We start from the raw sequence: 56,728 nt of genomic DNA on the forward strand, positions 1-56,728 counted from the left end.
GCCGTGTCTGATAGGCTTTTCGTTCAATGCCCAGATGATCGATGAAGTCGGCCGGGACCGTCGCCCCGACTGCCGGATTGGTGACGCCGCCAAAGTTCAGGCTGCCCCCCCGATCAATATTCTGCGCCATCTTGGACGGCACGATATTGCCGACATTGCCACAGATATAGTTAAACCCGGTGGTGCTCCCTGCGGGCACGCGACCGTTGCCGCCCGCATTGCAGTTATAATCCGCTTCGGTCAGCAGCGCCTGCGCCGAAGGACCGTCGCTATCTTCCCAATAGGTGGCATAACCGCGCACGGTCGTCGTTTCGGTCGGCTTGGCGATGAAGCTGAAATCGATCGACTGGGTGTCGCGCTCGCCCAGGCGACCGCTATACCCAACATTCTCATACTGCCCGTCGGTGTGATAATAGCGACCAGCTAGGCGCACGGCGAGCTTGTCCTGGACAATCGGCCCCTCGACGCTCGCCTTGGCGTCGATGCTGTTATAAGAAGAATAGGAGATATCGACGCTGCCCTTGACCTCTTCGAGCGAGGGTGCACGGGTGATGAAGTTAATCGCGCCGGCAAAGGTCGAGCGACCGAAATAGGCGCTCTGCGGTCCCTTCACGACTTCGACCCGCTCGATATCGCCCATGCCCGATGTCGCGCCACCGGGGACCGCAACGCCATCGACGAAGATGGTGACGGCCTGACGATTGGGCGAGTCACCGGGATACATACCGCGCATCGAGATCGTCTGGAAACCGCGATCGTTCCGGTTTGCCGAACTGTTCTGATAGCGCAGGCCGGGCACGAAATCATTGAGTTCGTTGAGGCCGGTGACGCCGCGCTGGTTCAGCGCGTCCCCACTCAGCGCCGTGATGGAGACGGGCACGTCGATCAGGTTCTCACCCCGCTTGCGAGCGGTGACGACAATTTCGGCCATGCCGCCGGTCGATGCGCTATCTCCGGCGCTGTCCTGGGCCAAAGCCGGGATGCTGGAGAGGGCCAGCGCGGTGCCCGCAGTGGTGACGCACAACAGTGCCTTGCGCGATAGTGACGACGGAACCTTTGGGGTCGTAAACATGTTTCTCTGCTCCCTGCGCTGAAAAGACTTTTAAAGTCTCCTGCGAACCCCCGGGCACATCTTCTGCGGCTCCGGATTGTTGATGCGATCATCCGCAGCGAGGGGCCTTTCCGTCCAGTACCGCCATTCGATTATCCACCTGCCGGAGAGTTATAGCTCGTTTGTCCGACAGGCGGTCAAGAGCAAGCGGGTGCTGGCCTGATGTCCGCGCCATGCCGATCAAACACTACCGGCACGGACGTCGGACAAGATGGAGCGGGCATTCCCATGCGAGCCGAGATCGACAGGATAAGCCTTTTCGCCATGCCTATGGGCAGTGGCGCGCACTGCGCTGGATGGCGTCACCCGCTGGCCGGCGAGAGCCGCCTGCACTCTATAGGCCATTATCGCGCCATCGCCCAGATCGCCGAGCGTGGAAAATTCGATGCGATGTTCCTTGCCGATGCACAAGGCTTTCGGCCGATCGCCGGGCGCGACGCCTATGCCTGCGTCGATGCGATCAGGATGGACCCGGTGACGGTGCTGAGCGCGGTCGCGATGGCGACGTCACGGCTGGGCCTGATCGCCACCCTCTCCACCAGTTATAACGAACCTTATTCAGCGGCCCGCCGGCTGGCCACGCTCGATCATATCAGCGAAGGGCGAGCGGGCTGGAATGTCGTCACATCAACCACCGAGAACGAAGCACATAATTTCGGACGCGAGGGCCATTATGGCCATAGCGAACGCTATGCCCGCGCGGCCGAGTTCGTCGATGTCGCCAAGGCCTTGTGGGACAGTTGGGACGACGACGCCATTTTGGCAGATCGGACCGACGGACGCTATTTTGATCCAGACAAGGTGCATGCCATCGCGCATCAGGGAACGCATTTCAGTGTCGCCGGCCCGCTGACCATGGGGCGCCCTCCGCAAGGTCATCCAGTGATCGTACAGGCTGGCGCATCCGACGCGGGCCTGGATCTGGCGGCGCAGACGGCCGAGGCGGTCTTTACCTCTCATCCGGCGCTGGAAAGCGCGCAGGCCTTCTATACCGACCTCAAGGACCGGGTCGCCGCCGCCGGACGGTCGCGCGACAGCCTGAAGATATTGACCGCGATCCAACCGGTCATCGCCGACACGGCCGATGAAGCCGAAGCGATCACCCGGGAACTTGAAGCACTGATCCCGGCGGACCTTGCGATCGCATTGTTGCAAATGCAGTTTGGCGGCATAGACCTGTCCGGCTTCGATCCCGATGGCCCTTTACCCCCTGTCCCCGCCAACAATGCCTCACAGGGTTCGCAGAAGCGGATCATCGAACATGCCGCACGCGAGAATCTTTCGATCCTGCAGATCGCGCGACATATCGCGGCCGGGCGAACCAGCAAGACAGCAACCGGCACAGCCGAGCAGGTCGCCGACATGCTGACCCAGTGGTTCGCCGGGTCCGCTGCCGATGGTTTTGTCATCGCCGCGCCGGTCCTGCCCGACATGCTGGCCCGCTTCGTCGACGGGGTCGTGCCGATCCTGCAGGCGCGCGGCCTGTTCCGCACCGACTATGAAGGCACGACCCTGCGCGAACATCTCGGGCTGGCGCGCCCTGCCAGCCGCCATGCCGGACGGCCCGAGTTGCATGTGGAACCCGAAATCTGGCGGGAGGCCGGCCGATGAAGGTTTTCGGGCTGCTCCCCTATGTGGACGAAAGCGAAATCAAGCGCGCCACCGGCACGTTCGACCCGGCCTTCATCAAGACGCTGGCGCAATGCTATGACGCACTGGGCTATGAACGGGTGCTGATAGCTCAAAGCGCCAGTTCTCCCGACAGCATGACGGTCGCGGCGTCGGTCATGGCATGGACCAATCAGTTGAAACTGATGATCGCCCACCGACCCGGCTTCATCGCACCGACCATGGCCGCACGGATGCTGGCGACCATCGACCAGATGAGCGGCGGCCGGTGCGGCGTGCATATCATCACCGCGACCAACGATGCGGAGACGCGCGGTGACGGCGACTTCCTGACCAAGGACCAGCGCTATGCCCGCAGCCGTGAATATGTGGAGCTGCTGCGCCGGACTTGGGCTTCAACCGAACCGTTCGACCATGACGGCGACGCATATCGCGTCGAGGGCGCGAAGACGATGATCCGGCCCTACGACGAGTCGATTCCGATCTTCTGGGGTGGGTCTTCGGGTCTGGGCATCGCCTATGGCGGCGAATGTGCCGACGTCTACGCCTTTGCCGGAACGACGCTGGAACGCAGCGCCGCGCTGATCACGCAGGTGCGCGCCGCCGCCGAACCCTTCGGCCGCAAGCCCCGCTTCCTGATGTCGATCCGGGTCGTGATCGCACCAGACGACGCAGCGGCGTGGCCGCGGGCCGACGCTATCGTCGCCGACATCCGGTCGCAGGGCGGCACGTCGAAGAAAGGCCTGGGCAGCGGCTCTGATGGAAGCGCCGCGCGCCGCATCGCCGAAGCGATGGCAGCACGCTCGACCGCCGACCCCTGCCTGTGGGGCGGGGTAATCGAGGCGACCGGCGGCACATCGCACGCGATGGCACTCGTCGGCGGCCCCGATCAACTAGTCGAAACCTTGCGCGCCTATGAGGCGATCGGCGTGGACGATGTACTCCTACGCGGGTTCGACAATCTGGCGGATGCCGAGGCGGTCGGGCGGTTGCTCATTCCCAGGTTAGGCTGAATCGAGTACCGCGCCGCGCAAAGCCTCCGTCACGATCCGCAGCAACGGCGTCGGCACGGCGACCGCACGGCGCAGCATTAGGCCAGCCAGATAGTCGAACCGCATGTCGGGCAGATCCAGCGGCGCGAGACGCCCCGCCGCGACATCCGGCTGCGCTTCGGAACGGGGCAGCATGGCGACGAGATCGCCCTGCATCGCTACCTGGCGAACCAGCGGCAGGTGCGCACTATTGAACGCCTGTTGCGGCGCGGTCAGCCCCAGTCGGAAAAACAGACTGGCGAAGCGATAGGATAAAGACAGTTCGAACGGGATCGCCCATCGCTGGTCGGCGACCTCCTGCACTGTGACCCTGCGCCCCAGGAGCGGATGGCCCGGCCGGACATAGGGTTCCAGAATGATGGTCGCGAGCGGCTCGAAACTCAGTTCCGCCGTCTCCCGCTGGCCCGCGCGCAGGAAGTCCGGGATCAGGCATAAGGCAGCGTCCAGTTCTCGCGCCATAAGGCCAGCGGCCAGTATCTCACGTGTGCCGGTGCTGACCTGTACATTGAGTTGCGGCGCGCGGGCGGCAAGCAGGGCCACTGCGCGCGGTATCGCATGATCCAGGAAATTGGGCGATACGCCGATCCGCACCTGCCCTTCGGCCGCCAGATGGCTGGAATCGAGTTCGGCGATCGCCCGACTGGCTTCGTTGAGAATCGAGAGAGCATGCGGCAACAGCTTGTCTCCCGCCACGCTGACCAACGCGCCGCGCGGTCCCCGCTCGAACAAGCGGGTTCCCAGTTCCGCCTCTAGCAGGGCAATGCCACGCGTGAGCGCGGGCTGGCTTATGCCCAGCCGCCGGGCCGCCCGACCAAAACCACCCTCCTGCGCGACGGCGACGAACTGTTCGAGCCTCTTGGTATCCATTGTCTCTACTCATAACCAATATGCATGACTTTATGCACGACTTGCGGATTGTCTCAAGGCGCAAGTACATGGCAGTCGGGAAGCATGACCCTATCCCCTCGCCCTTCGCTTCCCTCGCGTGCCAAGCGCCGAACCCTCGTGCCCGGCCAGTCACCTTCCGAAGAAAGAATGCTGGCCATGATCACGGCGCTGGCCTCCGAACTGGCGGTGACTCGCGAACGGCTGGACAGCGTAGAGCGGCTGCTGGAAGCAGCAGGCGTGATGGAGCGAACTGCGGTCGAGGGCTTCGCCCCTGATGCAGCGCAGGCGGATGAGCGCGACGCCATCCGCCGCAGGGTGATCGCCCATGTCTTTGGACCGCTGCGCAGCGACATCGACCGCCAGGAGGATGCACGATGATTCACCCCATGTTACCGGGCACGACCCATGACGAGACCGCCGCCCAATTGTTCGTCCGTGATTTCAAGCTGTTCCTGGCCGAGGGCGTGGAACCCGGCCACCGTGCGCGGGCCGAACAGCTCGATCCGGGCGTGAGAATCAATGCGCGCGTCGAAACGGTCTATCAGAAGCTCCATGACGATGAAGGGTTCCGGGCCTGGGCGAGCCTGCGCCGCACGTCGCAGGAGATGCTGTGGGCGAGCGTCAGCGAGAGCGTGGCGCGGCAGGCGGACGCATTGGAAGCGCTGGCCGCCGCCGCCCCGGATATGGGATCGCTGACGCTCGATCCCGATTTTGTGCAGCCCGACTATCTGGAAGCCGGTGACGTCCATCTGATGCCGGGCGGCTATGCCCATGACGATGGGACTGTGTTGCAGGGCGCGGTGATGGATCGCGGGGGCGCGGTCTATATGCTGGGGCGCAATGGTGGCCTGATGAACGATGTACGCGGGCACACGGTCGCGGCGCATGTCTTTGCGCTATATCCTGACCTTGAACCTGGCCATATCCTGGAACTGGGTTGCGGCGTTGGTGCAAGCCTGATCCCCGTCGCGGCCGCCTTTCCCGACGCAAAGGTCCATGGGATAGACGTTGGCGCGGCGATGCTGCGCTATGCACTGGCCCGTGCGCGGCATCTGAGCACAAGCGTGCATCTGGTCCAGGGCAATGTCGAACAGGCCCCCTTCCCCGACGCTAGCTTCAACTTCGTATTCTCCAGCGTGCTGCTGCATGAAACATCGCCTACGGCGATCACCCGCATCATCGCCGAAAGTCACCGGCTGCTGAAGCCCGGCGGGGTCGTCGTCCATCTTGAAGTGCCCAATCGTTATGACGAGCTGGACCTGTGGGGCAAGATACGAGGCGAGATCGAAGCCGATTACAACAATGAGCCAAACTGGAAGGCCGCGATCAGTGCCGACTATCGCGCGTTGCTGGCGCAGGCGGGATTTGAGGATATCGCTGTCGGCTATCAGGCGGCGACATCGGCGCCGGCGCGGGGCGCGGGCGGTTTTTCGGAGAAATCGATGGGCACTTTCCGCTCCTGGTTCGTTGCGTCGGCGCGTAAATAGGGACGCGCTGTGCCAGGGTTGAGCGATAGCCGGACGCGAAACCGGGGGCGGAGGGTCGCGCCGCTTGTGGTCGGCGCCGCTACCTTCATGCAGGCATTCGACAGCAGCGCGATCATCGTCGCCTTGCCTGCCATGGCGCGCGATTTCGGTGCACCAATATTGTCTCTCAACCTGGTCGTGGTCGCCTATCTGGTTGCCGCCACTGCGGCCTTGCCGGCCTGCGGATGGGCGGCGGATCGTTTTGGCGCACGGCGCGTATTTCTGTTCGCAGTAGCGGGATTTGGATTGTCCTCGCTCGCCGCCATGCTCGCGCCCAGCTTTAGCTGGCTGATAGCAGCGCGAATCATCCAGGGCTGCATGGGCGCGTTACTGCTGCCGGTTGGCCGGATCATCGTGCTGCGATCCGTGCCGCGTCGGGAATTCGTCAGCGCATTGGCGATGCTGAGTCTGCCGATCATGCTAGGGCCATTGCTGGGTCCGACGGTTGGCGGACTCGTTGTTACCGCCGGGTCATGGCGTTGGTTGTTTGCGATCAACATATTAGTGTCGATCGCCGGGCTGTTCGCTGTGCGCCACTATGTTGAGGACCTGCCGGGCGAAGATCCCCGGCCGCTCGATATGGTCGGGCTGCCCCTGATCGCCGCAGCGCTGATCGGAATCAGCTCTGGCATTACCGCGTTCACTCACCAAGGCACGTCGCCCGCTGTGGCCGCGCTGCTGCTGGCCGCGGGGCTTGCCTGCGCCGCGCTTTATGGCTGGCACGGGCGTCGGCATCCCCAGCCGGTGCTGGACCTTCGAATATTCCGCGTGCCATTGCTCGCCGCGACCAATGTGGGCGGGCTGTTCCAGCGGATGCTGGTCGGTGCTGCGCCCTTCCTTCTAACGATGCTGTTTCAGCCGGGGTTGGGACTGGATGCGGCAACTAGCGGCGGACTGATCTTCGCGAGCGCATTCGGCGCAATTCTGGGTCGGTGGCTGCTCCCGCCCCTGATCGCCCGTTTCGGGTTTCGCACCTTCCTGATCGGCAACAGTCTGGTGATGGCGCTGTCGATGGCGGTCTGCGCGTGGATCGACGCGGAGACGCCCTATGCGGTGATTATTATCATCCTGTTCCTGCAAGGGTTGATCCGCGCGGTGCAGTTGATGGGGCTGTCCGCCGTCAGCACCAATGGCACAGATTTGAGGTTGTAAATTAAGGAGGGTTTGGGCTTCGTCGTAGTGACGAAGGAACGAAGATGAAGCCCAAACCCTCCTTGAAAAATTCGCCGACAAAGGCCCCTGCTGAGCGTGTTGTGAAGGATATCCGGCGGCAGACCCGGCGCCATTTCTCAGCCGAAGACAAGATCCGTATTGTGCTGGACGGTCTGCGCGGCGAGGACAGCATCGCCGAGTTGTGCCGCAAGGAAGGCATTGCCCAAAGCCTGTATTACACCTGGTCGAAGGAGTTCATGGAAGCGGGCAAGCGGCGCCTGGCCGGTGACACCGCCCGTGCTGCGACCACTGGCGAGGTGCAGGATCTGCGCCGCGAGGCCCGTGCCCTGAAGGAATGCGTGGCCGACCTGACGCTGGAAAACCGCCTGCTTAAAAAAAGCATGATCGCGGATGGGGGCGACGACGAATGAGGTATCCCGCATCCGAAAAGCTCGAGATCATCCGGATCGTCGAGCAGTCGCACCTGCCCGCCAAGCACACGCTGGACAAACTCGGCATCCCCCGCCGGACGTTCTACCGCTGGTACGATCGCTTCGTCGAAGGCGGGCCGGAGGCGCTGGAAGATCGGCCATCGGCGCCGAGTCGGGTGTGGAACCGCATCGGCGACGATATCCAGGGCCAGATCGTCGAGATGGCGCTGGATTACAGCGAGCTGTCACCGCGCGAACTGGCGGTGCGCTTCACCGACGAGAAGCGCTACTTCGTGTCGGAGGCCACCGTTTACCGCCTGTTGAAGGCCCACGATCTGATTACCAGTCCGGCCTATGTGGTGATCAAGGCCGCCGATCGCTTCCATACCCAGACCACGCGTCCGAACGAGATGTGGCAGACCGATTTTACCTACTTCAAGATCATCGGGTGGGGCTGGATGTACCTGTCGACCGTGCTCGACGACTTCTCGCGCTACATTATCGCCTGGAAACTGTGCACCAACATGCGCGCCGAGGATGTCACCGACACGCTGGACCTGGCCCTTAAGGCTTCCGGCTGCGACAGCGCCACCGTGCTGCACAAGCCCAGGCTGCTCAGCGATAACGGCCCCAGCTACATCGCGGGCGAACTGGCGGAATACATCGATGCCCAGAAGATGAGCCATGTACGCGGCGCTCCGATGCACCCCCAGACCCAAGGCAAGATCGAGCGCTGGCACCAAACCCTGAAAAACCGCATCCTGCTGGAAAACTACTTCCTGCCCGGCGACCTTGAGGCCCAGATCGAGGCCTTCGTCGAGCATTACAACAACCAGCGTTACCACGAGAGCCTGAACAACGTGACGCCCGCCGACGCCTACCTCGGCAGGGCTCCCGCCATCATCAAACAGCGCGAAAGGATCAAGCGAAAGACCATCGAATATCGGCGCTTGCAACACCGCAGGCTCGCCGCTTAACATCAACCCCAAGACGAGGCCCGCACTCCGCTAATTTACGACGCGACGTGTGCCAAATGTTCTGACGACGGACAGCCGGTCGGCGCGATCACCACCGGCATGGCAATCTTGCGCCCCAGCACCTTGGTGGAAAGATCTGGACGCCGCTCTGTCGAGCAGGCACGCGGATCGAAAAAAACGCGCGTAAAGGCCAGTTCATTGGCGAAGGCGGTAATCTCCGCATCCTTGCCGCCCTCGACATAATGATAGACGGCGGGCGGCAAGCGGCGGCGAGCGATCTGCCGCGCCTGCTCCAGACTGGAAAAGTCGATCCGACGCCCGGTCATGGCGACACATAAGCGACGATGGCGTCACCCGCGCTGAGGCTGAGCGACCGGTGCCCAGCCGCCGCGACGACAATGAACTGCCGCCCGCTGCGCCCCAAATAGGTCATCGGCGTCGCATGGGCGGAATCCGGCAGCGCCGCCTGCCAGACCTGTTTACCGGTCCGGGTGTCGAAGGCGCGAAAAGTCTTGTCGACCGATGCGCCCACGAAGCTGAGACCGCTCTTCGTCACAAGCACTCCACCCAGTGCGGGCACGCCCATCGGGATCGGCACGCCGCTGCGCAGGCCCATCGGCCCGGCTTCCTTGCCGGTGCCGAGTGGCCGGGACCATAACAATTTGCGGGTCTTCAGGTCGATCGCGCTGATCCGGCTCCACGGCGGCTGCTGACACGGCACGGCCAGGGGCGAGAGGAAGGGCTTCGTCATTTCGCCATAGGGCGTTCCCTCCATCGCGTTGATGCCGCGCAAGGCGTCCAGCCCTTCCCGGCCCCGCCCCATGGCATAGGCCCTTTCCGCCAGGGCTTGCTTGCGCGTGTAGAGTTGCGCGCGATTGGCGAGATGCTCGGTCACCGCCACCAATACGCCGCTCTGAGGATCGATGGAGATGCTGCCCCAGTCCATGCCGCCAAGGAAACCGGGATAAGTGATGCTGGGCGTCAGGCCGGGCGGCGTCATCGGCCCGTGATAGCGGGATTCGACGAACTTAATCCGGCACCACAACTGGTCGAACGGGGTCAGACCCCACATCATGCGCTCGTTCAGCAGGCCGCCAGCCAGCGAAGGCATGTCGGTCGGATAGGGCTGGGTGGGCGACAGGCGCTCCTCCGGCGCGGCGCCGCGTTGCGGGGCCGGACGCTCCTCGACGGGCGAGAGCGGCTTGCCGGTGCGTCGGTTGATCAGGAATATCTCGCCCCGCTTGGTCGCCTGCGCCAGAACAGGGATCGCCCCGCCCGTGCCCGGAAGATCGAACAGCACCGGCTGCGACCCGATATCATAGTCCCACAGGTCGTGATGGACGGTCTGGAACACCCAGCGCCGACGCCCGGTCGCGATATCCAGCGCCATAATGCTACTGGAAATTTCCTCGTCAAATGGTCGCCGTTGCGCGCCGAAATAATCGGGCGTCGCATTCCCGGTGGGGACATAGACCAGGCCCAGACTGTCATCATAGGCCATCTGCCCCCAATTGTTCGGCGTCGAATGCGTATAGGTTTCGCCCGCTGGCGGCAGGCCAGTGCGATCGGGATGTCCGACATCATAAGCCCAGACCAGCTTGCCGCTGACCGCGTCGAAAGCGCGGATGACGCCGGATGGCTCGCCCCAATATTGATTGTCGGGCAATGTCCCGCCCAGCACGATCAGGCCACGCGCGATGGTGGGGGCGGCGGTGTGGGAATAATAGCCATCCAACACCTTGCCGAAACCCTCCAGCAAGGAGACCTCCCCCCCATTGCCGAACTGCGCGCACAGGCGCCCGGTGCGCGCATCCAGCCCAATCAGGCGGCCATCGACCGTTGTGGTGAAGATGCGTTCGGCACAGGCGCCCGTCGCATCGGGCACGCGATAATAGGCGACGCCCCGGCATGACAGAAAAGGCGTATGGCGCGCAACCTTGGGATCATAGCGCCAACGCTGCTTTCCCGTTTCAGCGTCTAGCGCGACCACGGTGTTGATACCGCTGCACGCATAGAGCGTATCGTCGATCTTGATTGGCGTGACCTGCAACCCGCCCGCCTTCTCATCGCCGAAACGGAAGGTCCATGCGGGCTTGAGTTTGTCGACATTGTCGGGCGTTATCCGGTCCAGCGTGCTGAACCGGGCGCCGGCCATGGTGCCGCCAAAGGCGCTCCAGTCCGCGCCCGCGCCGGGCAGCGACACTCCGCCGCCCGGCACGATGCCGCGATCCTGGATGACGAGGCTGTTGAAAGCCAGTCCGAGCGCTGGCACCGCAATGGCCGCAAAGCACAGGGCCGCCAACGCGGCACGCTGAACTGGCAATGTCAGCGACGGGCCGCCCGACAAGCCCCGGCGCGCGAAGGGCAATGCTATCCACAGGCCAAGAAGGTAGAAAAGGCCAAGGCGGGGCGCCATCGGCCAGGGGTCGAGCCCGCCCTCATACAGCGTCCAGCACAGCAGCAGCACGAGCAGCAGGCCATATATCCACAAGCCCCAACGGCTACCTCGCCCCAGCGTGATGGCGCTCGCTCCCGCCAGCAGGCCCCAAAGGATGTAAAGCGGCGAACCGCCGGCAATCGCGAGCAGGATTCCGCCAATGCCCAGCGCCAGGCCGACGAGCAGCAGCACGAGCGCAAACAAATAGGGTGGCCGCGCCGTCCCGCTCTCGGCATATTTTTCCGATTCGCCCGCTGCCGCCATGTCCCGCTCCCTAAGCTTAGTTTTATCAATGTTCTATTATCGAACTATTGTGCGTCAAAGTTCCACGCGATCGCAAGAGAGTCAAGAGATCGCTCTTCCCTTGAAGCACCCAATCGAAAATAAATGCAGCAGTGATGGATTATTCCGGCCCCGCCAGCATCGCCGGGAGGCGGCGCGACATGATACGCTCAGCATCCGATACGATCCGGTCGATCAGATCGGCGCAGGTCGGTATGTCGTGGATCAAACCCTGAACCAGTCCGCCCCAGACGATACCGGCATCAACATCGCCGCTTTCCAGCGCGTGCCGCCCGCCCGCGCCGCGCACCAGATGCGCAATGTCGTCGAAGACGGCGCCGGGCCGCCGGGAAATCTCGATCACCTCGTCGGATACGCCGGTCTGCACCACGCGGGCGGTGTTGCCGAACTGGCGGAAGATGAGGTTGGTCGACCGCTCGTCATTGGCGACCAGCAACTGTTTGATAGTGTCGTGGATCGGCGCCTCTACCGTGGCGCAGAAACGCGTGCCCATGGTGATGCCCTCAGCCCCAAGCGCCAGCGCGGCGACAAGGCCACGTCCGTCGCCAAAGCCGCCGCTGGCTATGATCGGCACGTCGATGGCGTCGGCGGCCGCAGGGATCAGGATCAGGCCGGGAATATCGTCCTCGCCCGGATGCCCCGCGCATTCGAAGCCATCGATCGAAATCATGTCCACGCCCATACGCACGGCCGACCGGGCATGTCGCACCGCCGTGCATTTGTGGATGACGGTGATCCCCGCCGCCTTGAACGCGTCGACATGTTCCTGCGGCTTGTACCCGGCAGTCTCGACGATGCCGACACCCCCATCGATGATCGCCCGGCGATATTCGGCATAGGGTGGCGGCGAAAGCGTCGGCAGAATCGTCAGGTTCACGCCAAACGGCCGGTCGGTCATCGACCGGCAACGATCGATTTCCCGGCGCAAATCGTCCGACGTCGGTTGGGTAAGTGCCGTCAATATCCCCAGCCCACCGGCATTGGAAACCGCGGCTGCCAGCTCCGCGCGCCCGACCCACTGCATACCGCCCTGGATGATCGGATGCGCGATCCCCAGCAATTGCGTAACGCGGGTGTGGATCATGCGTCCGGTGCCTCCTTCTGGCGATGGGAAGGCATGCCGTCGAGCAACAGTACCTTTGTCTCTAAATAGGGCCGCAATCCCTCGATTCCGCCCTCGCGACCGACACCGGATTGTTTGAAACCGCCAAATGCGATGCTGAAATCCATGCGGATCGAGTTGTGGCCGACCGTCCCCGAGCGCAATTCCCGTCCCGCAGCATAGGCCCGGTCGATGTCGTTGGTGAAGATCGATCCGTTGAGGCCGAAGGGGCTGTCGTTGGCGATGGCCAGAAGATCCGCTTCGCTGTCGGCCGGGATCACCGACAGGACAGGACCGAATATTTCTTCCTGCGCAATCGCCGATCCGTTGTCGACATGGCCAAAAACAGTGGGCTCGACATAGAAACCGCGATTGAGATGCGCCGGTCGGCTACCGCCCGTACCCAGGGTAAAGCCGTCCGCCTTGCCCTTTGCGATATAGCTCTCCACCCGCTCGCGCTGTCGCGCGGTAGAGAGCGGCCCCATGCCGGAAGCCGGGTCGAACGGGTCGCCGACCTGCACCTTGCCCATTTTGGCGCTCAGTGCATCCAGCAGTTGATTGTGCCTGTTTCGGCTGACGATAACCCGCGTGAGCGAAGCGCACACCTGCCCGGTCATGTCCGGCGCGGCCGCGGCTATGGTGCGCGCGGCAGCCTCTACATCATAATCATCCATGATGACCGCCGCCGACTTGCCACCCAGTTCCATCGTGTAGCGCGCCATCCGCCCGCCCAGGATCGAGGCAATCTTCTTCCCGGCGACCGTCGATCCGGTGAAAGCGATCTTGTCGATGCCCGGATGGCGGACGAGCGCTTCGGACGGACCGCGATCGGCCGTGACAACATTGACGACGCCGGGCGGCAGACCCGCCGCCTGCGCGATTTCGGCCATGAGCAGAGCATGGCCGGGCGCCTCCGGCGACGCCTTGATGACTACGGTGCAGCCGGCGATCAGCGCCGGCGCGAGCTTGAAAGCGATGAGCGAGATCGGGCCATTCCAGGGAATGATGGCCCCCACCACGCCCACCGGCTCACGGACCAGCAGGCCGACCTTCGCGCCGGAAAAGGTGCGGTGTTCCTCTTCGAAGGGAAAGCGCGTCGCCAGACCGGCATAATATTTGTAGAGGCCACTGACCGACGCGGCGTGGGCCGTGGCCGTGCTGTGCAATATGCCCATTTCATTGGGCCAGATATAGGCGACGTCGGCGGCGCGCTCTTCGAGCAGGCGGGCCATTTCCTTCATATAGCCTGCGCGCTCGACATGGGTCATGCGCGGCCACGGCCCGGTGTCGAACGCCTCGCGCGCGGCGGCGACCGCGCGGTTGATGTCATCCTCTCCCGCCGCCGCGACGCGGACGAACAGCTCCTCCGTCGCGGGTGCTATGACGTCAATGGTCTCGCCGCTCGACGAAGCGACCCATTCGCCGCCGATGAACAGCTTGTCGGCATGGCTGAAGGGCAGGTCGCGGGGTGCCTGTGTCATGATCTTCTCCAATTTTCGTTAGCCGCAGCGCCGATCAGGCCTGTCCGGCCTTGTTCAGACGCTCGGTGACGGCGTCCTGGAACATGCGGATCTGCACTTCCATGCCGCCCAGATGGACTTCCTTCATCACCCCGGACCGCAGCCCCTTGTCGCACATCTCGGCCGCCCAATAATCCTCCTGCCCAAAGGCGCGATCCATCAGGTCGAACGAACGGCGCATGCGATTGGCGGTCTTTTCGTCGGCGGGGGGGCCATTGATGAGCATGTAATAATCGACTTCGCACTTGTCGGTGGCGACCGGCCGGACGATGCCCAAGCTGACGAATTCCGGGCTGGCGACGATGATGCCGTTGGGGAAGGGGATGTAGGAGAACACCATCATCTTGCGCACATCTTCGAAATCGTTCGAAATCTGTGCCTTTTCGAAATTGCCGCGATGCGCCGCGTTGCGGATGTGCGGGCCGATACGGTCGATGACATTCTGGGAATCAACGAAGAAGCGCGCCAGGGAATCCTTGTGCAGGCGCGTCACATGATAGCTGTCGAGCATGGAGTCCATGACCAGCTTCCAGTTTGCGCCCACCTTGAAAGTGGTGCGGTCATAGACCTGCATCCGGCCCAGGCCCAGTGCGTCGAAATCGGCCTCCAGTTCGCCGCGAACCTGCGAGAAATCGGGCGGATTATCGGCATCGAGGCCGACCCAGATCAGCCCGCCCGCCTCCACGCAAGGCAGCGGAAAGAGGCCGAGATCCTTCTTTTCCAGACCGGGGAACGTCTCAGCCCGCGGCATGCCGATCAGGGCGCCGTCCATGTCATAGGTCCAGGCATGATAGGGACATACGATGCGTCCCGCCTTGACCGGATCATCGGACACGCACAGCTTCATCCCGCGATGCCGGCAGACATTGGCAAAGGCCTTCGCCTCCCCGTCCTTGTTGCGGGTGATCAGTACCGGCATGCCGGTCATATCGATCCGGGTATAGCTGCGCGCTTCGGGCAGCAGCGCCGACGGACAGGCCAGCACAGGCTCACGCCGGAAGATCGTCACCATCTCCGCGTCGAAGCGGGCGGGGTCGATGTAGTTGGCGGCCGGGAGGGTGTCGCGGACCTGCGGGAATATGCAGTCGGCCAGTTCCGGCATCGCGTTCAGCAGGCGCTGCTGGCCTTCGGTAAGAATGGTGTTGGTCGTAACCTGATCCATGATGTTCTCCATCAGACCGCGTTGAGTTCTGGGGCATTCAGGGTTGCGATGCCTTCCTGGCTTCCGTCGCCGGACTGCATCGCGAGCGACGGGAAGGCGAGACGCGCCACCCGTTCCTTATGCTCGACGCTGTTGCCGAACATCTGCTGGTTCAGCTTGGCGCGCTTGAGAAAGAGGTGACACACATGCTCCCAGGTGAAGCCGATGCCACCGTGCAACTGGATGACGTCGGCCGCGAGCGCGGCATAGACGTCGCAGCAATAGAATTTCGCGCTGGCGGCAAGCGCCTCCGCCTCCACCTCGCCAGAGGCGACAGCTTCCGCGGAATGGCGCGCCAGCGCCGTCGCCGCCTCCAGCAGCACCTTCCAGTTGGCGGCGCGATGTTTGAGCGCCTGAAACGATCCGATCGGACGGCCAAATTGCTCGCGCACGCCCATATAGTCGATCGCCCGCTCCAGCGCCGCAGCGGCGCCCCCCACCGCATCACAGGCCAGGGCGACATCGGCATGGCTGCGCAAAGTAGCGATCAATGTGTCGGACAAGGGGATAAGGTCCCCCGCCTGCAACGCGACGTCGGTCACATGGACTTCGCCAAGACTGCGGGTCAGGTCGATCGCCGAACGCCGCCGCACCGACACCCCATCGCTGCCAGCGCGCAACAGCGCGAGCGCCAGTGTGCCATCCGCCTGGGCGACCGGCAACAGGAAGAGCTGCGCCACATCGGCGAATGGCACATGGTCGTAACGTCCGCTCAGGCGATCGTTCGCTATCGCCGGTACATTGCCTAGTGTGGATGGAAGCAGGATCGTCGCCATCAGTTCGCCCGTGGCGACGAGGGGTAGCCATTCCGCCTGCTGGTCGGGAGAGCCACCCTGCCCGATCGCCTCGGCGGCGATCAGCGTCGTCGCCGGCACGGAGGCAAGGCTCCGTCCCAGTTCCTCATGCAGCACAGCCACATGCCCGGCACCCAGTCCAAGCCCGCCGAAGCTTTCGTCGATACCAAGCGCCAGCCAGCCAAGGTTCGCCATCTGCGTCCACAACTCACGGTCGACGGGACGGCCTTCCTCGTCCGGAATATCGTTCCCCACAACGGCGTGATGCTCGTCCAGAACCTGCCGGATCGAATCGCGCAGTTCGCCAAGTTCGATGCCATGTTCTTCCATCGCCATATCCTTACGCCACCCGAACGCGCGTGTCGGCGGACACATCGATCGGTGGCGCCGTATCCGACCACAGCCGACCGGCAATATCGATCGCCGTCGCATAGACGCCGCCAGCCTCCGCCTGTAGCGCGCGGACCCGGTAGGTCCAGAAATGCAACAGATGTTCGGTCGTCACGCCCATGCCGCCATGGAACTGGTGCAGGTCGAACAACAGTTTCTGGATGCCCTGCTGTGCATGGCAGGCCGCGAAATCGGCATGACCCGGTTCGCCGCTCCACGCCGCGCGCATCGCCAGATAATGGGTCGCCATCGCGAAAGCCTTGCACTGCACCAGCCGGTGCTGGACGGCTTGAAAAGCGCCTATTGGCTTTCCGAATACATGCCGCTGCTTCACATAATCCACGGTGAAATCAATCGCGGCCATCGACGCGGCGGCGATCTCGATGGCGATGGCGACGCGCCACCATTGCCGCAGGGCCGCACCCTGTCCGCGCAGATGTCGCGCCGACGCGAGATCGGGCGTTGTGGCAAAGCGGCCATAAGGATAGCCATAGATGCTCTTGACCGGCTCCACCTGCCCGGCCTCTACCGGCAAGATCGCAACATCCTCACCCATGTCGACCAGGACGGTGCGCGCGATGGTAAGATTGCGATGCGCCTTGTCCAGCTTGCGCACATCAACCAGCGCGACCGGCCCTTCCAGCTTTTCGCCAGGCAGAACCATCGGCGCGACCAGCCCCGTTGCCGATGCCTCCACCAACACCGGCAGCTTTGCCGTTTCGGCCACCACGAGCGCCGCTTCCAGCGCACCGATCTGGTGCCCCGCATCCAGAAAGCCGCTGTCGGTCAGGATGCCCTGAAGCGCGGCACTGAAATAGCTGTAGCTGAAGCGTTCCGCCTGCGGCATCTCGGCATGATCCTGCAAAATCGATTGCAGGGCGGAAACCAGGGCTTCCTGATCCTCGGTATATTGAAAGTCCATAGATCAGCCCCGCGGCAGGCCCAGGCCGTTAACGGCGACCAGGTCCAGTTGGATTTCATTGGTTCCGCCGGTCACGCCCGCCGGAATGTTGATACGATAATAATCCTCCAGCAGGGGATCGCCCCCCGCCAGCGCATCCGGCAAGAATTCCGCCAGGAAATTCATCAGGTCCATGACCGCGTCCAGCGACCAGATGCGCGAAAGATTGGCGTCCGTATTGGGCGGCAACTGCCTCACCCGCTGATCCACCACCAGATAGGTAAGCATCCGAGCACCCTCAAACTTGGCGGCGATCATGCCCGCACGCGACTGGACGATGGGATCGTCATCATAACGCCCCTCATCCTTGAGCTGCTCAACCGCCAGCTTCAAGGCTTCCAGCCCGACATGATAGCGCGGCACACCCACCCGCTCATAGGACAGGGCATGGGTGACGATCTTCCACGCCTCCCCTTCACCGCCCACCCGGTTTTCCACCGGCACGCGGACATCGGTGAAGAAAACCTCGTTGAGATGCCCATCCTTTATCAAGCCGGGGAAGGACGTCACCGACACGCCGGGGGTGTCCATGGGCACCAGCAGGATAGAAATATCCTTGCGCGACGGACCCGTGCGCGCCAGCAGGAAGCACCAATCCGCCTTGCGGGCGTATGAGGTCCAGATCTTCGATCCGTTGACGACATAATGATCGCCATCGCGTTCCGCACGCGTACGCAAAGACGCCAGGTCAGTGCCGGCATTGGGTTCCGAGAAGCCCTGACACCAGATCACCTTGCCGCTGGCGATGCCGGTGACGTGTTGCGATTTCTGTTCTTCGGAACCATAACGCATCAGCGTCGGCCCGATCCAGTTAACATTCATATATTGCGGGCCACGCGGCTCGCCCGCCGCCTTCATCTCCTCGCCCAGGATGAAATGGTCCCAGTCCTTGCCGCCACTGCCGCCGAACTCGCGAGGCCAGTGCGGCACCAGCAGGCCGCGCTCCGCCAACTTCGCGCAGAATTCGCGCGAGAAATCGATCTGGAGATCCGAGGCATAGCTTTCCGGAACGTATTTCTCGTCCCAATCGTCCGGCAACAGGTCATCGAGCGCCGCGCGCACGCGCCGCCGATATTCTTCCTGTTCCGATGTCCAACCAAACTCCATTATACCACCCTGTCGATTATGCGGCCATCAGCTCGCGCTGGCCAGTTTGGGTTCACGCGGAAGATCGAGCGCGCGTTCCGCGATGATGTTGCGCTGGATTTCGCTGCTGCCGCCGGAAATGGTCCAGGCCCAGGAATAGAGATAATCCTGCATCCAATAGCCGGTCTCATTGCCGCCACCCATCAGCACAGGTTGCAGATATTGCGCCTTCGCCCCGCCCAGCGTCACGCCCAGCTCTGTGAAGTCGCGCAACAGGTCGCTGTAATAGACCTTGATGATCGACGGCTCGACCCCGGCGCCCGCCCCTTCCAGCACGCGGGTAAGCATGTTGTTGACCAGCAGGCGCAACGCCTGGATGCGCGCGTAGATATCGACCAGCCGGCGACGGATTTCATCGTCATCGATCAACCGCCCACCCAGCGGCGATGGCGATTGCGCCGCGTCCAGAAGCATCTGAAAACCATGGCGCATACGCTCGGCCAGCTCCAGGATGGTCAGGCCGCGCTCAGACGACAAAGTCGATTGCGCCACCGCCCAGCCGCCATGTTCCGGACCGATCAGATTTTCGACCGGTATCTCGACATCGTCGAGGAATATTTCGTTGAAATGCGACGCTCCGGTGATCTGCTTGATCGGCCTCAGCGACACACCGGGGGTCTGCAGGTCCAGGATCATGTAGGATATGCCGCGCGCCTTGGTCGCCGCCGGATCGGTGCGGGTCAAAAGCAGGCAATAGCGCGCGTGATGCGCGTTCGACGACCATGTCTTCTGGCCGTTGACGATATAGCGGTCTCCGCGCCGTTCCGCGCGACAACGCAGGCTGGCAAGGTCGGACCCGGCATTGGGCTCCGAAAAGCCCTGGCACCAGATTTCATCGCCGCTCAACACTGCGGGCAGATGCCGCTGGCGCTGCTCGTCCGTGCCCCAGGCCAGCAACGTCGCGGGAACATGATAGAGGGCGATGAAATACAGGATCAGCCGGGGGGCACCGGCCCGCGCAATCTCCTCATAGAGGACGATCTGCTGCGCGAAGGAAAAGCCGCTGCCGCCCCATTCCGCCGGCCAGTGCGGCGCGCCATAGCCGCCGTCCATCATCCTGCGGAACCAGAATTTCTGGAAGGCGACATGCTCTTCCTCGGAGGCGCCGGTCATCCGCTCGTGCCAGTCGGCCGGAAGGTTGGCTTGCAACCAGCTCCTGACCTCCTGCCGGAAACCTTCAAGATGCTTCAACTCATTGATCATATAAGCCCCTGAGCACTACTCCGACCTTCGTTCCATATGTCATACGCACCTTCCGCTCGACCGGCGGTGTCGGAAACCAGCCGCTCCCAAATTTCGCATGCGCCTCATGCAATCGCCGCTCCTTCCAATACCGGTTGGAAATTGCCCATCCGGAGAAGGGAGCAGCCTGGCGCTCGCTTTTTAATTTGTGCGATTAACGTTCGCGTGTTCTATATAAGATCATTGGGTCGTTTTATGATGCTTGTCAAGCGAGAGCCGAACAAGGAATCGGCCGAACCGATCCGGATGGACTTCACCGATGGCCACCCCGAGAAAACCATGTGCGAACAGCGCAAAAGGATAATGCGAAATGCGTCTGGGAATCGTTTCCGATATTCATGGCAATGCCATCGCCCTGGAACGAGCCATCGAAAAAATGGGCGATATCGATCGGCTTGCGTGTCTGGGTGACGCCATCGACCAATATCGCTTTTCCAATGAAGTGGTCGGGCTTCTCAAGGAACGGGACGCCCTCACCATCTGGGGCAATCATGAAGAGATGTTCTTCAGCCCGCTTCATCCCCGCGCCCGGTCAGCCGAATGGATTGAACCGAATTTGCTGGAGTGGCTAAGGACGCGCCCCCGCCGCCTCGATCTGGACATTGGCGGACAGCATATCCTGCTGACCCATGCGACAGGCTGGTCCGACAGCTATGATTATGTTTTCCCGCATAGCCCGGACTTTGCACGGTTCGGCGAATGTGACAGCGATATGGTGCTGTACGGGCACACCCATCATCCGGTCCAATGCAGGGTGCAGGACATCGTTGTCATCAATCCCGGTTCGGTCGGCCATGGCCGGCTGGTCGATGACAGTATCCTGCTGAGCTGCGCCTTGCTCGATACCGACAGTGGCGAGGCGGAAATATTGGATTTCTGCCTCGCCGATGGCTGATGTCTGGTTTAGCCCTGAGGCTTGTCCCATTGCAGATAGAGGTCGGACAGCGCCGCCACGCCGCCCGCGCGCCATTTCGCCTGCGTCCCCGGCTTGATCCAGAAGCGCGGAATGCGCCGCGTCCATTCCTGGACCATGATGCGCATTTCCATCCGGGCCAGGAAGTTGCCGATGCAGATGTGCGGCCCCGTCGAAAAAGCGAGGTGGTTGCGATTGGCGCGGTCGATGTCGATCTTGTCCGGGTCGTTATTCTTGCGATCGTCCATGCCGCCCAGCATCAGCGGGCACGACACCATGTCGCCTTCATGGAAATGCGCCCCGGCCAGTTCGAAATCCTTTTTCACGATCCGGGTCTGCTGTACGATCGAACAGCGCCGCAACGCTTCTTCGACAAAATTCTGGGTGCAATCCGGATCGGCAACCAGGCGATCCTGTAGATCGGGATGCAGCGCCAATTGGCGGAAGGTGAAGCCCAGCGTATTGGCGACGGTATCCAGCCCCGCTATAAACAGCAGAAAGCCGATCGACTGAAGCTCATCGTCGCTCAGCGGGCGACCTTTCACCTTTTCATTGACCAGTTTGGTCATCAGGTCGTCGCGCGGATCGGTCTTGCGCTTCTCAAACTCGTCCCACATGACCTTCATCATATGTTCCTGCAACGCGATACGGCGTTCCAGCGTGGTATGGCCGAAATATTCCAGGACGATGACGCGGAATTCCTCGAACCGATCAAGCGGCAGGCCCATCAGTTCCATGAATACCGATACCGGGAAAGCGGCGCCGACGCCCTCGGCGAATTCGCATTCGCCCTTGTCGATGACGGCGTCGATCAGCCGGTTGGCCCATGCGCGCAGCTTCGGCTCCATGGCCCGGATGGTCTTGGGATCGAAATGCCGCATCAACGCCATGCGGAATGGCAGATGATCGGGCGGATCAAGGTTGAGCGGGATCATCACATAGGGGCTGTTCGACTTGGGTATGTCGAGTTCCCGATTGGAGAAATGCTCGGTATCGCGCAGCACCTGCTCCATCAGGTCATAGCGGGTCACGACCCAGAAACCGCCGTTCCGCGGGGTGTAGAAAATGTCCGGTGCTTCAGCGTGCAGGCTGCTATAGCCTTTTTGCAGGTCGACTTCGAACCGGCGATCCATGAAATGATCGAAATCGAAAATCTGCTCGTCTTTGACATAGGCCGGGACAAGTTCCCGTAAGGATTGATCCGTCATATTCCATCTCCTTCGGATCGGGTAACGGCCCGACCCCATGAATGTACCCGAAAACCAGCCCTTGCGGCGGGTTTGTCAATCGCTCCTGCCGTCCACCGCATCGTCCAGAATGAGGTCAGCGCCGCGCCATGCCAACGCCATTGCGGGCGCCTGCGTGTTACCGGCGAGCATGAACGGAAAGATGGAGGTATCGGCGACCCGCAAGCCGTCCACGCCGCGCACACGCAGCCGGGGATCGACTGGCGCACCCTCATCCTTCCCCATCTGGCACGTGCCGCAGGCGTGATAATTACCATAGCCGAAGCGGCGATGGGCCTCGGCCAATTGCGCGTCACTCTCATAATGTGCGCCGGGCCGGGTTTCCTCGACGACATAGGGAGCAAGCGCGGATTGCCGTACATAGTGGCGGGCATGACGCATCAACGCCAGCATATGCGCGCGATCTTCCGGCGCGGTCGCGAAATGGGGCGAAATAATCGGCAGCTCGGTTGGTTTGGCCGAGCGGATCATCACCGTGCCGGTCGATGCGGGACGCAACATATAGGCACAGATATTCAGTCCGCCGAACGGCTCCACCCGTAATTTCGGGCTGTCATAGTCGAATGTATAGGGCGCGATCAGGAACTGGCTGTCGAGCCTTTTGCTGTCAGGCAATAGTTTGAACCAGGCGCCGATCTCATAGGCCGCGCTCGTCATCGGGCCAGTATGGCGGACGGCATAGCGCGCGGCGTTACGGAACAAGCGCCAGCCCTGGAACTGGCGGTTCTCCGATGCCTTGTCGCGTACCCGCCACTGCATGACGATACCGCGATGCTCGCGCAGATTGGCGCCGACACCGGGCGCATCCTGAACAACGGCGATGCCGAGCGACTTCAGATGCTGTGCCGGGCCGATGCCCGATCGCTGGAGGATCGCCGGCGTCGCCAGCGCCCCCGCCGCCAGGACCGTGTCCCGCGACGCCCGATAGGCAACCGCCTGACCATGGCGCGTGCCGCAAACACCCGTCACCCGACGTCCTTCGAACAACAGCCGATCAACGACCATGCCGGTTACAAGGGTCAGGTTGGGCCGCATCCGGACGGGGTGAAGCAAGGCCGTCGCCGCGCTTTCCCGCTTGCCGCGATAAATCGTGCGTGGTGCATAGCCGACACGCTCCACATCGGCCGGATCGTTGACATCCTCCCGATTGGCATAGCCCATCTCCACACCCGCGGCGATCGCGGCATCGGTCAAAGCCGTCCGATCCGTCGGCATGGTGACATGCAGCGGCCCATGGTCACCGCGCGTTTCGGCAGCGCCCAGTTCATGCTGCTCCAGCGCCTTATAGGCCGCGCCGATATGCGCCCAATCCCAGTCGCTGCTGCTCAGCTCAGCCAGCGCTTCATAATCCGACGCCTGGCCGCGCACATACATCATGCCGTTGATCGCGCTGGAACCGCCCAGCGTCCGGCCGCGCGCCCAATATTCGCCAGCATCGTTTGACGCCGCTTCCGCCTCCGTCATGAACGGCCAGATCAGCTTCAGATTGCCGATGATCTTGGCCAGCCCCTTGGGCATATGGATGAGCGGATGAGTATCCGGCCCGCCCGCCTCGATCAACAGAACGCGGTGCGCAGGGTTTTCCGACAGCCGATTCGCCATGACGCATCCGGCCGATCCCGCGCCAACGATGATATAGTCGAACGCCTCGCCAACGGCCTGTGCGCGCGCCTCGCTCATGGGCGAACGCCGGATTTTACGCTGCGAACCATCAGGCCAGGCATGTCTTTCTCCCGCGTAAGTCGATTATCGCTCATACGTGCTTTTATCGACTTACGCGGGCGAGGAGGCCGGCGTCAAGCGTGCGCGGTCATTCCTTCAACGACAGCGCATCATCGGGCGCGCGATCATAGTGCTTGCGCAGGTCGCGCTTCAATATCTTGCCGGACACGGTGCGCGGCAAGGGTGCGCCATGCTGCACCAGGAAATGCGGGCGCTTATAATCGGCCAGTTCGGCGCGGCACCGCGCCTTGAGCGCCGCCATGTCCACGGGCCGCGTACCGTTGGCGACGATCATCGGCACCTCGCCCCAGCGACTGCTGGGCACGCCAATGATCGCGAACTCCTCCAGACCCGCTATGCCCGCGATCACCCGCTCCAGTTCCGCCGGATAGACGTTGAGGCCGCCGGATTTCAGCATGTCCTTGCTGCGATCGACAACGCGCAGAAAGCCTTCCTCGTCCAATATCCCGGTATCGCCGGTACGCAGCCACTCGCCCATCATGGTGCGGGCGGTTTCTTCGGGCTTGTTCACATAGCCCATCATCACCGTCGGCCCGCGCACTACGATCTCGCCAGCCTGACCAGCCTCCAGGAAATTACCCTCCTCATCGATGATGCGCAGGTCCATGTTCATCAGCACACGGCCGGCCGATCCAAGTTTACGCTCGGCATCATCGCTGAATAATAATGTGGCATGCCCGGCCGTCTCGGTCAGGCCATAGGCCTGCCGGATCGGCACCCCCACATTTTCCCAGGCCCGCAGCAGGTGCAGCGACGCGCCGCCGGTCACGACATGGCGCAGGTTGGAAAAGTCGGACGTGGCGAAACGCGGGCTTTGCGCGATCCGCTCGAACAACAGCGGAACGGAGGACCATGCCGTGATGCGTTCCCCGACCAGCACGTCGATCAGCGCCTCCGGATCGCTGGTCGGGCCGATGACGGTCGTCGTCGCACCCATCAATATGCCCTCGCGCAAAAGCTGGCACATGCCCCATGTATAAGCGAGCGGTAGCGAGACGAGGATGCGATCGTCGAAGGTCAGGCCCGAACTGAGCGCACAGGCAAGCCCGGATTCGCGGATATTCCCATGGCTGAGCATCGCCCCCTTCGGGAAGCCGGTCGTGCCCGACGTATAGCAGATCAGCGCGATATCATCGGCCGTGACATCGACATCGGGCGCATCCATGGCCTGCATGCGCAAATCGTCGAGCGGCCTATATCCCGCCACCTGCTCGGTTGAGAATATCTGCACATCGGGACGCTGCGCGACGACCTCGGCCAATGCATCCAACAGACGATTGTCGGCGACGACGAGCGACAAGCCCGCATCCGTCACGGGATACAGCATTTCCGCCGGGGTGAAGCGAATGTTGAGCAACGTCACCGATGCGCCGATCCGGAACGCGGCGAACAGCAGTTCGATAAACTCCACGCGATTATGCATGAGGATGCCGATCCGGTCACCCTTGCCAATCCCCATCGCATGCAGTCCGGCGGCGATCTGTTCGCTGCGGTCGCGCAGTTCGGCCCAGCGCACCTGTTGCCCCAGACAGGTGATCGCGACACGATCAGGCCACCGTGTCGCCCAGAAGCGAAGCGCCTGATACAAATTCACGCCCTGCATCATCCTTCTCCCGGCATGACTGCCTTATAAATGCCCTGCTTATAATTGTCCGGCTCATAATGGTCAGGCCGGGCCTTTATACGCCCTGATCCAGATCCCTGGCCAATTGATGATGCAGATGCTGCGCCGACACTTCGTTGCGGCCATAGCGGAAAGTCCCGCTAGGCCAGGCATTGGCATTTTCCTGTATCCACACTTCCATCGGCCAGTCTTCATTGGTCGCTGCAGTGCTCAATATCTCCCAGCTCTTGTTGATCCGCGCTTCCATGTCCGGGTTCAATATTTCGGGCCGGACGAGAAAACGGATTTTCACCGTACATTCGGACGGGTTGGCCGATGGCCACACGGTCCAGAATTCCACATGATCCGGCGCGCCGATCACCATGGCATTGGGATAGACCATCAACAGCGACGCGACATATTTCGAACTCGCGCCCAGATCCTCGCCCGACGCGATCAGCGCCTTGAGCTTGGTACGCGGCTGGAACAATTTACCGTGGCGGCCAAATTCACGGAACACCGCAATGTTGGTGAGCGTCCGCGCGCCCACATTGCCGGGGCCGGGATGCAGGAATTGCGCGTGCAGGCTGTCGATCGCGCCGTCCATCACCAGCTTCCAATTGATCGGCAGGGTGAAGCTCTTGTCAAGATAAACGACCGCATTGTCGAGGCCCCAGGGCGCGATCTGCGCATTCACCTCCGGGCCAAGATAATCCGCGACGCTGCAGTCGGACTGGCCCGACAGGTCGATGAAGATCAGGCCATGATGCACTTCGGTCCTGATTTCATCCAGCTTCGTACAGTCGCGATCTATCGGCCCATAGCTGTCCTCATAGGGCAGCGGGCGAAGCGTGCCGCCCTCGCTATTGTAGGACCAGCCATGGTAGCGGCACATGAAGATGCGCTTGCGGCCCGCCTCTTTCTGTTCAACGCGCCCGCCCCGATGCTTGCACATGTTGCGGTAGGTGACGACCGATCCGTCGTCCTGGCGCGTAATCAGCAGGCCGACCCCCAATATCTCGCGGGTGATGAAGTCGCCGGGCGTCTTTATCTCCGACACATGCCCGACGATCAGCGGCAATGTGCGCATCAGCGCGATTTCCGCCTGCGCTCGCTCCACACTGACGAAATGGTCGATCGGCACGTGCAGTTCGCTGTCCGTCATGTCGGTGCTGTTGTTGCGCACATGGTCGATCAGGCGCGCAACCACATCCTCATCGAGTGAAACACTGGTATCGGCCGGTCGCATCATCCTGTCTCCATCCTGCTGGTGTCCCGGCGCGATCCGCCTCACACGCTTCACACAGGTCGATTCATTGTCCTGCCTTATCCAAACATCGTTTGATTATGGTGTCAAGGTAGGCGCCTTATGAAGATCAGGCATATTGACAGCCAACAGGACCAATGATCTTAAACGAGCGGCGTTTTCGGGCGCATCGTCCGTCCGATCTTCAAACAAGAGACATGATGTGGCCAGACCCAAAGAAGCCCTGATATCATGCGAATCGGTGATTGCTGCCGCTATGGCGATCATGGACAGCGACGGCTTCGAAAGCCTCAGCCTGCGCCGCCTGGGCACCGACCTGAAGGTGAATTCGGCCTCGCTTTACCATCATTTCAAGAATAAGGAGGACATCTTGCTGGCGGTCGCCCGCACGGCGTTGCGCGACATGCAATTGCCGCCACTGACCGACGACTGGCAGAAATGGATCAGCGAAAATGCGGTGATCTATCGCCGGTTATTGATTGCCCGCCCCTTCCTCATCCCGCTGATGCTGAACGGCGTACGACCACGCACGCTGGCGACCGCGATTACCGAGGCGAAGCTGACGGAGGCCGGCGTACCTTCCCATATGCAGGCGGAAATGATCTTTGCCCTGGACACCGCGGTGATCGGCTCCGCATTGGTCAGCATCGCCACCCAGAAAGAGCTGAAAAATACCGCGCGCAAGCCTCACTTCGATCATGAAAAAGTGCTGCGCGGCACGATCACCGCCCTGCTGGCCAGCCTGATGGACGAATTCGCGCCCGCCGTCTGGCGTCGCCGCAAGAAAGCGAAGGCACCGGAAGACCGGCCCGTCACCAGCCGCACCAAATAAACGTCAGGCCGGCGGCCGGGGCCGTTTATAGGTGCCGCTACCGCGCAGCACCGGTCCCTGCGATCCGTGCAGGATGGTTTCGACAAAGCCCAGTTGGCGCGTGATCTTCACCACCGATATCCGGCTTTCGATCCAGTCGCCCATGGCCGCGCCTGCCAGGAAGTCCATGGTCATGGTGATGGTCGGGGCCGATCCGACAATCCCCTCCGCCGCTATCAACCCCCGGGCAAGGCACAGGTCGACGAAGGTGGCGAGCATACCGCCATGACACACAAGGCGCGGATTGCAGTGATGCTGCTGCACGCGAAAACCCAGTCGCGTCGGCTCGCCTTCTCCCAGTCCCTCGTTCCGCATGAAAAAGGGGCCGACATAGTGCGTAAACGGCCCGGGACGGTCCATCGGCTCCCATCCATGCTCTTCTGGCGGCGACCCGTCTCGACCGTCGCCCGCGTCTTGTCCCGCCATGCACATTTCCCCTTTTCGATCAGCCATGCTGTTTGCCCGAGCATGGACCATCGCCTGTTGACACGGATCGTTCAAGGCTGAATGTTTCAATATAGGCCATATGGACGATAATTGAGCAACGGGAGAGATGATGAGCATCGAGCAACAGGAAGTGCCCCAGACCAATGCGATTGTTCTTGGCGCGTCGGTCAAGGACGGCACGGGATGGGCGACCGCCACGCGATTGGCGGGCATGGGCGCGCATGTCACCGTCGGCGCGCGCCGGATCGCGGGCGTGTCGGAACTGGCCCGGCATATTGGCGGCCACGCCATTGCCTGCGATGTGACGGTGGAGGCGCAAGTCGAGGCCATGGTCGCTGCAGCCGTCGAGACGGCGGGCGCGGATCTGGACATTGCCGTGCTGGCCGCCGGCGAAGGGGTCAGCGGCACGATCGACGCCATCCCGGCAGAGGAGTTCGAACGGTGCCTGGCCCTCAACTATGTGGGTGCGGTCTATTTCGTGCGACATGCGGCGCGACGGATGAAGCCGGGCGGCAGTATCGTCCTGATGAGCTCGATCGCGGCAACAAATCCATGGCCGGGCTATTTCGCCTATGGCTGCGCCAAGGCCGCGCTTCAGATGCTGGTGCAATATGCGGCGCTGGAATATGCCCCGCGCGGCATCCGGGTCAATGCAGTCTGCCCCGGACCTGTCGCTGCATTGCCGGGCGCACAACCCATGCCCGCGGCAATCAGCCAACTGATCGACGGCGCCATGCCGCTGCGTAAACGGGTGACGCCGGACGAGGTGGCCCAGGCCGTCGCCTGGCTGGCAACCGGCGCATCGTCCACGACCGGAGACATGATCCATCTCGATGGCGGCCTGCACCTTGGCCGACCGCCCTATCCTGAAGAAATCAAGGCGGCGCTGGCGAACGGGCGGAAGGAGGCTCCATGACGATGCTCGATGGTCCCTCCACCACCAGCGGGCGGATACGGAATACCGCATTCCCCCGGATGACGATCCCCCTATCGGTGCGCAATATCGCCTGCACGAACCCCAATTTGCGGGTGCGGCGCAGGACGGCGACGCGACTTTCCACCCAGTCGCCCAATTGAGCGGGGGCAAGATAGTCCAGCGCCATGTTGATCGTCGGCAGGTTTCTGGCGATGCCTCCCGTCTCCAGCAGGCCATTGGCCATCGCCGTGTCGAGGAAGGTCGCCAACATGCCGCCATGGCACACATCCAGGCCATTGCAATGATGGCGCCCGATCCGCATTCCAAAGCGGATCGGCTCGTCAGCGTCCAGACCATCGCGGGTCATGTAGATCGGCCCTGACGCGTCGATAAACTCCCCGGCGGTCAGCAGGTGGGTCCACTCCATTCCGGAAGGAGGACCGATCATGGCACCGTCATGCATAAACCTTTCCTCCCGGCTCAGCCGCCGAAACGATAACGCAGGGTGATCGTATATTTGCGCGGTTCGCCCGGCGTGTGGCTGGTAAAGCCAAGCCCATTGAGATTGGTCGTGAGCAGGCTGTATTTCCGGCCCGTCAGATTCGTCACCGTCGCGATGATATCCACATTCGATCCCATCACCGAGTTCCAGCTCGCGTCGGCGTTCAGCAGGGTCCAGCCCTGAACCTCGGTAAAGCCCGGAACATAGGCGTCCTCGCCGTTGAAATCGGAAATATGATAGAGCGATCCGCCGATCGACAACTCGCCGGACGCAGAATCGATGGGCGGGCGGACGCGGGCGCCGATCGTATAGACATTGCGCGGCGCACGGGCGAAGGGCGTATCGGTCAGATCCTGGCCCGCCGGGGTGATGAAACTCGTGAATTTCGCGTCGGTGTGATTATAGTCGAGCGTGAATTCGATCGCCGGGATCGGCCGAAACAGAATCTCGGCCTCGATGCCGTTAATGCGGGCGCTACCAGCATTGGTCGTCACCGCCTGAACCGGGGTAATGCCGGGATCGGTGAGGATGCGCTGAATATCCTTATATTTGGCGTGATAGACGGCCAGATTGGTGCGCAGGAACGCCCGGCCGAACCGCCAGTCGGCCTTTGCGCCCAGTTCGATATCGTCCACGGTTTCGGGGCTGAATGTCCGGGCAAAGCCTGCCTGGGTCGACGCCCGCGACCCGAAGCCGCCGCTGCGATAGCCATGACGGTGCGCAATATAGATGAGTTTCGAAGGCGCGATCTCATAATCCAGGCTCAGATTATAGGTCGGCTCCGAAAAGGAGGCGCTGCTGGACACGATGCAGCCGCTTAACGGCGGCAATATCTCGGGCGTCCCCGGATTACCGTCGTCATCGATGGTGAAGCGGCAGCCGCTGCGCAGCCGGTTGCGGATCACCGCCTTGCGCTTGTCCTTCGAATAGCGGAGGCCAGCCGTGAATTTCAGCCCGTCCAATATTTCGTAACTACCCTGTGCGAAAGCCGCATAGCTGATATTGCGCCCTTCGACATCGGTGACCGAATAGGACGGCCCCGGATAATCCACCACATGTTCCGGCTCTATCGCCCCCGGATCGACCGCCCCAGCATAGGATTCCGCCTGTAGCCGCCCATGTTCGCGGAAATAATAGAGGCCCGCGATCCAGTCGAAGCGGTTGAAGCTGCCGATCACCTGAAATTCATTGCTGAACTGGTTGGATCGGTCGCTGCGTTCCTGCGGGAAAAGCGAGGATTCGGTGCCGTCGAGATCGTCACGAAACGCGTCCTTCACCCCGCGCCAGCCGATGACATTCTTGATGGTGATGGTGTCGCTGACCGGCACCGTCAGCGTGTTGGACACGCTGTGCGTCTCGATCCGGTTGAACACCGGGGTACCGGCGGCGATGCGATAGATGCCACGTGCCTGTTGCTCCGCGAGCAAATTCTCGATCGGCCGAAACCCCCGCGCCGCGCGATACGCCGCCTCGTTGAACGATCCGTTGGGATTGGCATGTTTCAGGAAAATGCCGGAACTGCCGTCATTTTCATGGAAATACTCATAAGTGGTCAGTGATTCCGCGCCGCCCGCCATATTGATCAACAGCGACGCGCGCACCGCCTGCTGGTCGATGCCATCGACATTGCGGCCCAGCAGCTCGTCATAGACATAGCCGTCATTTTTGAGCGTGGTGCCCGCGATCCGGAACGCCACCTCCTCGCCCAGCGGTATGTTCAACATCGCCTCTGTATTGAAGGTATCGAACCGTCCCAGCGTCACGCTGGCCATGCCCTCCAATTTGTTGGTCGGCTTGTTGGGGCGGATGATGACCGCGCCGCCCGTGGTATTCCGCCCGAACAAAGTGCCCTGCGGTCCGCGCAGCACCTCCACCGATCCGATATCGAACAGCGCGCTGTTGATGCCCTGAACCCGCGCGATCACCATGTCGCCGACATAGGTCGACACGGATTGATCGCCCAATATGGATATTTCCTGCTGGCTAAGGCCCCGTATCGAGAAATTGGGTTGCGAGCGCCCGCCGCCCTGACTGGGGACGGTCACCAGCGCGGGCGCCACCTGTGAAAGTTGCGAGACAGAGGTGATGTTGGCGCTGCGCAGTTTTTCGGCGCTGACGGCAGTGACGGCAAGCGGCACATCCTGCAACCGCTCATCCCGGCGGCGCGCATTCACGATAATGTCCTCGCTCGATGCTTCGGCCTGCGGCGCGGCGCGTGTCGGCTCCTGCGCGAATGCGCTGTTGGCCGCGCCCAGCGCCAAAGCCAGTGAAAGCAGGCCCGGCGTCTTCCCCTGACGATATGCTTGAATGTCGCGCTTCATCTTCACCCTCTCCTCGATTTCGCTCCGGCCTTCTTGACCGCGAGATGCCTGTTTCGGTCTGTACACGCCGTCATTGCCCCTTCAGCGGGACGGACAATCACGACTTAATCAATCGTCAGTCGGTTATTACAGCCACGGCAACCCCTAGCCGACTCCCTTCCATAACGTTCGTTTATCGAACTATAGGACTTAAATCGCACAATCTTCTTTTTCCACAAAACTGTCAATGGGGAGCGTCCGAATTGGAAAATCGCGCAATGTTTCAATTTTATCTTTGTTTTCCAGTACGTTATTTTTCTGCACGATGATCCTTTCCGCCTTTCTCCGCCCGAGAAATTGCATCGCCACCCGACAACCGCCTTTTTCTCTCGAACACCCCATTCTTGACTTATAAACCAAACGATGATTGGCATGGCGCATGAGTGCGCGGGAGGATGGCCATGACTCGATATGATCTGCTGAAGGGTGTAACCGTCGTGGAGGTCGCGCAACTTGGCCCCAGCGCGCTGGGCGGACATCTGGCCGACATGGGCGCGCGCGTCATCAAGGTGGAACAGCCGCCCCTAGGCGATCCCATCCGCCATAACGGCGCCATGGCGATCGGCGATCCCGAGGGGGTCGGCTTCCTGCATCTGCGCTGGAACCGGGGCAAGGAAAGCATCGCCATCGATCTTCACGATCCGGACGGCGCCGCGCTGTTCCGGCAGATTGCAGCATCAGCGGATATCGTGATCGACGGCCAGCGCGCGGGCGCGCTCGACAGGCTGGGGCTTGGATTCGATGCCTTGCGCAGCGCCCGCGCCGATCTGGTCTTCTGTTCGCTGTCCGGCTTCGGCCTCAGCGGCCCTTATCATGCGCTGGGTTCCCATGCTCCGGCCTTCGACGCCTTTGGCGGGCTGGCGCGCATCGCCCCGGATGAAAGGCCCGGCGAAGGTCCGGTCCAGCCCGCCATCGGCATGTACGCCATGGGCCTCTATGCCGCGATGGGCGTGCTGGCGGCGCTGACGCGCGCGCGTGCCACCGGCGAAGGCGCCCTGATCGAAGTGGCGGCGGCGGACGCAGCGGCGAACTGGAGCGCGGATACGGTCGATGCCGCGCTCAACGCGGATCGTTGCATGCCCCGCGCCGGTTTCGCGGACAGCGAGGGACGCATGTTCCACTGGCCGCGCATGGCGCAATATGCCGCGCAAGATGGCAAGGTCATTTTTTTCCAGGCCTATAAGGACAAATTCTGGACCCGCTTTTGCGACGCCATCGACCGTCCCGACCTGCTCGCGATGAAAGCCGGACCGGATGGCCCGGCAGCTTATCATGAACGATTATGGTCGAGCTTGAAGGCGATCTTCCGCACGCGCGATCGCGCCGAATGGCTGGCCCTTTTCGCGGACGAAGCCATTCCGGGGCATCCGGCGAACCGGCCTGATGAGGTTGCGCAAGACCCGCACTTTCTGGCACGCGGTTGCTTCTATGACAGCCAATCACCCGCAATGGGGCCGCTGCGCCTTACCGGCACGGCGGTCAAGATATGGGGCCAGGCATTCGCACCGGACCCGGCCCCCGCCATGGGCCAGCATAGCGACGCCCTGATCGCCGAATTCGCGCCGGCGCTGATTCAACAGATGACCGACCTGCGCGCGCGCGGCGTTGTCGCATGACCGGTCCCTCTCCAGCACGCGGATCGCGCCGCCTTCCCTCCGCGCGGTTCGTCGTGACGATGCTGTTTCTTGTCAGCGTGCTCAACTATGTCGACCGGCAAGTGCCGTTCATCCTGCTTGAATCCATCAAAGCCGACCTCGGCCTGTCGGACAAGCAGATGGGCTTTCTCAACGGCTTCACCTTTTCTTTCATCTATTCCACGGTGGCCATCCCGATCGCGATACTGGCCGATCGCTGGTCGGCCAAATGGGTGCTCAGCGGTGGGATGATCCTGTGGTGCGGCCTGACGACCATCGCCGGTTTCGCCCAGAATTTCGGGCAACTGGTATCCAGCCGCATGGGCGTTGCAGTGGGTGAGGCCGCCAGCCTGCCCTCCAGCCACGCACTGATCTCCGCACTGGTGCCGCCCGAACGGCGCGGCACCGCCATCAGCATGGTGTCGCTCGGCGTGCCGGTGGGGGCCATGGTCGGGCTGGCGCTCGGCGGCTGGCTGAACGATGTCGCCAACTGGCGCATCGCGCTGATCCTCATCGGCTTGCCCGGCGTCCTGTTCGTCCTCCTCTTCGCCTGGGCCATTCCCGACCTTCGCGCGCCCCGGCAAGCGCCCGGAAAGGCCTACTTGCTGGCCGGGCTGAAGGCGCTGGCATCCAGCCGGACGATGCGGCACCTGATCGCCGGCCTCTCCATCCAGGCGATCGGCCAGATCGCGATCTTCACCTTTACCGCTGCCTTCATCATCCGATCACATGGGTTAACCGCCAGCGAAGTCGGCATCACCCTAGGGCTGACCAACGGGGTATCGGGCATTGCCGCTCTGCTGTTGTCCGGATGGGCGACCGACCGGGCGGCCCGGCGCGATCCGCAAGCGATGCTGCTGCTGCCTGCCTGCACATTCCTCGCCATGGCGCCTTTGCTGGTCGCGGCCTATCTGGCGCAGGATATAGCGATTGCCGTGCCGCTGCTTGCTTTGGTGAATTTCTGCGCCGTCTTCTACCTGCCGCCTGCCTTCGCCACGGCGCAACGACTTGCCCCACCCGAAGCGCGGGCGCAGGCTTCGGCTTTGCTGGTCGTCGGCGTCAGCATGGTCGGCGGCTCGATCGGTCCCTTCCTGGTCGGTGCGCTCAGTGACGCGCTGGAGCCAAATTATGGCGTCGAGGCGTTGCGCTATAGCTTGTGCTTCACCGCGCTTCCCACTTTGTGGGGCGCAGTCCATCTTTTCCTGGCAAGCCGGACGTTGAGCAGCGATTTGGTCGACCACCAATCTTGAGGATTTCCCTGCCATGACGAACAACAAACCAACCGTCGAAACCCGTCGATGGACCATGGCGGACGGTCGCGCCATCGTCGGCGATACAGGGGGAGATCCCGCCGCACCGACCGTCGTCCTAATGCATGGCGGGGGACAGACCCGGCATTCCTGGGCAGGTGCGGTCGATGCCCTGCTGCGACAGGGCTATCATGTGATCAATTATGATGCAGCAGGCCATGGCGACAGCGACTGGAGCGAGGTCTATACCCTCCATAGCCGATCCTCCGACCTGATGACGATCATCGAGCAGGCAAACGGCCCGGTGGCGCTGGTCGGCGCATCGCTGGGTGGGGCTACGGCGATGAGAGCCGTCGCGCATGGTTATCAGCCCGCCGCTCTGGCGCTGGTCGATATCGTGCCAAGGCCCGACCTGCGCGGCGTCAAGCGCATCCGCGATTTCATGCTGGCGAACAGCGATGGTTTCGCGTCCCTTGACGCGGTTGCCGATGCGATCGCCGCGTATAATCCGCATCGCCCCCGCCCGCGCGACAATGGCGGCCTGATGCGTAATGTTCGGTTGCGCGACAATGGCCGATATTACTGGCATTGGGACCCTCGCATTCTTGCGACCGACCTCGATGAAGAACTGAAGGAATTCGAGGATGTGGTGGCCGGACTGCAATCGGCACGGAATGTTCCCCTACTGTTGGTTCGCGGACTGGCCAGCGACGTCGTCGACGACCATGGTATAGCGGAATTGACGCACACCATGCCGCACATGGAAATATGGGATGTGGCAGGCGCCGGGCATATGGTCGCGGGCGACCGCAATGATGCGTTCAATCAGGGCGTTCTCGACTTTCTGTCCCGCACCATGCCTGCCTGATCCCGGCTTGACAGCAGAAGCTGTCGAGGTCAGCATGTTCGCATAAAATACGAATGGACGATAATCGCCCACTATCGGAGATGATTATGCAGCAGACGATATTGGCGGACCTCGACATTCACGCGCCCGACGCGCGCGAGGGCGCGGAAACGATATGGGCGCGAATGCGCGAGGCGGACGGGCTGGCCTTCATGCCGGGCTATGGCGGTTTTCATGCGGTCGCGCGCCATGACGACCTGATGACCGCGCTGCTTGACCCCCGCCTGTTCGCGTCGGGCGGCGGCATTACCGTTCCCGCCCCCGACGGCGTCCGCAGCCCCCATATCCCTGCCGAGATCGACCCGCCTTTTCATCGCAGCTATCGCGCCCTGCTGACACCGTATCTGACGCCCCAGAAAGTGCGCGAGCGTGAACCATCGGTCCGGCGGCTCGTCACCGGCCTGCTCGACGGCATCGGCGACGACCTGCGATTCGATTTCGTCGAGCGGGTCGCCCGCCCCCTGCCCGTCCTGGGTACGATCGACCTGCTGGGCCTGCCGGTGGAGGACGCCATGTTGCTCGACGGGCTGGTGGTCGAACTGCATGAGGAAGTGGCGACGGGCGTACGGACCGGCGCCGCGCAGAAGCTGACCGACTATGTCGAACATGTCATTACCCGCCGCCAGCCACAAGCGAGCGATGCCAGAGCCGACCTGCTTTCCTCGATCCTGTTGGGGACGGTCGATGGGCGCGCATTGACGCTGGACGAACAGGTTTCGATGATCCGGCTGTTCCTGATCGGCGGGTTCGACACCACCGCGATCGCCCTGGCGACGGCGATCTGGTGGCTCGCCGAACATCCCGCCGACATAGCGCGCCTTCGCGCCGACCCTGCCCTGATCGACAGCATGATCGAGGATGTCGTGCGCTTCGCGTCGCCCTCCACCTATTTGCGGCGCACGGTCACGGCGCCGGTCGAACTGGGTGGCACGCAATTACAGGCGGGGGACCAGTTGCTGCTGGCCTTTGGCGCCGCCAACCGCGATCCGGTCCGGTTCGACCGGCCCGATGATATCGTCCTTGATCGTTCCCCCAATCCCCATCTGGGTTTTGGCGCAGGACATCATCGCTGTGTCGGGTCCTTCTTCGCCAAGCTGGAAATGCGGGTGGCGGTGCAGGAAATACTGGCTCGCTACGCGCATTTTCGGCTCGATCCCGATCAACCCTGCCGGATGGGCTCCGGCCTCAATCAGGGCATCACCTTTCTGCCCATGGTTTTTGAGCGCCCTCGCTGAAACGACGATGCATATCCTTATGCACGGAATTCATTTATCATTTGATGCGACTTCCCGCCTCTGTTTCGCAAAGCCGATTGCAGGGCGTGAAACTTACCGCTATACGATCTTCGACCAAACGTTCTATATTCGACCATTCTGCTTGGCGTGAATGGTGCTGGCCGTTGGCGGGCCAAAGGGAGCTGAAATGGAGTATAAGTTCGAGCAAGTGAAGATCGTGGGCGGAATAGGCGCCGACGACGAATTTTGGCGCGGGCTGGAGCGCGGCGAATTCTGCCTTCCGACATGCGCTTCCTGTGGCACTTGGATGTGGCCGGCGCATTTCCGGTGTGGCGCCTGCGGCGCGTGGGAAATGCAGTGGAACGCGATCGAACCGCGCGGCACCATCTTCACCTGGACACGCAGCTGGTATGCGTTCGACCGGGTGTCCGAACGTACAGCGGACGTACCCTATGTATCGGCAGTGGTGGAAATTCCCCATGCCGGCGGCGCGCGGGTGATGGGCATATATGAAGGCACCGACGAAGCGCTGCGCATTGGCGTCGATGTCGTCGGCCACATCCTGCCCCCATCGGAAAAGACGAAGGGATACCCGTCTATCGTCTGGCGCCCAGCATCATCTGGCCCGGTCGCATGATGCCGTCGCCAAAGATTTCTGAAGGATATTTATGATGTCGAAGTTGCGCGGCGCAGCCGCCGTGGTCGGGATCGGCCAGACGCCCTATTATAAGCGCGGAGCCTCTCCCCATCCAGAGATCAAGCTGGCGTTGCAGGCCATTGTCGGTGCATGCGAGGATGCCGGGATCGACCCCACGGATGTCGACGGCTTCATTTCCTACGCTTCTGAACGCAACGACGCGCAGAAATTAATGTCCGCCCTGGGCACGAAGGAAGTTCGCTTCGCCTCGCTCGCCTGGATTCATGGCGGCGGCATTCCCGGTGCGCTCAGCATCGCGGCCATGGCCGTCGCCACCGGGCAGGCCAATGCGGTCGTGGTGTATCGGTCGATGGCCGAAAGCAGCACCCAGCGGCTGCGCGTCATGGTGGCGCAGGGCGACACGGCGGCGCAATATCTGGTGAACGGCCTGGAATCGCCGGCACAGATCCTGGCTCTGCGCAGCCAGCGCATGATCGAAAAGCATGGCGTTCCGCGCGATACGCTCAAGGCGATGGCCCGGGCGACCTATTATCATGCGCGCAACAATCCCCGCGCCTATGGCCGCAATACGGTGCTGGACGACGAAACCTACGACAATGCCCGACTGATCTCCGAGCCTTATAATCTGTTCGATTGCTCGCGTGAGAATGACGGCGCGTGCGCGGTGTTGGTGGTGTCCGCCGAGCGCGCACGAGACCTGCCCCGGAAGCCGGCCTATATCCTCTCCGCGCCGATGGGCACATTGAATGGTGGCGGCGCGCTGGAAGAGAATATCCGGCCCTACAGCTTTGCCGGACAAGTCGGCGTCGCGACCCGGATGTGGGCCGAATCCGGCTATGGCCCGAAAGACGTCGATGTCGCGCAAATCTATCAGAACATGACCGGCATGGGGGTCGGCTCGCTGATCGACCATGGATTCTGCACGACGGAGAATGCCGGTGAGTTCATCACCTTCGACAATCTGATCGTGCCGGGCGGGTCGCTGCCGGTGAACACGTCGGGCGGCGATTTGGCGGAAGGGTTTATTCACGGCATGGGACTGGTCGCCGAAGCCGTCCGGCAGATACGGGGCGATTCCGTCAATCAGGTTCCGGGCGCGAAATTGTCGCTGATGACGGGCGGCCCCGGCGATACGATGAGCAGCACTGGCCTGCTTGGTAGCGAAGAGACATTATGACCCATTCCACTTCCAGACATGAAAGCCGCTAAATGTCATTCACCGTTGCCAGCGCTCTCAAATGGTGGGCGCGTGATATCCCGGACACTATTGCCCTCAGCGTCGATGGCGATGCGGTCAGCTATGCACAAATCCATGACTGGTCCGCCCGTGTCGGTCATCATCTGCTGAAAAGCGGCGTGCGCCCCGGCGACCGGATCATGATCGTGTCGCTCAATTCGCTGCCCTATGCCCTCCTGATTCTGGCGATGGCGCGGATCGGCGCGATCGGCACGCCCTTGACCTTCCGCTCCAGCGCGGCGGAGATCGCCGAGGCGGTCGCGAATTTCGATCCGGCCTTCCTCTTCACCGACAATGATCGCGAAGCCGTCGCCATCGACGCGCTGGGCGATCACCGCACCGGCATATTGCGCAACCTGAGCGAGATCACCGCGTTGCGCGAGGGCGAGCGGCACGACCTGCCGCTGATGGCGGACGAAAATGCGCCGATGTTCGTCATCGCCACCAGCGGATCGACCGCCAAGTCCAAAGGCGTGGTCCAGACCCAGCGCGGGGTCATGACCTATGCCTGCGAATTTGCGGTGATGGAACCGCGCTGCGGCAAGGGCGCGCGCTTTCTCTCGCTCGGGCCGTTCAGTTCGCAGTCGGGCTATCTGTTGTTGCTGCAATTCCTGGCCACCGGCGTCAGCATCTATATGGAAACCAAGTTCGAACCGGAGCGCGCTCTGCGCCTGCTGGTTGAAAAGCAGATCACCATGTTTCTGGCCGTGCCGATCTTTTTCGAGCGGATGGCGGCCCTGCCCGCCTTTGCCGAAGCGGACCTTTCCCACCTTTATTTCGGCCAGATCGCTGGCGCGCGGGTGAAATTGTCGCTGCTCAAGGCATGGCGCGACAAAGGGGTTATCCTGCGGCAGGCCTATGGCTGCACCGAAGCGGGGGGCGGCTGGGCGGCGCGAGACGATACCGCCGTCATCACGCCCGAAAAATGTGGCCGTGGCGGCCTGTTCAACGAATTCGCCATCGCTGGCGAGGATGGCGAACTGGCGCCGCCCGGAACCGTCGGCGAGATCCTGTTCCGGGGCTCCTCGCTGATGGGCGGCTACTGGAACAATGCACAAGCGACCGCCGACGCGCTCAAGGACGGGTGGTTCCACACCGGCGACCTTGGGCATGTCGACGAATTCGGCAATGTGACCTTTGTCGACCGGCTGAAGGACATCATCATTTCAGGCGGCCTCAACATTTCGGCGGCCGAGATTGAAAAGGTGATTGCCGAAGTGGACGGCGTGGAGGAAGTCGCCGTCATCGCGGCGAATGATGACATGTTCGGCGAGACGCCCATGGCCGTTATCCATGGCGACAAGGCCAAGCTGTCGATTGCCGATATCATCGCCCACTGCGACAGTGCGCTCGCGAGCTACAAAGTGCCACGCTATGTGACGCTGGAAGATGAGCCGCTGCCTCGCCTCCCCTCCGGCAAGATATCGAAGCCCGCGATTCGCGCGCAATATCATGATGCAGCGGCACGACTAGAGCGCGTGCGCTAACCAGCAAAAAGGATAATATATGATAGTTTCGGGATGTTCCGCCGTCGTGACCGGCGGGGCCAGCGGCCTGGGCGAAGCGACGGCGCGCGCATTGGCGGCAGCAGGCGTCAAGGTCGCCCTGTTCGACCTTAACCGGGAGCGTGGCGAGGCGGTCGCGGCAGAGATTGGCGGCCTGATGTGCGAAGTCGACATCACCAGCGACCAGTCGGTCGCCGCAGGCTTTGCAAAGGCGCGCGCCGCCCATGGGCAGGAACGCATCCTCATCAATTGCGCGGGACGTGGCAATTCGTTCAAGACCGCATCGCGCAATCGGGAAACCGGCGCGATCGAAACCTTCCCGATGGACGGTTTCGAAAAGGTCATCCTGCTGAACATCGTCGGCACCTTCCGCTGCATCACGCAGGCGGCGGCGGGCATGATGACCCTTGATCCGCTGGAAGATGGCGAGCGCGGCGTCATCGTCAACACCGCTTCCGTCGCGGCGGAGGATGGCCAGATGGGCCAGGCCGCCTATGCCTCGTCCAAGGCGGCGATCGTCGGTCTGACCCTGCCGGTCGCGCGCGACCTGATGCGCGAGGGGATTCGTGTCAACGCGATCCTGCCGGGCATTTTCGATACCCCCTTGTTCGCCACCGCCAAGCCGCAGGTGAAGGAAGCGCTGGCCGCCAACGTTCCCTTTCCCAAGCGTCTGGGCAGCCCGGCGGAATATGCCAGCCTAGCGCTGGAAATGTGCCGCAACAGCTATTTCAATGGCGAGGATGTCCGCCTTGACGGAGCATTGCGCATGGGGCCGCGCTGATGGCCTATGACCATATTAGCGTCGAGCGGGACGGGCCGGTCACGATCCTCACGCTCAACCGGCCCCAAGCCCGCAATGCGCTGCATCCGCCAGCGCATTGGGAATGCCATGCGGCGCTCAATGCTTTCGAGGCGGACCCCGATCAATGGGTGGCGATCATCACCGGGGCCGGGGATCAGTCCTTCTGCGCTGGCAACGACCTTAAATTCCAGGCGAGCGGTGTCGTGCCGGTGCTGCCGCCAACGGGATTTGGCGGGCTGACCAGTCGTTTCACCATGGTCAAGCCGGTCATCGCGGCGGTGAACGGCTATGCGCTGGGCGGCGGGTTCGAAATCGCTCTGGCCTGCGATGTCTTGCTGGCTGCGGAAACAGCCACGTTCAGCCTGCCCGAAGCGCGGATCGGCATGGCGGCGCTGGCGGGCGGTTTGCACCGGCTGCCCCGGGCCATCGGCCCGCGCCGCGCCATGCAGATGATCATGACGTGCGAGCGGGTGTCCGCCCAACAGGGACTGGATCTGGGCTTCGTCAGCGAAGTTATCGGCGAGGAAGGCGTGCTTGCAGCAGCAAGGCGCTGGGCGGCGGAAATCTGCAAGGCAAGCCCGCTGGCTATCCAGGCCGCCAAGCAGGCGATGCAGCATGGACTGGATCGTCCGATCGCCGACGCCATGGTCGCGCAATGGGGATGCCAGGCGATGCGCGACCTGCGGACGTCGGAAGACTGGCTGGAAGGCCCCCGCGCCTTCGCAGAGAAGCGCGCGCCGGTGTGGAAGGGGCGTTAAGCCCCTCCCTTTTTTTTTTCAGAACAGGCCCTGATAGGCGCCGCCGTCATTGACGATATTCTGGCCGGTTACATAGCCCATCTGGGCGGCGGCGAGCATCGCGATCAGGTCGCCGACCTCCTGCGGGTCGGCGATCCGCGCCGCCGCGCAACGCTGTTTCACTTCATCCTCCACCACTTGATAGGCGACGCCGCGCGCTTCGGCGCGTCCCCGCAGGGCGGTCTGAAGCGCCTCGGTATTCACCAGGCCCGGAAGGACGCTGTTGATCGTGACATTATGCGGCGCGACGTCCCGCACCAGCGACGCGATCGCCCCGGCCAGCGCCAGCCGCGCGGCATGGGAATGGCCGACGCCCGCCTGCGGAAACTTGATGAAGTTGGCCGAGACATTGACGATCCGCCCGAACCGCCGGTCCATCATGCCGGGGACATAGCCATAGATCAGGTCCAGCGCCGAAAAGAAATGGGCATCGAACCATCGTTCCCACGCGGCCCGGTCGAGCGAACCAAAGGGTTCGAATGTTTGCGGCACCCCGGCATTGGCCACCAATATATCGCAAGACGGCACGGCAGCGAGCAGCCCGGCCCGGCCCTGCTGACTGGTGAGATCCGCCGCATGGAAATCGACGATCGCGCCCGTCTCCCGCGCCAGCACATGCGCCGCTTCCTCAAGCGTCTGCGCCGTGCGCGCGACCAGCGTCACACGGGCGCCCTCCTTGGCCAGCCGCCACGCCGCCGCCCGGCTGATACCGCGGCTTCCGCCGCACACGATCGCATGTTTCCCCGCTACGCCGATATCCATTGTATTTTCCTTTCTAATCAGGATGTCCGTCGCCACGGACGATCGACAACCGGCGCAGTTCCGCCGTCGCGATTACCCAACCAGACGGTGATGACACATAGCTTTCATGATAATGGCCCGCCCCGCGCAGGATCAGTTGCCCGTCACGATCGCGCAATTCATCGGACATCGCCCAGACGCCACGCGCATTGAAAATGTCGATCAGCGCGATCTCGGGCATATGGCACTGATGCAGTGTGTGGATATTTTCCACGACGCTGCGGATGCGCGCGACGATCGCCGCACGACCGTGGCTGATGCGCGGTTCCGGCAGGGGCGGCTTCCATTGCCCGGTCCATGGATCACGTACCGATCCGCCGAACCGGTGATGAAAAATCGCATCGGGCGCGAAGACGGAGGCCAGCCCCGCCCAATCCTTCGTGTCGACGCAGCGGCAATAGCGCGCCTTTAGCTGGCGAATATCCTCCAGCGCCATCAGCCGATCCAACGCACCGGTCATGCCCGGAACCTCAGGTCGAGCCGGCTGCGGGCGTGATACCGCATGGTAAAGGCCAGCATGGCGAAAACACAGGGCAGCACCACGGCCGTAATGATCGATAACGACACCGACATCGGGTGATCGACAAAGGTCAGGCTGTCACTGATGAAACCGGCCAGCACTGGTCCCAACCCCGTTCCGAACATGGCCGCCACCGCCGACATCACCGCCAGCGCCTGCGCGCGCAGATGAGGGGGCGTCACATATTGAAAGGGCAAGGAGGACAGGCTGGTGACCGAACTCAGCAGGAACAGCGCAACCCCCATCAGCGCCAGTTCGAGCTGGAAGGATGAACCGAGCAGCCCGAACGTCCCGATCGGCCACATCAGCGCCAGCATCAGCATCATATAGCGCAAGATCGCCCGCACCGGGTCAGCCCCCCCGCGCAGGCTGATGAGGACACCCGCAGAGATCGTGCCGCCCGCACCGGCGACCAGATAGATCGGACCGAACAACGTGCCCATGGTGGCTTCATCCACGCCCTTCGATCGCATGATCGCTGCGGGTAGCCATGTGACATAACTGCTGAGCACCGTCATCAACACGCCCATGGCCATGCAATAGACCCCGGCCACCCGCCATTCCTGCCGGAAGAACAGCATCAATTCACCAAAGCCCTTCCGCTGCGCGTGGCCGGACGGGCGTCTGTCATGGATCAGCAGTAACAGTAGCGCCGCGATCAGGCCGGGTGCACCGACGATCAGGAATACCCATTGCCAGTCATCCAGACCGGACAGGATCGGCAGGCTGGAACGATCCCATCGGCCAATGGCGGCATAGAGCGCCCCGCCACCTGCTAGGGCGAAACCGCCACCCAGAAAGGGTGCAAGCATGAACATCGAGGTCGCGGTGGCAAGCCGGCGGTTGTCGAACCGATCAGCGAGCGTCGAAAGGGCTGCTGGCGGCAGCCCGGATTCGCCGGCCGCGATGCCGATCCGCGCCGCCAGCATCTGCCAGAAATTACCGGCAAAGGCGCAGGCCATGGTCATCACGCTCCAGAAGGTGACGCAGGCACTGATCAGCCGCGAGCGCCGGGTCCGGTCGGCCAGCCAGGCGAGCGGCAACGATGCCGCGACATAGAAGAAGGAAAAGCTGATGCCCTGCATCAGTCCGAACTGCGTGTCGGAAATATCGAGTGCGCGCTTGATGGGTTCGATCAGCAGACTGATGATCTGCCGGTCGATATAGGAAAAGGTGTAACAAGTCGCCAAAAGCGCCGCGATAAGCCAGTTGCGCCAACCAGCGCCCGTCGTCGACGCCCCGGCCTCACCCACATGTTCGCTATCGCTCACAGACATCCTCTCCAACGATATCGCTGGACAGGATATCGATTATCATATTCGAACATTAGTTCGATAATTGACGAATATGCGAAGAGGGTCAACCGTTAAACGGCAGTGAAACCAAAGAGTCGGGGAAAGCCGTGGGGCAGCGTTCTCCGCTGCCCGTCCGTTTACGGCAGGATCGCGCCCAGTTGCGCCCGCGCATCCAGCAGGGCCGGCAGGATTTCCTCGCGCAGGCGATCAATCTCCGCCCTCACGGCATGAACGCCCACCGTTATCGCGGCGACGGTCTGGCCAGAGAAATTGGCAATCGGCACGGCGATGGAGCGCGATCCTATCTCCATTTCCTGGTCAATGATCGAATAGCCATTTTCGCGCACACGCTTCAGTTCGGCCATGATGTCCGACACCTTGGTCAGTGTGTGGTCGGTTATCGCGGGACGCTCGCTGTTCGTCAGGATCGCCTTTGCCTGATCGATCGGCAATGCTGCGAGCATGACGCGGCCAAGCGACGTGCAGAAGGCCGGCAACCGACTGCCCGCATGCAATCCGGGCCCCATGATGCGATGATGTGCCGCGCGCGCGATGTAAACGACCTCATGCGCGTCAAGCACGGCCGCCGAACAGGATTCGTGCAGCGTGTCGGAAAGTTGATCGAGGGTCGGCTGGATCAGCCTGGGTAGGGAAGCGGCCAGATAGGAATGCCCCAGCCGCAGGATGCGCGGCGTCAGTTCGAAATAACGGCCATCGGTCGTGGCATAGCGCGCTTCTACCAGCGTCAGCAGACACCGGCGCGCCGACGCCCGGTCAAGGCTGCTGAGGCGCGCCACCTCCGCGATCGTCAGCGTATTGCGCCCCTGACCAAAGGCTTCGATCACGGCCAGCCCTTTGGCAAAGCCGCCCATGCGATCGACATTTTGCAGATAACGACCTTCCGGCAGACTTGCTTCCTGCACGTCTGCCCCTGCCTTGGCGATCTTGGCTACCACTCGTCTTTCACTCCCTATACCAGTTTCACACTCAATGTGCGATTATTGACCAAATCTGTCACATGGATAGGCATGGCGTCAAGCCATAGGGGGATTGACAGCGGACCTGTGATATTAGAAAAGGTCGAATATAGAACATGTGGATCACATTCGCTCATATTTCTACTATTTATGGGTCTCGCATGTGTTCCCACGGGTAATTTTCTGAACCAAGGAGCATGATTTGGAAGAGGTCTGGATTATCGATGCCGTGCGTACTCCGCGGGGCATCGGCAAAGTCGGCGCCGGTGCACTGGCCGACATCCATCCGCAGCGCCTGCTCTCTACCCTGCTGATCGCGTTGCAGCAGCGCAACGACCTGAACACCGCCGATGTCGAGGACGTCATCGCCGGCGTCAATACGCAGCAGGGCAAGCAGGGCCTCAATCTTGCCCGGATGGCAACGCTCGACGCAGGCTATGACCAGCGGGTGCCCGGTTTCTCCCTTGATCGATTCTGCGGCTCGGGGCTGACCGCCCTCAACCTCGGCGCGATGGGCATCATGTCCGGGGTTCAGAATGTGGTCATCACCGGTGGCGTCGAATCCATGTCCCATGCTCGAACGCTATCGCGCGAATTCATGATGGATTCCGGCAATCTGGCGCTCCGCAAGCGCATCCCCCAACCCCATCAGGGCATTGCCGCGGACCTGATCGCCACGCTGGAAGGAATCGGCCGGGCCGAACTGGATGCCTTGGCGCTTCTCAGTCAGCAACGGGCGGATATGGCCATTCGCGAGGGGCGCTTTGCCAAAAGCCTGATCCCGGTGCTGAACGATGCCGGTGAAGTGGCGCTCGACAGGGAGCAATATCCGCGCCCGCAGACCACGGCGGAAGCGCTCGCCAAGCTGAAGCCAGCATTCCCTGACTTTTTTGATCGTGTTGTCGACGAGGAAGGCAACAGCTTTGGCTCGCTGCTGCGACTTGCCTATCCAGATGTCGACATCAACTATGTCCATACCGCCGCGACCAGCTCCGGCGTGGTGGATGGAGCAGGCGCGCTGCTGCTGACCTCTCCGGCCTATGCCAGGGCCCATGGCCTCAAACCCCGTGCGCGCATTCGCGCATTGACGACCGTTGGCGACGACCCGACGCTGATGCTCAACGGTCCTGTTCCAGCCACCCGCCAGGCGCTAGCACAGGCTGGCATGGAGATTGGCGACATCGATCTTTTCGAGGTGAACGAAGCCTTTGCCGTCGTTCCTCTCAAATTCATGCGTGACCTCAATGTCGATCAGGACAAGGTGAATGTGAATGGGGGGGCCATGGCGCTTGGCCATCCCATCGGCGCTACCGGTGCGATTCTCGCTGGCACGTTGCTGGATGAGATGGAACGACGGAATCTCTCAACCGGCCTTGCAACGATGTGCGCCGCAGGCGGTCTGGCGCCCGCGACCATTATCGAACGTATCTGACCCCAATAATCGGATAAGGAAGACGTGCCAGTGTCAGCTTCGCATAGAACGGCCATCGTCACGGGCGGGGGCAGCGGAATAGGAGCGGCAACCGCGATCCTGCTTGCACGGGAAAACTGGCGCGTCATGGTCGCCGATATTGATGAAGCGGGCGGCCAGCGCATTGTCGATGCCATCCGGGGTGCAGGCGGCATTGCCGATTTCATGGCGACCAATGTCATGCACGAAGACAGCGTGGCTGCGCTGGTCGAAGCGACGCTGTCCAAATTTGGTTACCTCGATGCGGCGGTCAACAGCGCCGGTGTCGGGCAGAGAGGCCAATCCATCTGGGAACTGGATGCAGAGGCATGGGATCGCTGTCAAGCGATCAACCTGAGGGGAATATTCCTTTGCATCAAGCACCAGTCCGCCGCCATGATCCGCCAAGGCAGCGGCGCCATTGTCGCGATATCCTCTGCTGCAGCCACCAAAGGCTTGATCAACAGCGCCGATTATTGCGCGGCGAAGGCGGGCGTGACTGGTCTTGTGCGTGGCGCAGCGGTAGATTGCGCGCCCCATGGCGTACGCATAAACGCGCTGCTGCCTGGCGCAACCCGCACGCCTCTCGCCGAACGATCCAGCACTTCAACCCCAGGCCTGGCAGGCACTTTGCGCATTCCGTTGGAGCGCATGGCCGAACCGGAAGAGATTGCAGCAACAGCAGCCTGGCTTGTTTCGGATGCGGCCTCTTATGTCACAGGCGCCAGCATCGCCGCCGACGGCGCCATGAGTATTGCATAAAATGAAGGGAATATAGCGGGATGAACGATAGGTCGCCGATGAATGCCGGAACGGAACGACTGACCGGACGGATCGTCATCGTGACCGGGGCAGCTTCCCGTTCCGGCATTGGCTTCGCCACTGCACGCCGCATCGGCGCCGAGCGGGCCATCGTCATCCTGACGGACCTCAACGGCTTGGACGTCGAGGCTCGCGCCGCCGAACTCCGCTCGATGGGCATAGCGGCAGAGGGCATCGCACAGGATGTCACTGACGAGCAGGGATGGAGCGACCTGATCGCTGACGTGGTCGACCGGCACGGCCGGCTGGACGGTCTGGTCAACAATGCCGGCATCGTCATCCTTGCACCTGTAGGCGAGCTTTCGCTCGATGACTGGAACAAACAGGTCGACGTCAACATGACCAGCGTATTCCTGGGCTGCCGCGCGGCCATGGGACATATGCGGCGGATCGGCAATGGCGGCGCCATCGTCAATGTCTCGTCAGTCGCTGGGCTGGTGGGCATGCGCCGGACGGCGGCCTATTCGGCCAGCAAGGGCGGGGTCCGTCTGATGAGCAAATCGCTGGCGCTGGAGGGCGCTCCCGATGCAATTCGCGTCAATTCGGTCCATCCCGGCGTCATCGAGACGGATATTCAGAACGGCGCGCGCAGCGGCAGCCCCTCCGATTCAGCAGCGATCGCGGCGGCCATTCCCCTTGGACATACCGGGCGCCCCGACTATCTGGCCGATGCCATTGCATTTCTACTGTCCAGTGATGCTGCCTATATCACTGGAACAGAATTAATCGTCGACGGAGGGCTGACGGCGCAATAGCCGATTATCCCTTCGCCGTTCAGTAAGTGGCCTGCTGCCGGTTGGGTGGACACCAAGATACGGTGTTTATCAGACTGGAGGACATGAATGGAGCGTTGCACAGCAGGAGCCTAATGGGCGCCCCCATTTTCAAGCGCCGCCCATGATATGCGAGCTGGCTCAGGCGGTCAGTGCCACGATCTTCAGTTTCGCTCGGGGCCTTCGGGCAGGCTTCCCCACTTCCGTCACCGTCGCCGTCTGGGCCGGATTGGCTTTGGGCCAATACTGCGCGCCACGTCGGATCGATATTATGGGTCGAGCATCCGTTACGCACTTACATCTCAACATCTCTGAAAATGCAGCAGATCCTGCATTAAAAGCGGAATATGGAACCGCCTTATGAGCGAAAAATAATACGGCTATTTTGAACCAATCTTTCGCCTTGATTGCGCAATCTGTAAAAACTCAATTACAATCCACATTCGCAATACAGCGGTCAACAAAACCGCTGCCGTAGCCTCGTATGAATCTGCGATAACGATCGCAATAAACTGAAATTCATAGTTTTTGCCGACGAATTTTTAGATTCGTGCTTTTTGGAATTAGCGCACGGGCACAAAAACGGCATAAAAGGGCGCAATCGAGCTTTTAGAAGCTCAGGATCAGCATTTTTATCTCGAATCCACGCGATTTGACGCCAATCGTATAAATTTTACCGTTTTATATCAAACACTTGGCTGGGGCGGCAGGATTCGAACCTGCGCATGGCGGCATCAAAAGCCGCTGCCTTACCGCTTGGCGACGCCCCAGTAGTACAACGCGGTAAGCGCATATAACGTCTGTTGCGGGAAAGGAAACCCCGACAACGCACTTGTCCGCCGCAATGACGCTATAGCCAGAAGCGCCGCGCCACGGCATGGTGCATTCCGCTCTCCGTTCGGATACTCAACCGCGACACGCACCCTATGACCACATCCAGTTCCCCTACAGTCCATTCCCATGTCACCCCCGCCTCCCCGCTATTTTTGCGTGAGGATGAGGTTCGGCGCGGCATCGAAATGCTGTATTTTGGTTATAGCGCGCTCATGCAATCCATCGAGCAGTTGCTGGAAGCGCAGGGGCTGGGCCGCGCCCATCATCGCGCGCTCTACTTCATTTCGCGCAAGCCCGACCTGACCATAGGCGAATTGCTGCGCCTGCTATCGATCACCAAACAGTCGCTGGGACGCGTCCTTAACGACCTTATCGAACAGGGCTATATCGAAACGCAGCCGGGCGTGCGTGACCGACGACAGAAGATGCTGCGCCTGAGCAGTACGGGCAAGACACTGGAGGCCGAACTGTTCCGCGCCCTGCGTGAAAAGATGGCAACCGCATATGGTCAGGCAGGCCAGGGGTCGGTCACGGGTTTCTGGCGGGTACTCGAAGGGCTGATCGCGAACGGCGACCGGCAGATGGTGCTGGGGTTGCAGGCGCGCTAAGATCGGTTAGCGGACTGGCTCGATCGTCTCGCTATGTTCGATCAGGTCGATGACGTCGTCGATCAGCGCGCGCATCGCCTCGCGCGCCTTGTCCGGATTGCCCGCTGCGATCGCATCGCGCACGGCGCCATGGTCGCGCACGCTGGCGGTTCGCCCCTTGATCCGATTCGTAACACGGATCGATGTCCGCAATGCCGTGTCCACAACATCGCGCAATTGCCAGTAAAAGGGATTTTTCGAGGCCCGCAGAATCGCGACGTGAAAGGCAATGTCGGCCTCCAGCGGTTCATCCTCACCGCGTTCTGCCGCCTCCATCCGCTCAAGCCCCGCCGATATGCGACGCAGATCATCCGCATCCCCCAACCGCGCGGCAAAAGCCGCAGCCTCCGGCTCGATCGCGATCCGCAGTTGATTGAAATCACGCAGCAACTCGATCGAAAATGTGCGCTCCAGCATCCAGCGCAGCACGTCCGCATCGAACAGGTTCCAGGAGGAAGATGGCTGGACAATCGTGCCCTGCCGCGGGCGAGCGCTCAGCAACCCTTTCGCCGTCAGCATTTTCACCGCTTCGCGCGTTACCGACCGACTGACGCCATAATCCTTCGTCAGGTCCGCCTCCGTAGGGAAAGGCCGTGTGGCATAATAGCCAGTCACGATCGCCACACCCAGGCTTTCCAGCATACCATAGGTCAGGTTGCGACCACGCTGACCGCGCCCTTTCACTGATCCCCGCGCAGAAATTATCGTCGTCATATCACCTTCCTGAAACGGATGGACGAGAACGTCTCGCTCCGCCGAGATGCAATATAAATCATATTATCGTATTTTTTAATATGAAAAATCTTCATCAGATCGTCAGTGACGTCCCGCCCTTCCTAACGCAACTTTTGCGACGGTCGATGATTGTTACGAGCATATTTCGATTCCAACGGAGGAGTGCCCATGAAAAAGATCCTGCTGGCCAGCCTGGCTATCGTCGCAACCACCGGTCTCGCCGCCTGCTCTGAAAAGGCGCAGGACAGTATCGAAAATGCGGGTTCTGCCGTCGGCAACGATGTGTCGCGCAGCGTGGATACGGCCGGCGACAAGATCGACCGGGGCCTGGATGAAACGGGTCAGGCGATCGAAAATAGCAGCGCGCGTGCGGGCGCGGCTGCGGATCGCGCGGCTGCCGATGCCAAGCGCGAAGCGGCTGAGGCAAAGAAAAATATCGGCGGGGCATTGGAAGGTGCCGGGCGCGACCTCAAAAATGATTGAATGACGGACGGCGGGGTAGCGCATGCTGCTCCGCCGTCAGAAGACCACGTTCCGTACAAACCGCACAACAGCTGCGCCCGCATTCACGAAACTATAGGGGCGATCGCTGCTGAAGATCAGAAAATCGCCGCGCTCCACTCTATGGGTGCCCTCCGCCGCTTCCACGGTCAGATAACCCTCAACGACATAGAGCATCTCGCTCCAATTGGCCGCATCCGCCTCTGCCGGATAGCGTTCGCCGGGCGCGAGCGACCATGTCCATAGTTCCACCTCGCGATGAGCCGCGGCGGTCCCCAGCAGCGTGGCGCGACTCTGCGCATGCTTTCCTTGCCAGGCCAGGCTTTCGATCCGGCGGTTGTCGGGCGCGTCGGGCGAGCGCACAATCTCTGAAAAACTCGCTCCCAGAGCGCTGGCCAGCCGGTCCAGTGTAGACAGGCTGACATTGGCCTCGCCACTCTCGATCCCGACGATCATCCGACGACTGATGCCTGACAGGTCTGCGAGCGCATTCTGGCTCAGGCTCGCCGCTGCGCGCAGGCGTCGCGTGTTGCCGGCGACATGGGCCAATACATCAGGCCTTCGCCCGTCGGCGTCATCCTCTTGACTGTGCAGTATAGTGCTCATAGGAGGTGTGCATTATGTTGCACAATGCCGAACAAGACAAGCCCGCATCCTCTCGCCTGATGATCGGAAAGCCCGAACTGGCGCTGATTGGTGTGACGGTGCTGTGGGGCGGCACATTCCTGATCGTGCACCATGCGATGCGGGAGTCGGGGCCGCTGTTCTTTGTCGGGCTGCGCTTCGCCACGGCGGCGCTGGCGACGCTGTGCCTCGCCTTCGGCGTCATGCGCGGGCTGACAGCACGGGAACTGATCGCGGGCGCATCGATCGGCCTTGGTATCTTCATCGGCTATACGCTCCAGAGCTGGGGGCTACAGACGATCCCCAGCAGCACCTCGGCCTTCATCACGGCGGCCTATGTCCCACTCGTCCCGATACTCCAATGGCTGATTCTGAGGCGCCGCCCCCGCCTTGCAAGCTGGATTGGCGTCGCGCTGGCCTTCGCGGGCCTGATCCTGATCGCGGCCCCGCGCGCAGGGCTGACGCTTGGCCGTGGCGAGATGCTGACGGTCATCAGCACGCTTGCCATCGCGGTGGAGATTATCCTCATCAGCTTGTGGGCGGGCAAGGTGAACGTCCTGCGCGTCACCGTCGTGCAACTTGCCGTCACTGCCCTCCTCGCCTTCGGCCTGATGGGCCCCGCCGGTGAGACAATGCCCGCCCTGTCGCCCTTCATCCTGATTGCTGCCACGGGCCTTGGCCTGATGACGGCGCTCATTCAACTGGTGATGAACTGGGCGCAACGCACCGTGTCACCAACCCGCGCAACACTCATCTATGCAGGTGAACCGCTCTGGGCCGGGATCATCGGTCGGATGGCGGGAGAACGTCTGCCGGGCACTGCGCTGATCGGCGCGGCCTTCATCATTGCCGCCGTCATCGTCAGTGAAATCCGCTTCGGCAGGCGCAAGCCGGAAAAGGCCGCGGCTGCCTAGCCCCGCGCCATCGCCTCACCCCGGTCGCGCGCGGCGGTCAGCGTGTCGATCAACAGCCGCACCAACCCATCGTCGGCATCCAGAACATTCATGCCCTCACGGGTCATTCCGCCGGGGCTGGCGACACGATCAGCGAGGATAGCCGGGCTATCGGTCGCCGCAGCCGCCATCGCCGCCGCACCTTCGACCGTCGCCAGCGCCATCCGCGCCGACTGGTACGCAGGTAGCCCCACGGCCTCGCCTGCCCGCGCCAGCGCATCGACAAAGCGAAACAAGAAGGCCGGACCACAGCCCGACAGCGCGGTCACGCTGTTGAATTGTGCCTCCTCACCCATCCATTCGACCAAACCCAATGGCCCAAGCAATCCATCGGCCATCGCCCGCCCATCGGCGGACGTCCGGTCATCGCTGAACAGGGCGGTCACACCCTTGCCGATGCCGACGGGCAGGTTAGGCATGGCGCGGATCACATCGTTCGACGCCGGGAAATAACCACGCAGTTGCGCCAGCATTGTGCCCGCAAGGATCGAGACAATCGCGACGTCGGCGCGGCATAGCGGCGCAAGACCGGCTGCCACATCCGCGATCTGATAGGGTTTCATGCCCAGCAGGATCACCGTCCCTTGCGGAAGCGTGTCGGGGTAAGCCGTGACCACCGCCACGCCGGGCGCCACAGGCTTCCCGCTCGGTCGCAGCACGGTCACGCGCGCGGAATCAAGCCCGCAGTCCAGCCAGCGGGCCAGCATTTGCCCCGCCATATTGCCGCAACCGACAAGGAAAAGATGCGGGGGGAAAAGATGCGCGGGAAAGCGCGGCGCCGATGGACCATCCGTCATAGTCTTACGCCCCCCTCAGGCTTCGCCGCGGGTTTCGATCAGACTCGCGGAAATCGCTTCGGACGGGCTTTTGCCGCCCCACAGCACGAATTGGAACACCGGATAAAAGCGCTCGCATTCGTCGATCGCTGTCTCGACCAATATCTGCGCCTGATCCAGCGTCAGCGTGCCCCCCGGTCCCAGCAGCGCGCCATGGCGGAACAGGATGATCCCGCTCGACGACCATAGTTCGAAATGGCCAAGCCACAATTGCTCGTTGATCAGGCCCAGCGTCTCGTAGATCGTAGCGCGCTTTTCGTCAGTGACGCGGATGTCCGGCAGCGCCAGCAATTGCAGCACCTGATCCTCGTCACGCCAGATCGCGCGCAGTTCATATTCCGCCCAACTGCCCTGCGTGGTGGCGACGATCTCGTCCTCACCGGCATGTTCGAAGGTCCAGCCATGCGCCTCGAAATAGGCGGCGAGCATGTCGATCGGCGCTGCTTCCTGGCCGGATTGTTCGAATTCGTCGCTGTCCATCATCGCCTAAATGTGCCGTAATCCCTGATTCCTGACCGGATAGCACCCCATTGGCCGAAAGGACAGGATGGAAACGGCGCCGGGCAAGCGCCCCACAGGGAAATAACGGGCCGTTCAACCAGCCGCGTCGGGTTTCGCCTTGGGCTTGCGGACGCTCTTGGTCACGACCGGAGCTTCCCGGCCTTCCAGCGCGTCTACGCGGGCCTTGAGCAGTTCCACCTCTTCCCGTGCGGCGGCGGCGAGTGCCTTGACCGCATCAAACTCCTCGCGCGACACGAAATCCATGCCGCCCATGAACTGGCGCGCCTTCTCCCGCGCGTTGGTCTCAAACTCGCGACCCATGCCCGCCATGGTGCCAGCAGCGCCGTTCACCAGCTTGGCCAGGTCGTCGAAGAAGCGGTTTTCACTCTGCATGATCGTGACTTTCCTGTGATACTTTAAGCCTGCAAGTGCCTTATCGGCACACTACACTATATCTGGGTACGCAATGCAGGCGCTACAAGGGTTTGCGCGCCCGGATTGAGGCGGCCGATCTCATAGTTGAGGAAAGAGGCAAAGGCCAGCCAGGCGACATAGGGCAACAGCATCATACCCGCCGCCTTTCGGATGCGCCAGAATAGCGCCGCCGTGACGGTCACAACCACCAGCAGCAGCAGGATCAACGCGAGCGCATCCCCCACCTGATGCGCGCGGAAGAACAGTGGTGACCAGAGGAGGTTGAGTATGAGCTGTCCCAGGAACAGGGCAATGGCGAGGCCCCGCATACGCGCCCCACGCGCATGCAGGATCATGGCAAAGGCCAGCGCCATCACGATGTACAAGATCGTCCAGACGAAGCCGAACACCCAGCCCGGCGGCATCAGCGCCGGCTTGTCCAGTGCCGCGAACCAGCGATTGGCATAGCCGCTATTGGCTATCTTGCTCGACAAAAAGCCAAGCACAACGACCATTGGCACCGTGAACAGCGCCCAGCGCAGATAAGCGAGCCGCAACTGGCCCCGGGACGCGATTTCGTTCATCGGCAATGCTGCTCCAGCTTCACGTCATTCAGCGGCGTCGGGCGACTCCTTGAGTGCCGAATCCAGCTTTCGGCCCACGGTTTGCGGAGAAACGGTGCGTCCTGCAACCCGTGAATAGAAGATCGGGATCAGGAATAATGTAATCAACGTCGCCAGCGACACGCCAAAGACAACGACAACACCGATGCTCTGGCGCGAAGCCGCCCCGGCCCCGCCCCGGATAACCAGCGGCACAGCACCGATAACCGTCGCGATGGAGGTCATCAGAATTGGCCGCAGACGCCTTGTCGCCGCCTGCCGGATCGCTTCGGCGATCTCCAGCCCCTCGTCGCGCAACTGGTTGGCGAATTCGACGATCAGGATGCCGTTCTTGGCCGCCAGCCCCACCAGCATGACAATGCCGATCTGGCTGTAAAGATTGACCGACCCGCCCGTCAGCGCGAGGCCCAGCACCCCGCCCGCTACCGCCAGCGGCACGGTGGCGATGATGACGCCGGGATGAATGAAGCTTTCGAACTGAGCGGCGAGCAGCAGGAAGACGATGATGATGGTCAGACCAAAGACCAGCCAGATCGACCCACCCGTCTCCCGCAATGACTGGCTTTCACCACGATAGCCGATCGCCAGGACTTCAGGCGCCTGCTGCGCCTGCGCTTCAAGGAAGGCCAACCCTTCACCCAGGGAATAGCCCGGTGCGAGCGCTGCGGTCAGCGTGATGGCACGCAACTTGTTGTAGCGGTTGAGCTGACGCGGTCCGGCCACCTCTTTTATGGTGACAAGCGCAGAGAGCGGCACCAGCACGCCGGTCCGGCTGCGCACCTGAATCCGTTCCAGGTCCGCATTGGTCCGGCGGCCTTCATCCTCCGCCTGCACCAGCACGCGATATTCCTCACCGCGATCGACATAGGTGGTGACGCGCCGCGAACCGAGCAGGCTTTGAAGCGCCTGGCTGACGTCATTGACCGACACGCCCAGGTCGCCAGCGCGCTGCTGGTTCACCTCGATCCGCATCTGCGGCTTGGTTTCCTTGTAATCGCTGTCCAGGTTGATGAGGCCGGGGTTCGTCGCCGCCGCCGCCATGATGCGGTCGCGCGCAGCGACCAACCCTTCATAGGTGGACCCGGCAATCACCATATTGACGGGCAGGCCACGTCCACGGCCCAGGCCCGATCGCGGCGCGGCATTGCCGCGTATGCCGGGCTGCTGCGCGATCGTCTTGTTGATCGTATCGGCGACCTGCGCGGTGGTGATGGTGCGATCCTCCCATGGCCGCAGGAAGGCGATGACGTTGCCGCTGTTGAAATCGTCGCTCGTGCCAAAGCCGCCAGGCGTGCGGATGATGAGGTTCTGGACCGTGCCATCTTCGCGCAGCGGCGACAGATCTTTTTCGATCTTCTGCATATAGGAGAGCATCTTGTCGAAACCGACACCCTCCGCCGCGCTGATCTGGCTGTCCACAACGCCGGTGTCCTCCGCCGGGGCAAGTTCGCTGGGGATAACCATGAACAGGCCCCCTGCCACCGCCAGAAAAGCAGCGACGACCAGCAACGGGATCAACGGCTTGCGGATCGCCCGGTCGAGCCAGCGGGAATAGCTGCCCTCCAGCCGCTGGAACTGCCTGTCGATCCAGTGCGCGAACCGTCCACGCGCGCTGTTCTTGAGCAGTTTGGAACACATCATCGGCGCCAGGGTGAGCGAGATGAAG

Annotated in this window: 54 protein-coding genes and 1 tRNA gene (2 of these 55 only partly in view); 24 read left to right on the top strand and 31 right to left on the bottom strand. The window is 62.1% G+C overall.

All coding sequences use genetic code 11. From position 1 onward, the window contains the following. Positions 1 to 1,072, bottom strand: the beginning of a protein-coding gene (locus WFR25_RS00300) for a TonB-dependent receptor (protein ID WP_336967436.1). Its footprint begins 1,322 nt before the window's first position; the window shows 1,072 of its 2,394 coding nt (coding positions 1-1,072); its start codon is at positions 1,070 to 1,072; the stop codon falls past the left edge of the window. Between the two features lie 267 nt (positions 1,073 to 1,339). Here WFR25_RS00300 and WFR25_RS00305 point away from each other — a divergent pair, with 267 nt between their 5' ends. After that, the gene (locus WFR25_RS00305) at positions 1,340 to 2,722 is read left to right on the top strand and encodes an LLM class flavin-dependent oxidoreductase (RefSeq protein WP_336967438.1); all 1,383 of its coding nucleotides are present in this window, start codon (positions 1,340 to 1,342) and stop codon (positions 2,720 to 2,722) included. Next, positions 2,719 to 3,753, top strand: a complete 1,035-nt coding sequence (locus WFR25_RS00310; protein WP_336967440.1) for an LLM class flavin-dependent oxidoreductase — start codon at positions 2,719 to 2,721, stop codon at positions 3,751 to 3,753. The genes WFR25_RS00305 and WFR25_RS00310 overlap by 4 nt, the downstream gene beginning before the upstream one ends. Here the strand turns inward: WFR25_RS00310 and WFR25_RS00315 are convergent. Then, positions 3,745 to 4,659, bottom strand: a complete 915-nt coding sequence (locus WFR25_RS00315; protein WP_336967442.1) for a LysR family transcriptional regulator — start codon at positions 4,657 to 4,659, stop codon at positions 3,745 to 3,747. The two genes, WFR25_RS00310 and WFR25_RS00315, sit on opposite strands and share 9 nt — an antisense overlap. Before the next feature lie 168 nt (positions 4,660 to 4,827). Here WFR25_RS00315 and WFR25_RS00320 point away from each other — a divergent pair, with 168 nt between their 5' ends. The 4 genes from WFR25_RS00320 to WFR25_RS00335 all read left to right on the top strand — a co-directional run bounded on the left by WFR25_RS00320 (position 4,828) and on the right by WFR25_RS00335 (position 8,766). Continuing rightward, the gene (locus WFR25_RS00320; protein WP_336967444.1) at positions 4,828 to 5,058 is read left to right on the top strand and encodes a hypothetical protein; all 231 of its coding nucleotides are present in this window, start codon (positions 4,828 to 4,830) and stop codon (positions 5,056 to 5,058) included. After that, positions 5,055 to 6,167 (top strand): class I SAM-dependent methyltransferase, encoded by a 1,113-nt coding sequence (locus WFR25_RS00325; protein ID WP_336967446.1) that lies wholly within the window; start codon positions 5,055 to 5,057, stop codon positions 6,165 to 6,167. Before WFR25_RS00320 ends, WFR25_RS00325 begins: the two co-directional genes overlap by 4 nt. 87 nt (positions 6,168 to 6,254) lie before the next feature. After that, a complete protein-coding gene (locus WFR25_RS00330) occupies positions 6,255 to 7,358 on the top strand; it encodes an MFS transporter (protein WP_336967449.1) in 1,104 nt (367 codons plus the stop codon). Between the two features lie 44 nt (positions 7,359 to 7,402). Further along, a protein-coding gene (locus tag WFR25_RS00335) for an IS3 family transposase (RefSeq protein ID WP_336967452.1) occupies positions 7,403 to 8,766 on the top strand; the annotation gives its coding sequence in 2 pieces (ribosomal slippage) (positions 7,403 to 7,750 and positions 7,753 to 8,766; 1,362 coding nt in all). 35 nt (positions 8,767 to 8,801) lie between these two features. Here the strand turns inward: WFR25_RS00335 and WFR25_RS00340 are convergent. The 9 genes from WFR25_RS00340 to WFR25_RS00380 all read right to left on the bottom strand — a co-directional run bounded on the left by WFR25_RS00340 (position 8,802) and on the right by WFR25_RS00380 (position 19,823). Next, complete coding sequence (locus WFR25_RS00340; RefSeq protein ID WP_336967454.1) at positions 8,802 to 9,092, bottom strand: alpha-hydroxy-acid oxidizing protein; 291 nt, start codon at positions 9,090 to 9,092, stop codon at positions 8,802 to 8,804. After that, positions 9,089 to 11,467, bottom strand: a complete 2,379-nt coding sequence (locus WFR25_RS00345; RefSeq protein ID WP_336967455.1) for a membrane-bound PQQ-dependent dehydrogenase, glucose/quinate/shikimate family — start codon at positions 11,465 to 11,467, stop codon at positions 9,089 to 9,091. Before WFR25_RS00345 ends, WFR25_RS00340 begins: the two co-directional genes overlap by 4 nt. Before the next feature lie 139 nt (positions 11,468 to 11,606). Then, a complete protein-coding gene (locus tag WFR25_RS00350) occupies positions 11,607 to 12,590 on the bottom strand; it encodes an NAD(P)H-dependent flavin oxidoreductase (protein ID WP_336967457.1) in 984 nt (327 codons plus the stop codon). Beyond that, positions 12,587 to 14,089, bottom strand: coding sequence for an aldehyde dehydrogenase (locus WFR25_RS00355; RefSeq protein WP_336967459.1), 1,503 nt, complete (start codon positions 14,087 to 14,089; stop codon positions 12,587 to 12,589). The genes WFR25_RS00350 and WFR25_RS00355 overlap by 4 nt, the downstream gene beginning before the upstream one ends. Positions 14,090 to 14,123: 34 nt before the next feature. Then, a complete protein-coding gene (locus WFR25_RS00360) occupies positions 14,124 to 15,290 on the bottom strand; it encodes an aromatic ring-hydroxylating oxygenase subunit alpha (protein WP_336967461.1) in 1,167 nt (388 codons plus the stop codon). Positions 15,291 to 15,301: 11 nt separating this feature from the next. Further along, positions 15,302 to 16,453: an acyl-CoA dehydrogenase family protein gene (locus tag WFR25_RS00365; RefSeq protein ID WP_336967464.1), complete on the bottom strand. Its 1,152-nt coding sequence runs from the start codon at positions 16,451 to 16,453 to the stop codon at positions 15,302 to 15,304. Positions 16,454 to 16,463: 10 nt separating this feature from the next. After that, positions 16,464 to 17,435, bottom strand: coding sequence for an acyl-CoA dehydrogenase family protein (locus WFR25_RS00370; RefSeq protein WP_336967466.1), 972 nt, complete (start codon positions 17,433 to 17,435; stop codon positions 16,464 to 16,466). 3 nt (positions 17,436 to 17,438) lie between these two features. After that, positions 17,439 to 18,581 carry an acyl-CoA dehydrogenase family protein gene (locus WFR25_RS00375; RefSeq protein ID WP_336967467.1) on the bottom strand — a complete coding sequence of 381 codons (1,143 nt, stop codon included), beginning with the start codon at positions 18,579 to 18,581 and terminating at the stop codon, positions 17,439 to 17,441. Positions 18,582 to 18,608: 27 nt separating this feature from the next. Further along, the gene (locus WFR25_RS00380) at positions 18,609 to 19,823 is read right to left on the bottom strand and encodes an acyl-CoA dehydrogenase family protein (protein WP_336967468.1); all 1,215 of its coding nucleotides are present in this window, start codon (positions 19,821 to 19,823) and stop codon (positions 18,609 to 18,611) included. A gap of 349 nt (positions 19,824 to 20,172) precedes the next feature. On the opposite strand from WFR25_RS00380, the gene WFR25_RS00385 reads away from it, so the two are divergent. Then, entirely contained in the window at positions 20,173 to 20,757 is a 585-nt protein-coding gene (locus WFR25_RS00385; protein ID WP_336967470.1) for a metallophosphoesterase family protein, read from the top strand. An 8-nt stretch (positions 20,758 to 20,765) separates the two neighbouring features. Here the strand turns inward: WFR25_RS00385 and WFR25_RS00390 are convergent, their stop codons facing one another. The 4 genes from WFR25_RS00390 to WFR25_RS00405 form a co-directional block, all read right to left on the bottom strand. Beyond that, on the bottom strand, positions 20,766 to 21,983 hold the full coding sequence (locus tag WFR25_RS00390; RefSeq protein ID WP_336967472.1) for a cytochrome P450: 1,218 nt from the start codon (positions 21,981 to 21,983) through the stop codon (positions 20,766 to 20,768). A 75-nt stretch (positions 21,984 to 22,058) separates the two neighbouring features. After that, positions 22,059 to 23,702, bottom strand: a complete 1,644-nt coding sequence (locus WFR25_RS00395; protein WP_336967475.1) for a GMC family oxidoreductase — start codon at positions 23,700 to 23,702, stop codon at positions 22,059 to 22,061. Positions 23,703 to 23,832: 130 nt separating this feature from the next. Beyond that, positions 23,833 to 25,371, bottom strand: a complete 1,539-nt coding sequence (locus WFR25_RS00400; protein ID WP_336967477.1) for a class I adenylate-forming enzyme family protein — start codon at positions 25,369 to 25,371, stop codon at positions 23,833 to 23,835. Positions 25,372 to 25,444: 73 nt separating this feature from the next. After that, positions 25,445 to 26,620 carry an aromatic ring-hydroxylating oxygenase subunit alpha gene (locus tag WFR25_RS00405; RefSeq protein WP_336967480.1) on the bottom strand — a complete coding sequence of 392 codons (1,176 nt, stop codon included), beginning with the start codon at positions 26,618 to 26,620 and terminating at the stop codon, positions 25,445 to 25,447. Between the two features lie 217 nt (positions 26,621 to 26,837). On the opposite strand from WFR25_RS00405, the gene WFR25_RS00410 reads away from it, so the two are divergent. Continuing rightward, the gene (locus WFR25_RS00410; protein WP_336967481.1) at positions 26,838 to 27,467 is read left to right on the top strand and encodes a TetR family transcriptional regulator; all 630 of its coding nucleotides are present in this window, start codon (positions 26,838 to 26,840) and stop codon (positions 27,465 to 27,467) included. Positions 27,468 to 27,470: 3 nt separating this feature from the next. Here the strand turns inward: WFR25_RS00410 and WFR25_RS00415 are convergent, their stop codons facing one another. Further along, positions 27,471 to 27,932: a PaaI family thioesterase gene (locus tag WFR25_RS00415; RefSeq protein ID WP_336967482.1), complete on the bottom strand. Its 462-nt coding sequence runs from the start codon at positions 27,930 to 27,932 to the stop codon at positions 27,471 to 27,473. Between the two features lie 127 nt (positions 27,933 to 28,059). Between WFR25_RS00415 and WFR25_RS00420 the strand changes: the two genes are divergently transcribed. After that, entirely contained in the window at positions 28,060 to 28,869 is an 810-nt protein-coding gene (locus WFR25_RS00420; protein WP_336967483.1) for an SDR family oxidoreductase, read from the top strand. Here the strand turns inward: WFR25_RS00420 and WFR25_RS00425 are convergent. From WFR25_RS00425 to WFR25_RS00435, 3 genes are all read right to left on the bottom strand, one after another. Beyond that, positions 28,829 to 29,332, bottom strand: coding sequence for a PaaI family thioesterase (locus tag WFR25_RS00425; protein WP_336967484.1), 504 nt, complete (start codon positions 29,330 to 29,332; stop codon positions 28,829 to 28,831). The genes WFR25_RS00420 and WFR25_RS00425 overlap by 41 nt on opposite strands. 17 nt (positions 29,333 to 29,349) lie before the next feature. After that, positions 29,350 to 31,692 (bottom strand): TonB-dependent receptor, encoded by a 2,343-nt coding sequence (locus WFR25_RS00430; protein WP_336967485.1) that lies wholly within the window; start codon positions 31,690 to 31,692, stop codon positions 29,350 to 29,352. 189 nt (positions 31,693 to 31,881) lie between these two features. Next, positions 31,882 to 32,112 carry a hypothetical protein gene (locus tag WFR25_RS00435; protein WP_336967487.1) on the bottom strand — a complete coding sequence of 77 codons (231 nt, stop codon included), beginning with the start codon at positions 32,110 to 32,112 and terminating at the stop codon, positions 31,882 to 31,884. 20 nt (positions 32,113 to 32,132) lie between these two features. Between WFR25_RS00435 and WFR25_RS00440 the strand changes: the two genes are divergently transcribed. The 9 genes from WFR25_RS00440 (at position 32,133) to WFR25_RS00480 (ending at position 41,717) form a co-directional block, all read left to right on the top strand. Further along, positions 32,133 to 33,347, top strand: a complete 1,215-nt coding sequence (locus WFR25_RS00440; protein ID WP_336967488.1) for a CaiB/BaiF CoA transferase family protein — start codon at positions 32,133 to 32,135, stop codon at positions 33,345 to 33,347. Then, positions 33,344 to 34,615: a spinster family MFS transporter gene (locus WFR25_RS00445; protein WP_336967489.1), complete on the top strand. Its 1,272-nt coding sequence runs from the start codon at positions 33,344 to 33,346 to the stop codon at positions 34,613 to 34,615. The genes WFR25_RS00440 and WFR25_RS00445 overlap by 4 nt, the downstream gene beginning before the upstream one ends. A 13-nt stretch (positions 34,616 to 34,628) precedes the next feature. Further along, on the top strand, positions 34,629 to 35,483 hold the full coding sequence (locus WFR25_RS00450; protein ID WP_336967491.1) for an alpha/beta fold hydrolase: 855 nt from the start codon (positions 34,629 to 34,631) through the stop codon (positions 35,481 to 35,483). Positions 35,484 to 35,569: 86 nt separating this feature from the next. Continuing rightward, entirely contained in the window at positions 35,570 to 36,757 is a 1,188-nt protein-coding gene (locus tag WFR25_RS00455; protein ID WP_336967493.1) for a cytochrome P450, read from the top strand. A 187-nt stretch (positions 36,758 to 36,944) separates the two neighbouring features. Beyond that, a complete protein-coding gene (locus WFR25_RS00460) occupies positions 36,945 to 37,394 on the top strand; it encodes a Zn-ribbon domain-containing OB-fold protein (RefSeq protein ID WP_336967494.1) in 450 nt (149 codons plus the stop codon). A gap of 31 nt (positions 37,395 to 37,425) precedes the next feature. Then, positions 37,426 to 38,592, top strand: coding sequence for a thiolase C-terminal domain-containing protein (locus WFR25_RS00465; RefSeq protein WP_336967497.1), 1,167 nt, complete (start codon positions 37,426 to 37,428; stop codon positions 38,590 to 38,592). A gap of 32 nt (positions 38,593 to 38,624) precedes the next feature. Next, the gene (locus WFR25_RS00470) at positions 38,625 to 40,139 is read left to right on the top strand and encodes a class I adenylate-forming enzyme family protein (protein WP_336967499.1); all 1,515 of its coding nucleotides are present in this window, start codon (positions 38,625 to 38,627) and stop codon (positions 40,137 to 40,139) included. A 19-nt stretch (positions 40,140 to 40,158) separates the two neighbouring features. Continuing rightward, positions 40,159 to 40,938: an SDR family NAD(P)-dependent oxidoreductase gene (locus WFR25_RS00475; protein ID WP_336967500.1), complete on the top strand. Its 780-nt coding sequence runs from the start codon at positions 40,159 to 40,161 to the stop codon at positions 40,936 to 40,938. Beyond that, positions 40,938 to 41,717, top strand: a complete 780-nt coding sequence (locus WFR25_RS00480) for an enoyl-CoA hydratase-related protein (protein WP_336967502.1) — start codon at positions 40,938 to 40,940, stop codon at positions 41,715 to 41,717. Before WFR25_RS00475 ends, WFR25_RS00480 begins: the two co-directional genes overlap by 1 nt. Before the next feature lie 18 nt (positions 41,718 to 41,735). Here the strand turns inward: WFR25_RS00480 and WFR25_RS00485 are convergent, their stop codons facing one another. The 4 genes from WFR25_RS00485 to WFR25_RS00500 form a co-directional block, all read right to left on the bottom strand. Then, positions 41,736 to 42,518 (bottom strand): SDR family NAD(P)-dependent oxidoreductase, encoded by a 783-nt coding sequence (locus tag WFR25_RS00485; RefSeq protein ID WP_336967504.1) that lies wholly within the window; start codon positions 42,516 to 42,518, stop codon positions 41,736 to 41,738. Between the two features lie 13 nt (positions 42,519 to 42,531). Beyond that, positions 42,532 to 43,017 (bottom strand): nuclear transport factor 2 family protein, encoded by a 486-nt coding sequence (locus tag WFR25_RS00490; protein WP_336967506.1) that lies wholly within the window; start codon positions 43,015 to 43,017, stop codon positions 42,532 to 42,534. After that, positions 43,014 to 44,348: an MFS transporter gene (locus WFR25_RS00495; protein WP_336967508.1), complete on the bottom strand. Its 1,335-nt coding sequence runs from the start codon at positions 44,346 to 44,348 to the stop codon at positions 43,014 to 43,016. Before WFR25_RS00495 ends, WFR25_RS00490 begins: the two co-directional genes overlap by 4 nt. A gap of 161 nt (positions 44,349 to 44,509) precedes the next feature. Beyond that, the gene (locus WFR25_RS00500) at positions 44,510 to 45,328 is read right to left on the bottom strand and encodes an IclR family transcriptional regulator domain-containing protein (RefSeq protein ID WP_336967509.1); all 819 of its coding nucleotides are present in this window, start codon (positions 45,326 to 45,328) and stop codon (positions 44,510 to 44,512) included. A gap of 223 nt (positions 45,329 to 45,551) precedes the next feature. Between WFR25_RS00500 and WFR25_RS00505 the strand changes: the two genes are divergently transcribed. The 3 genes from WFR25_RS00505 to WFR25_RS00515 are packed head-to-tail and all read left to right on the top strand — an operon-like array spanning position 45,552 to position 48,376. Next, positions 45,552 to 46,781 carry an acetyl-CoA C-acetyltransferase gene (locus WFR25_RS00505; protein ID WP_336967511.1) on the top strand — a complete coding sequence of 410 codons (1,230 nt, stop codon included), beginning with the start codon at positions 45,552 to 45,554 and terminating at the stop codon, positions 46,779 to 46,781. A 30-nt stretch (positions 46,782 to 46,811) separates the two neighbouring features. Beyond that, positions 46,812 to 47,561, top strand: coding sequence for an SDR family NAD(P)-dependent oxidoreductase (locus WFR25_RS00510; protein WP_336967513.1), 750 nt, complete (start codon positions 46,812 to 46,814; stop codon positions 47,559 to 47,561). A gap of 20 nt (positions 47,562 to 47,581) precedes the next feature. Further along, a complete protein-coding gene (locus tag WFR25_RS00515) occupies positions 47,582 to 48,376 on the top strand; it encodes an SDR family NAD(P)-dependent oxidoreductase (RefSeq protein ID WP_336967514.1) in 795 nt (264 codons plus the stop codon). Between the two features lie 713 nt (positions 48,377 to 49,089). On the opposite strand, the gene WFR25_RS00520 is transcribed toward WFR25_RS00515, so the two are convergent. After that, positions 49,090 to 49,164: transfer RNA gene (locus tag WFR25_RS00520), tRNA-Gln, on the bottom strand. Positions 49,165 to 49,320: 156 nt separating this feature from the next. Here WFR25_RS00520 and WFR25_RS00525 point away from each other — a divergent pair. Further along, positions 49,321 to 49,836 carry a MarR family winged helix-turn-helix transcriptional regulator gene (locus WFR25_RS00525; RefSeq protein ID WP_336967515.1) on the top strand — a complete coding sequence of 172 codons (516 nt, stop codon included), beginning with the start codon at positions 49,321 to 49,323 and terminating at the stop codon, positions 49,834 to 49,836. A gap of 6 nt (positions 49,837 to 49,842) precedes the next feature. Here WFR25_RS00525 and WFR25_RS00530 read toward each other — a convergent pair whose 3' ends face one another. Continuing rightward, on the bottom strand, positions 49,843 to 50,589 hold the full coding sequence (locus tag WFR25_RS00530) for a FadR/GntR family transcriptional regulator (protein WP_336967518.1): 747 nt from the start codon (positions 50,587 to 50,589) through the stop codon (positions 49,843 to 49,845). A 189-nt stretch (positions 50,590 to 50,778) separates the two neighbouring features. On the opposite strand from WFR25_RS00530, the gene WFR25_RS00535 reads away from it, so the two are divergent. Then, positions 50,779 to 51,093, top strand: a complete 315-nt coding sequence (locus WFR25_RS00535; protein WP_336967521.1) for a hypothetical protein — start codon at positions 50,779 to 50,781, stop codon at positions 51,091 to 51,093. 36 nt (positions 51,094 to 51,129) lie between these two features. Here the strand turns inward: WFR25_RS00535 and WFR25_RS00540 are convergent, their stop codons facing one another. After that, on the bottom strand, positions 51,130 to 51,717 hold the full coding sequence (locus tag WFR25_RS00540) for a helix-turn-helix domain-containing protein (protein WP_336967523.1): 588 nt from the start codon (positions 51,715 to 51,717) through the stop codon (positions 51,130 to 51,132). A 14-nt stretch (positions 51,718 to 51,731) separates the two neighbouring features. On the opposite strand from WFR25_RS00540, the gene WFR25_RS00545 reads away from it, so the two are divergent. Next, positions 51,732 to 52,649: a DMT family transporter gene (locus tag WFR25_RS00545; RefSeq protein ID WP_336967524.1), complete on the top strand. Its 918-nt coding sequence runs from the start codon at positions 51,732 to 51,734 to the stop codon at positions 52,647 to 52,649. Here the strand turns inward: WFR25_RS00545 and WFR25_RS00550 are convergent. From WFR25_RS00550 to WFR25_RS00570, 5 genes are all read right to left on the bottom strand, one after another. Continuing rightward, positions 52,646 to 53,485, bottom strand: a complete 840-nt coding sequence (locus WFR25_RS00550) for a pyrroline-5-carboxylate reductase family protein (RefSeq protein ID WP_336967526.1) — start codon at positions 53,483 to 53,485, stop codon at positions 52,646 to 52,648. The two genes, WFR25_RS00545 and WFR25_RS00550, sit on opposite strands and share 4 nt — an antisense overlap. 15 nt (positions 53,486 to 53,500) lie before the next feature. After that, complete coding sequence (locus tag WFR25_RS00555) at positions 53,501 to 54,007, bottom strand: type III secretion system chaperone family protein (RefSeq protein ID WP_336967527.1); 507 nt, start codon at positions 54,005 to 54,007, stop codon at positions 53,501 to 53,503. 111 nt (positions 54,008 to 54,118) lie between these two features. Continuing rightward, positions 54,119 to 54,418, bottom strand: coding sequence for an accessory factor UbiK family protein (locus WFR25_RS00560; RefSeq protein WP_336967529.1), 300 nt, complete (start codon positions 54,416 to 54,418; stop codon positions 54,119 to 54,121). Positions 54,419 to 54,474: 56 nt separating this feature from the next. Beyond that, complete coding sequence (locus WFR25_RS00565) at positions 54,475 to 55,023, bottom strand: TspO/MBR family protein (protein ID WP_336967532.1); 549 nt, start codon at positions 55,021 to 55,023, stop codon at positions 54,475 to 54,477. 24 nt (positions 55,024 to 55,047) lie between these two features. Then, a protein-coding gene (locus tag WFR25_RS00570; RefSeq protein WP_336967533.1) for an efflux RND transporter permease subunit crosses the window boundary here: on the bottom strand, positions 55,048 to 56,728 show its 3' portion. It continues 1,418 nt past the right edge of the window; only the last 1,681 of its 3,099 coding nucleotides appear in the window; its start codon lies beyond the right edge, outside the window — the gene reads right to left on this strand; its stop codon occupies positions 55,048 to 55,050.

The organism is Sphingobium aromaticiconvertens, from assembly GCF_037154075.1.
GTDB classification, from domain to species: Bacteria; Pseudomonadota; Alphaproteobacteria; order Sphingomonadales; family Sphingomonadaceae; genus Sphingobium; species Sphingobium aromaticiconvertens.

Coding starts and splice junctions, on each gene's coding strand:
- WFR25_RS00430 (WP_336967485.1), bottom strand. CDS start 31,692: ATGAAGCGCGACATTCAAGCATATCGTCAGGGGAAGACGCCGGGCCTG.
- WFR25_RS00330 (WP_336967449.1), top strand. CDS start 6,255: ATGCAGGCATTCGACAGCAGCGCGATCATCGTCGCCTTGCCTGCCATG.
- WFR25_RS00475 (WP_336967500.1), top strand. CDS start 40,159: ATGATAGTTTCGGGATGTTCCGCCGTCGTGACCGGCGGGGCCAGCGGC.
- WFR25_RS00415 (WP_336967482.1), bottom strand. CDS start 27,932: ATGGCGGGACAAGACGCGGGCGACGGTCGAGACGGGTCGCCGCCAGAA.
- WFR25_RS00325 (WP_336967446.1), top strand. CDS start 5,055: ATGATTCACCCCATGTTACCGGGCACGACCCATGACGAGACCGCCGCC.
- WFR25_RS00545 (WP_336967524.1), top strand. CDS start 51,732: ATGTTGCACAATGCCGAACAAGACAAGCCCGCATCCTCTCGCCTGATG.
- WFR25_RS00535 (WP_336967521.1), top strand. CDS start 50,779: ATGAAAAAGATCCTGCTGGCCAGCCTGGCTATCGTCGCAACCACCGGT.
- WFR25_RS00445 (WP_336967489.1), top strand. CDS start 33,344: ATGACCGGTCCCTCTCCAGCACGCGGATCGCGCCGCCTTCCCTCCGCG.
- WFR25_RS00560 (WP_336967529.1), bottom strand. CDS start 54,418: ATGCAGAGTGAAAACCGCTTCTTCGACGACCTGGCCAAGCTGGTGAAC.
- WFR25_RS00435 (WP_336967487.1), bottom strand. CDS start 32,112: ATGCGCCATGCCAATCATCGTTTGGTTTATAAGTCAAGAATGGGGTGT.
- WFR25_RS00490 (WP_336967506.1), bottom strand. CDS start 43,017: ATGACCGGTGCGTTGGATCGGCTGATGGCGCTGGAGGATATTCGCCAG.
- WFR25_RS00400 (WP_336967477.1), bottom strand. CDS start 25,371: ATGATGCAGGGCGTGAATTTGTATCAGGCGCTTCGCTTCTGGGCGACA.
- WFR25_RS00530 (WP_336967518.1), bottom strand. CDS start 50,589: ATGACGACGATAATTTCTGCGCGGGGATCAGTGAAAGGGCGCGGTCAG.
- WFR25_RS00385 (WP_336967470.1), top strand. CDS start 20,173: ATGCGTCTGGGAATCGTTTCCGATATTCATGGCAATGCCATCGCCCTG.
- WFR25_RS00440 (WP_336967488.1), top strand. CDS start 32,133: ATGACTCGATATGATCTGCTGAAGGGTGTAACCGTCGTGGAGGTCGCG.
- WFR25_RS00355 (WP_336967459.1), bottom strand. CDS start 14,089: ATGACACAGGCACCCCGCGACCTGCCCTTCAGCCATGCCGACAAGCTG.
- WFR25_RS00525 (WP_336967515.1), top strand. CDS start 49,321: ATGACCACATCCAGTTCCCCTACAGTCCATTCCCATGTCACCCCCGCC.
- WFR25_RS00380 (WP_336967468.1), bottom strand. CDS start 19,823: ATGATCAATGAGTTGAAGCATCTTGAAGGTTTCCGGCAGGAGGTCAGG.
- WFR25_RS00450 (WP_336967491.1), top strand. CDS start 34,629: ATGACGAACAACAAACCAACCGTCGAAACCCGTCGATGGACCATGGCG.
- WFR25_RS00370 (WP_336967466.1), bottom strand. CDS start 17,435: ATGGACTTTCAATATACCGAGGATCAGGAAGCCCTGGTTTCCGCCCTG.
- WFR25_RS00375 (WP_336967467.1), bottom strand. CDS start 18,581: ATGGAGTTTGGTTGGACATCGGAACAGGAAGAATATCGGCGGCGCGTG.
- WFR25_RS00310 (WP_336967440.1), top strand. CDS start 2,719: ATGAAGGTTTTCGGGCTGCTCCCCTATGTGGACGAAAGCGAAATCAAG.
- WFR25_RS00555 (WP_336967527.1), bottom strand. CDS start 54,007: ATGATGGACAGCGACGAATTCGAACAATCCGGCCAGGAAGCAGCGCCG.
- WFR25_RS00480 (WP_336967502.1), top strand. CDS start 40,938: ATGGCCTATGACCATATTAGCGTCGAGCGGGACGGGCCGGTCACGATC.
- WFR25_RS00360 (WP_336967461.1), bottom strand. CDS start 15,290: ATGGATCAGGTTACGACCAACACCATTCTTACCGAAGGCCAGCAGCGC.
- WFR25_RS00345 (WP_336967455.1), bottom strand. CDS start 11,467: ATGGCGGCAGCGGGCGAATCGGAAAAATATGCCGAGAGCGGGACGGCG.
- WFR25_RS00320 (WP_336967444.1), top strand. CDS start 4,828: ATGCTGGCCATGATCACGGCGCTGGCCTCCGAACTGGCGGTGACTCGC.
- WFR25_RS00405 (WP_336967480.1), bottom strand. CDS start 26,620: ATGATGCGACCGGCCGATACCAGTGTTTCACTCGATGAGGATGTGGTT.
- WFR25_RS00550 (WP_336967526.1), bottom strand. CDS start 53,485: ATGACGGATGGTCCATCGGCGCCGCGCTTTCCCGCGCATCTTTTCCCC.
- WFR25_RS00395 (WP_336967475.1), bottom strand. CDS start 23,702: ATGAGCGAGGCGCGCGCACAGGCCGTTGGCGAGGCGTTCGACTATATC.
- WFR25_RS00465 (WP_336967497.1), top strand. CDS start 37,426: ATGATGTCGAAGTTGCGCGGCGCAGCCGCCGTGGTCGGGATCGGCCAG.
- WFR25_RS00540 (WP_336967523.1), bottom strand. CDS start 51,717: ATGAGCACTATACTGCACAGTCAAGAGGATGACGCCGACGGGCGAAGG.
- WFR25_RS00515 (WP_336967514.1), top strand. CDS start 47,582: ATGAACGATAGGTCGCCGATGAATGCCGGAACGGAACGACTGACCGGA.
- WFR25_RS00420 (WP_336967483.1), top strand. CDS start 28,060: ATGATGAGCATCGAGCAACAGGAAGTGCCCCAGACCAATGCGATTGTT.
- WFR25_RS00470 (WP_336967499.1), top strand. CDS start 38,625: ATGTCATTCACCGTTGCCAGCGCTCTCAAATGGTGGGCGCGTGATATC.
- WFR25_RS00455 (WP_336967493.1), top strand. CDS start 35,570: ATGCAGCAGACGATATTGGCGGACCTCGACATTCACGCGCCCGACGCG.
- WFR25_RS00460 (WP_336967494.1), top strand. CDS start 36,945: ATGGAGTATAAGTTCGAGCAAGTGAAGATCGTGGGCGGAATAGGCGCC.
- WFR25_RS00565 (WP_336967532.1), bottom strand. CDS start 55,023: ATGAACGAAATCGCGTCCCGGGGCCAGTTGCGGCTCGCTTATCTGCGC.
- WFR25_RS00485 (WP_336967504.1), bottom strand. CDS start 42,518: ATGGATATCGGCGTAGCGGGGAAACATGCGATCGTGTGCGGCGGAAGC.
- WFR25_RS00390 (WP_336967472.1), bottom strand. CDS start 21,983: ATGACGGATCAATCCTTACGGGAACTTGTCCCGGCCTATGTCAAAGAC.
- WFR25_RS00305 (WP_336967438.1), top strand. CDS start 1,340: ATGCGAGCCGAGATCGACAGGATAAGCCTTTTCGCCATGCCTATGGGC.
- WFR25_RS00425 (WP_336967484.1), bottom strand. CDS start 29,332: ATGCATGACGGTGCCATGATCGGTCCTCCTTCCGGAATGGAGTGGACC.
- WFR25_RS00315 (WP_336967442.1), bottom strand. CDS start 4,659: ATGGATACCAAGAGGCTCGAACAGTTCGTCGCCGTCGCGCAGGAGGGT.
- WFR25_RS00350 (WP_336967457.1), bottom strand. CDS start 12,590: ATGATCCACACCCGCGTTACGCAATTGCTGGGGATCGCGCATCCGATC.
- WFR25_RS00365 (WP_336967464.1), bottom strand. CDS start 16,453: ATGGAAGAACATGGCATCGAACTTGGCGAACTGCGCGATTCGATCCGG.
- WFR25_RS00340 (WP_336967454.1), bottom strand. CDS start 9,092: ATGACCGGGCGTCGGATCGACTTTTCCAGTCTGGAGCAGGCGCGGCAG.